The sequence below is a fragment of the Streptomyces sudanensis genome (assembly GCF_023614315.1).
In the GTDB taxonomy this organism is placed as follows: Bacteria; Actinomycetota; Actinomycetes; order Streptomycetales; family Streptomycetaceae; genus Streptomyces; species Streptomyces sudanensis.
This window is the reverse complement of record NZ_CP095474.1, coordinates 412,229-460,043: the sequence shown is the minus strand read 5'-3', so window position 1 is coordinate 460,043 and position 47,815 is coordinate 412,229. Positions and strand designations below refer to the sequence as shown.

Genomic DNA, 47,815 nt, shown 5'->3' with positions numbered 1-47,815 from the left:
TNCGCCGCTTCCGCCGCCCGGCCGGCGACGGGCTCACCCCACCAGGCTCTCCCGCCACGCCCGGTGGAGGCCGGCGAAGCGGCCGTCCCCGGCGATCAGCCGCCGGGGCGGCCCGTCCTCCACGATCCGGCCGCGCTCCATCACCAGCACCCGGTCCGCGATCTCCACCGTGGACAGCCGGTGCGCGATCACCACCGCCGTGCGGCCGTGCAGCACCGTGTCCATCGCCCGCTGCACCGCCCGCTCCCCGGGGACGTCCAGCGAACTGGTCGCCTCGTCCAGGATCAGCACGCCCGGGTCCGCGAGCAGCGCCCGGGCGAACGCCACCAGCTGCCGCTGGCCCGCCGAGATGCGCCCGCCGCGCTTGCGCACGTCGGTGTCGTACCCGTCCGGGAGCGCCGTGATGAAGTCGTGCGCGCCGATCGCCTTCGCGGCGCGCTCGACCTCCTCCCGCGTCGCGTCCGGGCGGCCCACCGCGATGTTCTCCGCGACCGTCCCGGAGAACAGGAACGCCTCCTGCGTCACCATCACCACCCCGCGCCGCAGCTCCGGCACGGTCAGCTCGCGCAGGTCCACGCCGTCGAGCAGGACCCGCCCCTCGGTGGGGTCGTAGAAGCGGGCCAGCAGCTTCGCCAGGGTGGACTTGCCCGCGCCCGTCGAACCGACCACGGCCACCGTCTGCCCCGCCGGGATCGCCAGGTCGAAGCGCGGCAGCACCTCGCCGCCCGTCCGGTAGGCGAAGCGCACCCCCTCGAACACGACCTCCCGGCCCGGCGCCCCGTCCGGCCGGGGCGGCAGCTCCCGCGCCGTCCCCGGCGCGGGCTCGGGCACTGTCGGGCGCTGCGCCAGCAGGCCGGCGATCTTCTCCAGGGACGCGGCGGCCGACTCGTACGCGTTGAGGAACATCCCCAGCCGGTCGATCGGGTCGTACAGCCGCCGCACGTACAGCACGGCCGCCGCCAGCACGCCCAGCGCCAGCGTGCCGTCCGCCACCCGGTAGGCGCCCCACAGCACCATCCCGGCGACGGCGGTGTTCGCCACCAGCCGGGAGCCCACCACGTAGCGGGCCATCTCCAGGATCGCGTCGCCGTTGCGCCGCTCGTGGCGGTGGTTGAGGGACGCGAACACCTCGTCGTTGGACCGCTCCCGGCGGAACGCCCGGACCGGCCGGATGCCGTTCATCGTCTCCGCGAACTTCACGATGACCGCCGCGATCGCCGTGGACCGCGCGCCGAAGGCCACCGACGCGCGCCGCCGGTACACCCGCACCAGCAGGTACAGCGGCACGAACGACGCCACCGCGACCGCGCCGATGCCCCAGTCCAGCCACAGCAGGACCAGCGAGATGCTGGCGAACGACAGCACCACGTTGACCAGCTCCTGGAGCCCTTCGTCCAGCAGCTCCCGCAGCGACTCCACGTCGGTCGTCGACCGGGAGATCAGCCGCCCCGACGTGTACCGCTCGTGGAAGTCCACGCTCAGCGCCTGCGCGTGCCGGAAGATCCGGCCCCGCAGGTCGAGCAGGACGTCCTGGTTGACCCGCGCCGACGCCTCCACGAAGCCGTACTGGAACAGCCCCGCGCCCAGCGCGCACAGCCCGTACCCGACGGCCACCGCGACCACCGGCCCGTGGTCGCCCTGGCGCAGCGCCGGCACGGCGCGGTCGATGGCGTACGCGACGAGCAGCGGCCCCGCCTGCACGGCCGCCTGCTGGAGGAGCAGCAGCAGCGCCGCCAGCGCCACCCGCGCCCGCCGCGGCGCGAGCAGCGACCGCAGCAGCGCGACCGTCGCGCCCTTCGGCACGGGCAGCGCGTCCCGGTCGAACGGATCCCGCCCGTCGCCCGCCGCGGCCCCGTCCGCCGCCTCCTTCCCGGGGGCGGTACCGCGCTTCCCCGGCGCCCGGTCCTGAGCCGTCATCGCTTCCCGTCCTCCGCATCCGGCGCGTCCGCCGCACCCGACATCAGCCACGCGTACTCGGCGCTGGTCCGCAGGAGCTCCTGGTGCGTCCCGACCGCCGCGATCCTGCCCTCCGACAGCAGCGCCACCCGGTCGGCGAGCAGCACCGTCGAGGGGCGGTGCGCCACGACCAGCGCCGTCGTGTCCCGCAGCACCTCCCGCAGGGCGGCCTCCACCAGCGCCTCCGTGTGCACGTCCAGCGCGGACAGGGGGTCGTCCAGGACGAGGAACCGGGGCCTGCCGGCGACCGCGCGGGCCAGCGCCAGCCGCTGCCGCTGCCCGCCGGACAGGCTCAGGCCCTGCTCGCCCACCTCGGTCTCCGCCCCCTGCGGCAGGTCCGCCACGAAACCGGCCTGCGCCACGTCCAGCGCCCGCCGCAGCTCCTCGTCCCCGGCGTCCGGGCCGGCGCCCATGAGCACGTTCTCCCGGACGCTCGCGGAGAACAGCGTCGGGTCCTCGAACGCCACGGCCACCAGCGACCGCAGCCGCTCCCGGGGCATCGCCGCGACGTCCTCGCCGTCGAGCAGGATGCGGCCCTCCGTCAGCTCGTACAGCCGGGGCACCAGCGCCGTCAGCGTCGTCTTGCCGGAGCCGGTCGTCCCCACCAGCGCCAGGGTCTCGCCCGGCCTGATCCGCAGGTCCACCCCGCGCAGCACCGGCGGCGAGTCCTCCGGGGCGTCCGGGTAGCGGAAGACCACGCCCTCGAAGACCACTCCGTCCGGCGCGCCCCGCGCGGGGGCCGTCGCCGCGGGCGGCCGGTCCGCGGCCTCCTCCTCCTGGTCCATCACCTCGAAGTACCGCTCCGTCGCGGTCGCCGCCTCCTGGCTCATCGCGAGCAGGAAGCCGATCGACTCCACCGGCCAGCGCAGCGCCAGCGCCGTCGACAGGAACGCCACCAGCGTCCCCGCCGACAGGTCCCCGTCCGCCACCTGCACCGTGCCCAGCACCAGGGCGGCGCCGATGGCCAGCTCCGGGACGGCCGTGATGAACGCCCAGATCCCCGCCAGCAGCCGCGCCTTGCGCAGCTCCGTGCCGCGCAGCCGCTCCGCCAGCGCCCGGAACGCCCGGGCCTGGCTGCGGTGCCGCCCGAAGCCCTTCACGACGCGGATGCCGAGCACGCTCTCCTCGACCAGCGTCGCCAGGTCGCCCACCTGGTCCTGCGCCTGCCGCGCCACCTTCGAGTACCGCGTCTCGAACCACGAGCAGCCCGCCACCAGCGGCACCACCGGCAGCAGCAGCACCAGCCCCAGCGACCAGTCCTGCCACAGCAGCACCACGAAACCGGCGAGCACCGTGACCCCGTTGACGAACAGGAACGTCAGCGGGAAGACGAGGAACATCCGCAGCAGCGACAGGTCCGTCGTCCCGCGCGACAGCAGCTGCCCCGACGCCCACCGGTCGTGGAACGCCACCGGCAGCCGCTGCAGCCGCCGGTACAGGTCGGCGCGCAGGGCGGCCTCCACCCTCGTCGACGGCCGCGCCACCAGCCAGCGCCGGAACCCGAACAGCAGCGCCTCGGCCACGCCGAGCGCCAGCAGGGCCAGCGCCCCCAGCCACACGCCGTCCGGGTCGCGGTCGGCCACGGGGCCGTCCACCATCCATTTCAGCACCAGCGGGATGACCAGCCCCAGGCAGGACGCCACCACCGCGACGACCGCCGCGGTGAGGAACCGCGCGCGCACCGGCCGCAGGTACGGCCACAGCCGCAGCAGGGAGCGGACGGCGGAGCGCTTGGGGACGGAGGGACGCGCGGGGGTGAGGGCGGAGGCAGACATCAGGACCGAGCCTAGGGTTCACCGCTGACATCGATCACGTGGTTTTCCGCCGGGCGCGTCCCCGCCGGCACCCGCCTCCCCACCCGCCCGCACGCCCCCCGGGCTGCGGACGACACCTAANNCTTCCGTACGCGCCCGCTTCCGTACGCGCCCGCGTGCTCCTCGCTCTTTCCGTACGCGCCCGCGCACCCCCGCGCNCCCCNGCGCGCCGCCGCCCCGGCGGGCACCCCTCAGCCGGCCACCCGCCACAGCAGCGCCGACCTCGCCGGCACCGTCACCGCCTCCCCGCCCCGGCACACCGTGCCGGGCGCCTCCGCCTGCTCCTCCCGCGAGGTGTCGACGACCAGCTCGTACTCCTCCGCCCACGGCGGCCCCGGCAGCCGGTGCGCGATCGGCCCGTCACCCGCGTGGAGGACCACCAGGAAGCTGTCGTCCACGACCGCCCGGCCGCGCTCGTCGCGTCCCGGGATGTCCCGCCCCGACAGGTAGAAGGCGATCGTCGGGGACGGCGCGTACCAGTCGCCCTCCGTCATCTCCGCCGCCTGAGCCGTGAACCACGCCAGGTCCCGCAGCCCGTCGGGGCGCTGCGGGCGGCCCGAGAAGAACGCCCGGCGCCGCAGCACCGGATGCGCCCGGCGCAGCGCCAGCAGCCTCCGGGTCAGCGCGAGCAGCTCCCGCGCCCACGGCTCGTCCGGCAGCGACCAGTCCACCCAGCCGGTCTCGTTGTCCTGGCAGTAGGCGTTGTTGTTGCCGCCCTGCGTACGGCCCATCTCGTCGCCCGCGACGAGCATCGGCACGCCCGTGGACAGCAGCAGCGTGGTCAGCAGGTTGCGGATCTGGCGGCGGCGCAGCGCGTTCACCGCCTCGTCGCCGGTCTCGCCCTCGGCGCCGCAGTTCCAGGACCGGTTGTCGTCCGTGCCGTCCCGGTTGTCCTCGCCGTTGGCCTCGTTGTGCTTGTGCCCGTACGACACGAGGTCCCGCAGCGTGAAGCCGTCGTGCGCGGTGACGAAGTTGACCGAGGCGTACGGGCGGCGCCCGCCCCAGGCGTACAGGTCGCTCGAACCCGACAGCCGGTACCCCAGGTCCCGCACGTCGGGCAGGGCGCCGCGCCAGAAGTCCCGCACCGCGTTCCGGTACCGGTCGTTCCACTCCGTCCACAGCGGCGGGAAGCCGCCCACCCGGTAGCCGCCGCCCACGTCCCAGGGCTCGGCGATCAGCTTCACCCGCCGCAGCACCGGGTCCTGCGCGATCACCGCCAGGAACGGGGAGAGCATGTCCACGTCGTGCATCGACCGGGCCAGCGCCGCCGCCAGGTCGAAGCGGAAGCCGTCCACGCCCATCTCGGTGACCCAGTAGCGCAGCGAGTCGGTGATGAGCCGCAGTACCTGCGGCTGTACGACGTGCAGCGTGTTGCCGCACCCGGTGTAGTCGGCGTACCGGCGGGCGTCCGCCTGGAGCCGGTAGTAGCCCCGGTTGTCGATCCCGCGCAGCGACAGCATGGGTCCCAGCTCGCCGGCCTCCGCCGTGTGGTTGTAGACCACGTCGAGGATCACCTCGATGCCGGCCTCGTGCAGGGCGCGCACCATCCGCCGGAACTCCCCGACCTGCTGCCCGCCCGTCCCGGTCGCCGCGTACGCAGCGTGGGGCGCGAAGTAGCCGATGGAGTTGTAGCCCCAGTGGTTGCGCAGCCCGCGCCGCAGCAGGTGGTCCTCGTGCGCGAACTGGTGCACCGGCAGCAGCTCCACCGCCGTCACGCCGAGCCGCACGAGGTGCTCCACCGCCGCCGGGTGCGCGAGGCCCGCGTAGGTGCCGCGCAGCTCCTCGGGGACGCCGGGGTGGCGCATGGTGAAGCCCCGCACGTGGAGCTCGTAGATGACGGAGTCCGCCCAGGGCGTCTTGGGCCTGCGGTCGTCGGCCCACTCGTCGCCGGGCGCGTCGTCGTGGACCACGACGCCCTTCGGCACGTACGGCGCCGAGTCGCGGTCGTCGCGCACGGTGTCCGCGACGTGCTGGTCCGGCCAGTCCCGCACGTGCCCGTACACCTCCGGCGGCAGCGCGCCGAAGTCGCCGTCCACCGCGCGGGCGTACGGGTCGAGGAGCAGCTTCGCCGGGTTCCAGCGGGCGCCGGTCCACGGGTCCCACCGGCCGTGGACCCGGTACCCGTAGCGACGGCCCGGCAGCACGCCCGGTACGAAGCCGTGCCAGATCTCGTGCGTCAGCTCCGTCAGCCCCACCCGCGTCTCCGTGCCGTCCGGCGCGAACAGGCACACCTCGACGGCCTCGGCACCGCCCGCCCACAGCGCGAAGTTGGTGCCGGCCACCCCGTCGGGGCCGGCCCGGAAGCGGGCGCCCAGCGGCGTGGACGACCCCGGCCAGACGGGCCCCGGGGCCGGCGCCGAGGGGGCCCCGCCGGCCCCGGGGCCGGTGTGGGTGACCGCCCGCGCGCCGCGGCGCGGCCCGCCGGGCTCCGCGCGGTGCGCCCCGCGGGAGGCGTCCGGCACCTCCGGCGCCGCGTCCTGGGCTGGGCTCTGTTCGGCTGCGCTCGACATCCGCCGGCCTCCCGCCGTCCGTACGGCGACCGGGCGGGGGCCCACGACGGCCCCGCTCCGGTCCTCCCCGTGTTCTGCCCGGGCCGGACCGGTCCCAACATGGGCCGTCGCGCGCACGCCCGTACGGGCGCCGCCCGGACGCGCCCCCGGCGGCGGGCCGGGGCGGGGAAGTGTCCGGGCCCAAAGGGACGTCATGGGGAGGAGTTGGGACCGAACGGTGACAGTCCGGCGGTCTTGGCGGCACGAGCAGTGTGATTATCTGACGCGGTGCGTGCGAGTGCAGCACGCGGGGGTGCAGGCCGTGGCGGTGCCGGGCCGTGCGAGGGGAGAGTTCATCGTGAAGGGGCAGCCGATATCGGGGGCGTCGGCCGGAGGCGCGCCGCGGAGCCGGCGCGGCCGGGGCACAGGGCCGCTGGCCGCCGTCGCCGGAATGCTGTTGTTGCTCGTCACCGCGTGCGGAGGCGGGGACCCGGCGGACGCGGGGAAGGGCGGCGCGCCGGGCGGGAACGGCTCGGGGCAGGCGGGGAACGCCGCCTCGCGGGCCGTGGTCGCCGTGGCGCCGAAGGACGGCGCCGACGCGGTCGCCACCAGCGGCGCGCTGAAGGTCACCGCGCGGAACGGCAGGCTGACCACGGTCACCGTCACCGACCCCAAGGGCCGGCCCGTCGAGGGCGCCCTGTCCAAGGACGCCACGAGCTGGCAGCCGGTCAGGCACCTCGCGGGGGCCACCCGGTACAAGGTGCACGCGGTCGCCGAGGACGCGGAGGGCCGCGAGTCCGCCAGGGACACCACGTTCACCACGCTCGCCCCGAAGAACACCTTCATCGGCCACTACACGCCGGAGGACGGCCAGACCGTCGGCGTCGGCATGCCCGTGTCCATCAACTTCAGCCGGGGCATCACCAACCCGGAGGCCGTCGAGGCCGCCGTGAAGGTGACCGCCGTGCCGGCCGTGCGGATCGAGGGCCACTGGTTCGGCAACGACCGGCTCGACTTCCGCCCGGAGAAGTACTGGGCGCCCGGCACCCGGGTGACCGTCCAGCTCGACCTGGACGGCGTCGAGGGCCGCCCCGGGGTCTACGGCAAGCAGAGCAAGAAGTTCAGCTTCACCATCGGCCGCAGCCAGGTCTCCACCGCCGACGCGAGCGCCAAGACCATGACGGTCGTCCGCGACGGCAAGACGATCAGGACGATCCCGATCACCGCGGGCGCCCCGTCCACCACCACGTACAACGGCCAGATGGTCATCAGCGAGAAGTACAAGGTGACCCGGATGAACGGCGCGACCGTCGGCTTCGGCGGCGAGTACGACATCAAGGACGTGCCGCACGCGATGCGCCTGTCCACCTCCGGCACTTTCGTCCACGGCAACTACTGGGCGTCGCCGGGGACCTTCGGCTCGAAGAACGTCAGCCACGGCTGCATCGGCCTGCGCGACGTGCGCGGCGCGCACGACGGCTCGATGCCCGCCGCCTGGTTCTACGACAACTCGATCATCGGCGACGTGATCGTCGTGAAGAACTCCGAGGACAAGCAGATCCAGCCGGAGAACGGTCTCAACGGCTGGAACATGCCCTGGTCGGAGTGGGTCGCCTGACCCGGCGGCGGACCCGCCCGCGGGGACCGGTGCTGTGACGAACCGCACCGGTCCCCGCGGCGTTAACGGCGGCTAACCTGCCCCGTATGACAGTGACTCTCGAAGTTTCCGCGGGCGTGGGCACCATCCGCCTGGACCGCCCCCCGATGAACGCGTTGGACGTCGCCACCCAGGACCGGCTCAAGGAACTCGCCGAGGAGGCCGCGGGCCGCGACGACGTCCGCGCCGTCGTCCTCTACGGCGGCGAGAAGGTGTTCGCCGCCGGGGCGGACATCAAGGAGATGCAGGACATGGACCACACGGCCATGGTGCTGCGCGGCAAGGCCCTGCAGGACTCCTTCACCGCCGTCGCCCGCATCCCCAAGCCCGTGGTCGCCGCGGTCACCGGCTACGCGCTGGGCGGCGGCTGCGAGCTGGCGCTGTGCGCCGACTTCCGCATCGCCGCCGACAACGCGAAGCTGGGCCAGCCCGAGATCCTGCTCGGCCTGATCCCCGGCGCGGGCGGCACCCAGCGGCTCGCCCGCCTCGTCGGCCCCTCCAAGGCCAAGGACCTCATCTTCACCGGCCGCCACGTCAGGGCCGACGAGGCCCTGGCGATCGGCCTGGTCGACCGGGTCGTCCCCGCCGCCGAGGTGTACGAGCAGGCGCACGCCTGGGCGGCGAAGCTCGCGCAGGGCCCGGCGCTCGCCCTGCGCGCCGCCAAGGAGTCGGTGGACGTGGGCCTGGAGACGGACATCGACACCGGCCTGGCCGTCGAACGCAACTGGTTCGCGGGCCTGTTCGCCACCGAGGACCGGGAGCGCGGCATGCGCAGCTTCGTCGAGGAGGGCCCCGGCAAGGCCAAGTTCCTCTGATCGCGGGCCGCCCGGGCTGTCCAGGCCGCCCGGGCCGCCCGGGTGGCGTTCCGGCCCGAGGTCGAGGAGGAGTCGCCGGCGGTTCCACCGTACGAGTGGTTTGGGGCCCCTCGGGGAACCGCCGGGACGACACGGGTCGGCCATCTCCGCCACCCGGTCGGCGCCGCGCGTCCTCGCAGGTCGGCGCAGGTACAGTCGTTGTCCTGTGCTGGTGTCATATGCCGTTCGCGGGCCGCGGGAGCACCGCTTCCGCCGCCCCGAATCCCGCGGAACCGCTCCGCGGGCCCCGTCGGACGGCCATGATGGAGGGCATGGCGGGGCTTGATGGTGTGGAGCGACCGTGGCAGTGCGGCGGTGCCACCGGGGCGAGGCGGGCGCCCTCCGCGGACGACGGGCAGGCCCTCAAGGCCCTTGAGCGGTACGGCGATCCGAGCGCGGGCGAGGTGCGGCTGCCGTCCCGCCCCGAGTCCGCCGCGATCGCCCGCCGGCTCACCCGGTGCGTGGTCCTGCGCGTCTGGTCGCTCGGCCCGCAGGCCGCCGAGGACGCGGTCCTGCTCGTCTCCGAACTCGTCGCCAACGCCGTACTGCACACGGGCGCCCGCGAGGTGGGTCTGCGCATGTACCGCCTCCGCGGTGGCCGGATCCGGGTGGAGGTGCGCGATCCGTCGCGCGGCCTGCCCTGCCTCATGCCCGCGCGGGGCACCGACGTCGGAGGGCGGGGACTGCGCGTCGTCGACGAGCTCTCGGAGCGCTGGGGCGTCGACCTCCTGCCGCGCGGCAAGAGCTGCTGGTTCGAACTGAGGGTCGTCGACCGCTGAACGCGCGGAAGCCCCCTGCGCACCGTCGTGGGGCGCGGCGGGGGCTTCCGGACGGGGCGCCGCAGACGGGAACAGGGGTGTGTCCGGTGGCGCCGACGACGACCTGGCCCGGGTCAAGGGAGTCGTACGACTCGACTATGGCAGACACGGCCCTCGCCGCCAAACGCCCAGGCGGCTACATAGTCAATCAAAGCCGACATTTGCTTGAGGATTCGAAGGTGACATGGGGCACTCGCCTGGAAAACCGCGAGTGACTACGGGGTCAGTCGAGTGCTTTCGGAGTGCCGGGTGCTTCCGGGCCGACCAGGCCGACGATCCGCGAAGTCGGCGGGGCGCTGAGCCGAAACCGCCTGCCGAACCTCCCGTCCGACCCCCCGTCCGGGCCGCCCCCGGTCCGGACGGCGTCCCGGGTGGTCCGGTCGCGGCAGGGGCGCCCCCCACCCGCGGCCCGCCGCGTCCGGCCGCCGCCCCTGCCGCTACCCTTGCCGCCGTAGCACAGACATACGAAGGGGTGGAGCGATGGCGGACATCGAGGCCGCGCGCAAGGCTTTCGACCGTTACGACGTGGACGGCGACGGGTTCATCACGGCCGCGGAGTACAAGAGCGTCATGGCGCAGCTCGGCGACTTCCACGTCACCGAGACGGTCGCCCAGGCGGTCATCAACGCCCAGGACGGCAACGCCGACGGCAAGCTGAGCTGGGACGAGTTCCGGGCGCGCCTCACCGGGGCCTGAGCCGCCCCGCACGCCCCGGGGGGCGTCACCGTCGCGGTTGTCACGGGTGACGCCCCCCGGGCGTGCGCGGAGCCGGACGGGAGCCGGTGGGAGGGCGGGGCGGCTTCGGCCCCGGCCCCGTCCCGGCCCCGTGGCGCCGGGACCAGAACGCCCCGGCACCGTCCGCTCAGCACTCGATGATGTTCACCGCGAGGCCGCCGCGGGCGGTCTCCTTGTACTTGACCGACATGTCCGCGCCGGTCTCCTTCATCGTCTTGATGACCTTGTCCAGGGAGACCTTGTGGCTGCCGTCGCCCCGCATCGCCATCCGGGCCGCCGTCACGGCCTTCACGGCGGCCATGCCGTTGCGCTCGATGCACGGGATCTGGACCAGGCCGCCGACCGGGTCGCAGGTCAGGCCCAGGTTGTGCTCCATGCCGATCTCGGCGGCGTTCTCCACCTGCTCGGGGGAGCCGCCCAGGACCTCGGCGAGGGCGCCCGCCGCCATCGAGCAGGCCGAGCCGACCTCGCCCTGGCAGCCGACCTCGGCACCGGAGATGGAGGCGTTCTCCTTGAACAGCATGCCGATCGCGCCCGCCGCGAGGAGGAAGCGGACGACGCCCTCCTCGTCGGCGCCCGGCACGAAGTTCACGTAGTAGTGCAGCACCGCCGGGATGATGCCGGCGGCGCCGTTCGTCGGGGCGGTGACGACCCGGCCGCCGGCGGCGTTCTCCTCGTTGACCGCCATCGCGTACAGGGTGATCCACTCCATGGAGAGGGCCTGGGCGTCGCCCTCGGAGCGCAGCTTGCGGGCGGTAGTCGCGGCGCGGCGGCGGACCTTCAGGCCGCCCGGCAGGATGCCCTCGCGCGACATGCCGCGGTCGACGCACTCCCGCATGACGCGCCAGATCTCCAGCAGGCCGGCGCGGATCTCGTCCTCCGTGCGCCAGGCCTTCTCGTTCTCCAGCATCAGCGCGGAGATCGACAGGCCGGTCTCGCGGGTGAGGCGCAGCAGCTCGTCGCCCGTGCGGAACGGGTACTTCAGGACGGTGTCGTCGAGCTTGATCCGGTCCGCGCCCACGGCGTCCTCGTCGACGACGAACCCGCCGCCGACCGAGTAGTACGTCTTCTCCAGCAGCGTCGCGCCCTCGGCGTCGTACGCCCACAGGGTCATGCCGTTGGCGTGGTACGGGAGCGCCTTGCGGCGGTGCAGGACCAGGTCGGCGTCGAAGTCGAAGCCGATCTCGTGGGCGCCGAGCAGGTTGATCCGCCCGCTCTCCTTGATCCGCTCGACCTGCTCGTCGGCGCTCTCCACGTCGACGGTCCGGGGCGAGCTGCCCTCCAGGCCCAGCAGGACGGCCTTGGGGGTGCCGTGGCCGTGGCCGGTGGCGCCCAGCGAGCCGTACAGCTCGCAGCGCACCGAGGCCGTGGGGGCGAGCAGGCCGTCGTTCTTCAGGCGGTGCACGAACATCCGGGCCGCCCGCATGGGGCCGACGGTGTGGGAGCTGGACGGGCCGATGCCGATCGAGAACAGGTCGAAGACCGAGATGGCCACGGGAGTACTCCTTGGGGTGGTGGACGCCGCCGTCTGCCGCGGGGGTGGTGCAGGGAGGGGCTGGGTGGTGGGGTGCGCACGGCACGGGGCACCGCACCCACTGTCCCCAGTGTGCGCGATGCCCCGCGGTGCGGTCTGTCGGGTACCCGGCGCCGGGGCGCCGGACACTCCTACAGGCCGGGGTAGAGCGGGTGCCTGGCGGCGAGAGCCGTGACCCGGGCCTTCAGCGCCTCCGCGTCGTACGACGGCTTCAGCGCCTCGGCGATGACGTCGGCGACCTCGGAGAAGTCCTCGGCCTGGAAGCCGCGGGTGGCCAGCGCCGGGGTGCCGATGCGCAGGCCCGACGTGACCATCGGGGGGCGCGGGTCGTTCGGGATGGCGTTCCGGTTGACCGTGATGCCGATCTCGTGGAGGCGGTCCTCGGCCTGCTGGCCGTCGAGCTCGCTGTTGCGCAGGTCGACCAGGACGAGGTGCACGTCCGTGCCGCCGGACAGGACGGAGACGCCCGCCTCGGCCACGTCGGCCCGGACCAGGCGCTCCGCGATGATCCTCGCGCCGTCCAGGGTGCGCTGCTGGCGCTCCTTGAACTCCTCGCTCGCCGCGACCTTGAAGGAGACCGCCTTGGCCGCGATGACGTGCTCCAGCGGGCCGCCCTGCTGGCCGGGGAAGACCGAGGAGTTGATCTTCTTGGCGAGCTCGGCGGTCGACAGGATGACACCGCCGCGCGGGCCGCCCAGCGTCTTGTGCGTGGTCGTGGTGACCACGTGGGCGTGCGGCACCGGGTTCGGGTGGAGCCCGGCCGCGACCAGGCCCGCGAAGTGGGCCATGTCGACCATCAGGTACGCGCCGACCTCGTCGGCGATCCGGCGGAACGCCGCGAAGTCGAGCTGGCGCGGGTACGCCGACCAGCCGGCGATGATCAGCTTCGGCTTGGCCTCCTTGGCGAGGCGCTCGACCTCGGCCATGTCGACCTGGCCCGTCGCGTCGTCCACGTGGTACGCGACCACGTTGTACAGCTTGCCGGAGAAGTTGATCTTCATGCCGTGGGTCAGGTGCCCGCCGTGGGCGAGGTTCAGACCCATGATCGTGTCACCCGGCTTGAGCAGGGCGAACATCGCCGCGGCGTTGGCCTGCGCGCCGGAGTGCGGCTGCACGTTGGCGTGCTCGGCGCCGAACAGCTCCTTGATGCGGTCGATGGCGATCTGCTCGACCACGTCGACGTGCTCGCAGCCGCCGTAGTAGCGGCGGCCGGGGTAGCCCTCGGCGTACTTGTTGGTGAGGACGGAACCCTGGGCCTCCATGACCGCGACCGGAGCGAAGTTCTCCGAGGCGATCATCTCCAGGGTGTTCTGCTGGCGGCGGAGCTCGGCGTCGACGGCGGCGGCGACATCCGGGTCCAGCTCGTGGAGGGGGGTGTTCAGAAGCGACATCACGCGGTCCCTACGGGTGTGGGTGTCGGACGGGTCAGCCGGCGAACTCGGTGTACTCGTCGGCGGAGAGCAGGTCGTCCGGCTCCTCGGTGACGCGGACCTTGAACAGCCAGCCGCCCTCGAACGGCGCGCTGTTCACCAGCGAGGGGTCGTCCACGACCTCCTGGTTCGCCTCGACGACCTCGCCGCTGACCGGCGAGTACAGGTCGCTGACGGACTTGGTGGACTCCAACTCGCCGCAGGTCTCGCCCGCGGTGACGGTGTCGCCCACCTCCGGGAGCTGGACGTACACGACGTCGCCCAGGGCGTTCGCCGCGTGCTCCGTGATGCCGATCGTCGCGACGCCGTCCTCGGCGGGCGACAGCCACTCGTGTTCCTTGCTGTAGCGCAGCTGCTGGGGGTTGCTCATGGTCTGGATTCTCCTGTACGGGCGTGGGTGGTGGTGAACGGGGAGGGGGGTACGGGGTCAGGCCCGGCGCCGCGGGGGCGGCACCGGCGAGCGTGTCACTTCTGCCGCTTGTAGAACGGCAGCGCCACGACCTCGTACGGCTCGTGGGTACCGCGGATGTCGACGCCCACGCCCGGCGTGCCCGGAGCGGCGTACTCGGCGTCCACGTAGGCCATGGCGATCGGCTTGCCCAGCGTCGGCGACGGGGCGCCCGAGGTGACCTCGCCGACCACCCGGCCGCCGGCGACCACGGGCATCCCGGCGCGCGGCACGCGGCGGCCCTCGGCGACCAGGCCGACCAGCTTGCGCGGCGGCGCGGTCTCGGCGCGGGCGGCGGCCTCCTCCAGCGCGGCGCGGCCCACGAAGTCGCCGGCCTTCTCGAACTTCACGACCCGGCCCAGGCCCGCGTCGAAGGGGGTCAGGTCGGTCGTCAGCTCGTGCCCGTACAGCGGCATGCCGGCCTCCAGGCGGAGCGTGTCCCGGCAGGACAGGCCGCACGGGATCAGCCCGGCGCCCTCGCCCGCCTCGGTCAGCGCCTTCCACAGGGTCTCGGCGTGCTCCGGCGCGGTGAACAGCTCGAAGCCGTCCTCGCCGGTGTAGCCCGTGCGGGCGATCAGCGCCGGGACGCCGGCGACCGTGCCGGGCAGGCCCGCGTAGTACTTCAGGCCGTCCAGGTCGGCGTCGGTGAGCGACTTCAGGATGCCGGGCGACTCGGGGCCCTGGACGGCGATCAGCGCGTACGCGTCGCGGTCGTCGCGGACCTCGGCGTCGAAGCCGGCGGCGCGCTCGGTCAGCGCGTCCAGCACCACCTGGGCGTTGGAGGCGTTGGCGACGACCATGTACTCCTGCTCGGCGAGCCGGTACACGATCAGGTCGTCGAGGATGCCGCCGTCCTCGCGGCAGATCATCGTGTAGCGGGCGCGGCCCACGCCGACGCCGCCGATGTTGCCGACCAGGGCGCGGTCGAGGAGGTCGGCGGCCTGCGCGCCGGTGACGGTGATCTCACCCATGTGGGAGAGGTCGAACAGGCCGGCCCTGGTGCGCACGGCGGTGTGCTCGTCGCGCTCGCTGCCGTACCGCAGCGGCATGTCCCAGCCGGCGAAGTCGGTCATGGTCGCGCCCAGCGAACGATGCAGCGCATCGAGGGCCGTGCGGCGGGGGGAAGTGCTCATGAAAGGGCTCCCAGGTCCGGGGCATGAATGGCGAGGACGATCCTCCCCATCTGTCATCGGAACCTGAGAGGTTCGCCGCGACCCCGGCCGGGAGCGCGGCTTGCACCTTGGGTGGAGCGGCGCCCCGGCGGTACGGGGAACGGCTCGCTTTTCAGATCTGCCTCATCCGTGCGGTGCGGGGCCTGAGAGATTCAAGGGAGGAACTTGCTCCTTCGGCGCCCGGGCCGTCGCCGGCCCGGAACTCTCCCGCACGGATTCGAGCGGCCTGTATGCGGTTGTCGGCGCGCACATCATCGCACGAGGGCCCGGATCGGCAAACCCTCGGCTTGTCGGCGAATCGCCCCTACCCTATTACTGTTTCTTTACACTTCTCGGGCAGGCTGTGGGGGAGCCGAGCTCGGGAGGGCCATCATGTCGCAGCGGTCCGGCGCGTACGCCACGACCGCGGGGGTGCCTCCGGCGCTGCCCGCCCGCACGGCCGCCGTCCCGGTCCTCCGGGACCTCAGGGGGCGCGGCGGGCGCGTCCCGTGCGAGCTGGCCTTCGCCGAGGCCGACGTGGTCGTCGTCTCCGGACTGCCCGGCAGCGGCAAGTCCACCCTCATCCGGCGGATCGCCCCCGACCGCGCCGTCGACTCCCAGGACGCCCGCGACCGCTGGGAGAGTCGCATGCCGCACCTCCTGCCGTACGCCGCCTACCGGCCCCTGGTCCGCGCCGCCCACTACGCCGGCCTGCGGGCCCGGCTGCGCGCCGGCCGGGGCGTCGTCGTCCACGACTGCGGCACCCAGTCCTGGGTGCGCCGCTGGCTCGCCCGCGAGGCCCGCCGCCGGGGCGGCACGCTGCACCTGGTGCTCCTCGACGTCGACCCCGACACCGCCCGCGAGGGCCAGCGGGAGCGGGGGAGGGGCGTCTCCTCCTACGCCTTCGCCCGGCACCGCAGGGCTGTCGGCCGGCTCGTCCGCGACGCCGAGCGGGGCGTCCTGCCTGCCGGCTGCGGCTCCGCCCTCCTCCTCGACCGCGCGGCGGCCGCGGCCCTGACCCGGGTCCGCTTCCGCTGATCCGGCGCCCCGCGCCCCGCGCCCCGCGCGCTAGGGTGCCGAGGCAGGCACCGGACGACCGGGAAGGACGCAGGGACACCGTGGACACCGCACCCGCCGCAGTCGACGCCGCATGGCCGTCCAACGAACTGGAGGAGGTCCTGTCCGCCTCCGTGGGCCAGGGCGCCGCCGGTGCCCGCATCGTCGAGGTCCTGGGCCGCAGCCCGGTCTGGGTGCCCCTGCCCGAGGGCGGCTCCCCCGAGAGCGCCGGCCCCGGGGCGCCCGGTCTCGACCTCCCCACGCTGGAGCTGGACGGCCTGCCGTACGTGCCGGTGTTCACCTCCGAGAGCCAGTTCCGCGCCTGCGCCGGCGGACACATGGCGTACGCCGTCGCCCCGGCCGTCGAGTTCGCCCGCGGACTGCCGCCGCAGCTCGGCCTCGTCCTCAACCCCGGCGGCACCGTCGGGGCGCCCCTCCCGCCGCCCGCCGTCGCCGAGCTGTGCCGCGTCGGACGCGGCCCCCTCGACGGGCCCGCGTCCGGGGCGCGCGTCCGGCTGTTCGAACCCGACTGGCAGGACGACCCCGTCGGCTTCCTCTCCGCCGCGGGCGCCGAGTTCGAGGCGACCGGGGCGGTGCTCACCGCCCGGCGCGCCCTCGCCAGCGTCGAGGGCGATCCCCCCGCCCTCTTCGTCGGCGTGCAGCTCCTCTCCCCGGAGACCGCCGACCGCACGGCCCCCCTCGACGCCCTCGGCCGCGCCCTGGGCGCCGTCCCCGTGCCCTGGCCGGTCAACCTGGTCCTCCTCGACATCGCCCACGACCCCGTCGGCGACTGGATGCTCCGAAAGGTGCGCCCCTTCTACCGCCGCGAGCGCGGCTCCTGACCGGGCGCCCCCTTAAGCTGGACCGGAAGTCTGCGAACGAGGGGCGGGATCGGGTGAGCGCATCAGGCACGGCGGCGGGCGGCGGGGCCTCCTCCGGCCGGGCGGAGCCGGGACCTTCGGGGAAGGTCGAGGACATGCTCCGGCAGGTCGCCCCCGGGCGTTACGACGCGTACGAGGCGCTGCTCCACGCCCTCGCCGAGGGGCAGGTGTGGATGCTGCTCTGGCACGGCCAGGCCGGATCCCCCGACGCCCAGTACGGGAACATGCAGGTCGACGGCCTCGGTTACGCCCCCTGCGTCACCTCCGCCCGGGAGCTCGCGGTCTCCGGCTGGAGCCGTGCCCACGAGGTCGCCGCCGTCCGCGACGTGGCCCGCGCCCTCTACCCCGACCGGTGGGGCGTCTGGCTCAACCCGCACGCCCCCGGCGGGGGCGTCGGCGTCCCCTGGGCCGACCTGCGCCGGATCGCGACCGGCCTGGACCGCATGCCGGCCGGTCCGCTGCGGCTCTCCGAGCCCGCCGTCGAGCTGCCGCAGTTCTACGGCCTGCTCACCCAGAACGCCCACCGCACCCCCGCCGTGCGCTCCCTGCGCCGCGCCTGGGTGCAGCCGTCCCTGGGCGGCCCGTACCTCGCCATCGGCCTCGACCTCTACGACACGGACCACGCGTCCGTCGAGACGGTCCGCGCGATGATGCGGCAGTCCGTCGCGGCCGTCCCCGACGGGCTGCCCGTGTCGACGGTCGCCATGTCCGACGGGCACGATCCGGTCGCGCTGTGGCTGCGCGCCAACGCCCGCCCCTTCTACGACCGCGAGGCCCACCTCGCGCCCCGGCCCGGACCCGCCGCCTACGGCTACCCGCAGCAGGGCTGACCTCCCGTCGGGCGCTTCCCGCCCGGCCCGCCGCACGGCGGCCGGCCGGGCCCGGCGGGAGGCTTGTCCGGGATGGGGGCGATTTGGTGACCGTCCGGGTCTCGACTAGGTATCACCGGTATCCGGACTGTTCTCCACGGTGCAACCCGTAGGTAGTGTTCGGCCGGTCAAGACCTCGCTCACTAGGCCAAACCAGGGGTGGCCCATGCGAATTTCCCAGTCCCGTGCGGTCCGGGCGGTCACCGCGGCGCTCGCCGTCGGAATGATCGCTACGGGCTGCGCCAGCGAACGCGGCAAGGACAGCAACGGCAAGGACGGCGGCAAGGACACGTTCGTGTTCGCCGGCGCCGGCGACCCGAGCTCCCTCGACCCTGCCCTCGCCAGCGACGGCGAAACGTTCCGCGTCACGCGGCAGGCCTTCGAGGCGCTGCTGGAGCACGAGCCCGGCGGCAGCAAGCTCGTCGGCGGCCTGGCCGAGAAGTGGTCCAGCGACCCGTCGGGCAAGGTGTGGACGTTCAACCTCCGCAAGGGAGTGAAGTTCCACGACGGCGAGGCGTTCAACGCCGCCGCCGTCTGCGCCAACTACGACCACTGGTTCAACTGGACGGGCACCTACCAGTCCAGCGCGGTCTCCTACTACTGGCAGTCCATCATGGGCGGCTTCGCGAAGAACGAGGACAAGGAGGCCCCCAAGGCCAACTACAAGTCCTGCACCGCGAAGGACCCCCAGACGGCCGTCATCGAGGTCCACGAGCCCTCCGCCAACCTGCCGGGCGGCTTCTCCCTCCAGGCGCTGGCGATCCACTCGCCGAAGGCGCTCAAGGAGTACGCGAAGCAGGCCGTCGGCGGCTCCGACGACGCCATCACGTACCCCAAGTACAGCCAGGAGCCGGGCACGGTCGCCGGCACCGGCCCCTACCGGATCACCGGCTGGAACAAGGGCAACAAGGAAGTCACCCTCGAGCGCTTCGACGACTACTGGGGCGAGAAGGCCAAGGTGAAGAACCTGGTCTTCCGCACCATCGACACCGAGGAAGGCCGCCGCCAGGCCCTCCAGGCCGGCGACATCGACGGCTACGACCTGGTGTCGCCCGCGGACGTGAAGACCCTGGAGGCCGAGGGCTTCGAGGTCCCCACCCGCGACGTGTTCAACCTCCTCTACGTGGGCTTCTCCCAGGAGAAGAACCCGGCGCTGAAGAAGCCCCAGGTCCGCCAGGCCATCGCGCACGCCATCGACCGCGAGAACATCGTCAAGACGCAGCTGCCCGAGGGCGGCAAGGTCGCGACGCAGTTCATGCCCGACACGGTCGCCGGCTGGTCGGACAAGGTGAAGACGTACCCGCACGACGCGAACAAGGCCAAGCAGCTGCTGGCCGCGGCGGGCGAGTCCAAGCTGAAGGTCGAGTTCTGCTACCCGACCGAGGTCACCCGGCCCTACATGCCGGCCCCGCAGGACATCTTCGAGCAGATGAAGTCCGACCTGGAGAAGGTCGGCGTCACCGTCACCCCGAAGCCGCTGAAGTGGGCCCCGGACTACGTGGACGCCACCGAGGCCGGCGCCTGCGCCCTGCACATGCTGGGCTGGACCGGTGACTTCAACGACGGCTACAACTTCATCGGCACCTGGTTCTCCGAGTACGACAAGCAGTGGGGCTTCAAGGACCCGGCCGTCTTCGGTGCCGTGACCGGCGCCTCGAAGATGACCGACCCGGTCAAGCGCGTCGAGGCGTACAAGGCCGCCAACCAGAAGATCATGGAGTACCTGCCGGGCCTCCCGATCTCCTCGTCGCCGCCCGCCATCGCGTTCGGCAAGAACGTCAACCCGCCGAAGGTCTCCCCGCTGACGCAGGAGAACTTCGCCGAGGTCTCCTTCAAGTAACCGCCGTCTCACGCGGGTCCGCCCGGTCACACCGCAAAAGTGACCGGGCGGACCCGCATCTCACGCACACGCAAGAAAGGGGCATGCGGGGTGCTGCGACTCGTCGTACGAAGACTGCTACAGCTGATACCCACCCTGCTCGGCCTGTCGGTTCTGCTCTTCCTGTGGCTGAACCGGCTGCCCGGCGGACCCGCCTCGGCGATCCTGGGCGAACGGGCCACGGCGGCCGATGTGGCGCGCATCAACCGGGCCCTCGGGCTCGACCAGCCGATATGGGTCCAGTACTGGCGCTTCCTGGAGCGCGTCGCGCACCTGGACCTGGGCACCTCGACCCGGACCCGCCAGCCGGTGTGGGACGAGTTCGTCCTGCGTTTCCCGGCCACCGTGGAGCTCAGCCTCACCGCGATGCTCATCGCGGTCGTGATCGGCATCCCCCTCGGCTACCTCGCGGCCCGGCGCCGCGGCGGCTGGCTCGACGTGGCCTCGGTGTCCGGTTCGCTCTTCGGCATCTGCGTGCCGGTGTTCTTCCTCGGCATGATCCTCAAGGGGATCTTCGCGGTGCAGCTCGGCCTGTTCCCCAGCTTCGGGCGGATGACCACCGGCATCGACGCGACCGAGATCACCGGCTTCGCCGTCCTCGACGGCCTGCTCACCGGGGAACTGGACGCCGCGGGAGACGCCCTGTGGCATCTGATCCTGCCGGCGCTGACCCTCGCGTCCATCCCGCTGGCCGTCATCGTCCGGATGACCCGCGCCAGCGTCCTGGAGGTCCTCGGCGAGGACTACGTCCGCACCGCCGAGTCCAAGGGCCTGGAGAAGGGCGTCGTCCGCGTCCGCCACGTGCTGCGCAACGCGCTGCTGCCCGTCGTCACGGCCATCGGCCTGCTGACCGGCTCCCTGCTGTCCGGGGCGGTCCTCACCGAGTCGGTGTTCTCCTTCAACGGCATCGGCAACTTCATCCGCCTCGCCATCGACGCCCGCGACTACCCGGTGCTCGTCGGCTTCATCATGTTCATCACGATGGTGTACGTCGTCATCAACCTGCTGGTGGACCTCGCGTACAGCCTCATCGACCCGAGAGTGCGGGTGAACTGACGTGTCCACCAAGACGGACAAGATCGACCGCCTCGCGGAACTCACCCAGAACGCGGACCACACCTCGGGCGGCAGCCTGTGGCGCGAGGCGTTCCGCCGGCTCAAGGGCAGCAAGATGGCCCTCATCGGCGTCGGCATCATCGGCCTGTTCGTGATCGTCGCCGTCGTCGGCCCCTGGCTCGCCCCGCACTCCCCGACCGCGCAGACCTGGCGCGGCGAGGTCTTCCCCAACCAGGGCAAGTTCGTCGGCGTGCGCGACGGCAACCTGTTCGGCCTGGACCACCTCGGCCGCGACACGTTCTCGCGGATCCTCGTCGGAGCCCGGCAGACGCTCCTCGTCGGCGTCGTCTCCATGCTGATCGGCCTGCTCGTCGGCGCGCTGATCGGCATGCTGTCCGGAGCCGCCGCCACCCTCGGCGGCAAGCCGGGGCAGCGCGTCGACACCTTCGTCATGCGTGTCATCGACATCATGCTGTCGCTGCCGTCGCTGCTGCTGGCGGTGTCCATCGCGGCCGTCATGGGCCAGTCCCTCACGACCGTGATGATCGCCGTCGGCGTCGTCCAGATCCCGGTCTTCGCCCGCCTGCTGCGCGGTTCGATGCTGGCGCAGGGCGGCTCCGACTACGTCCTCGCCGCCAAGGCGCTGGGCGTGCGGCGCAAGCGGATCGTGCTGACCCAGATCCTGCCGAACTCGCTCAGCCCCGTGATCGTCCAGGCGACCCTCAGCCTCGCCACCGCGATCATCGAGGCCGCCGCGCTGTCGTACCTGGGCCTGGGCAACCCCGACCCGGCCGTGCCCGAGTGGGGCGTCATGCTCGCCCAGGCGCAGCGGTTCTTCGACAACGCGCCGATGATGGCCGTCTACCCGGCGGTCGGCATCATCATCACCGCCCTCGGCTTCACCCTGCTCGGCGAGGCCATGCGCGAAGCCCTCGACCCGAAGCTGCGAGGCTGAACTGCCATGCCACTGCTCACTGTTGACGAACTCACCGTCACCTTCGGCGGACGCGGGCGCACCCCCTCCACCGCGGTCGACGGGGTCTCCTTCACCGTCGACCAGGGCCAGGTCGTCGGCCTGGTCGGCGAGTCCGGCTGCGGCAAGTCCGTGACCTCCCTCGCCCTGATGGGCCTGCTCCCGAGCAAGGGCGTCACGGTCGGCGGGCGGGCCGTCTTCGACGGCGACGACCTGCTGCGGATGAGCCCGAAGAAGCTCCGGGACATGCGCGGCAGCAAGCTCGCGATGATCTTCCAGGACCCGCTGTCCTCGCTGAACCCGGTCATCCCGATCGGCCTGCAGGTCACCGAGATCCTGGAGCGGCACCGGGGCCTGAAGGGCGAGGCGGCGCGGAAGGAGGCCGCGCACCTGCTGGACCGCGTCGGCATCCCCGACCCGCACCGCCGCCTCAAGGAGTACCCGCACCAGCTCTCCGGCGGCATGCGCCAGCGCGCCCTCATCGCCATGGCGGTGGCGTGCGCCCCGCGCCTGCTGATCGCCGACGAGCCCACCACGGCGCTGGACGTGACCATCCAGGCGCAGATCCTGGAGCTGCTGAAGGAACTCGTGGACCAGGAGGGCACCGCCCTGCTGATGATCACCCACGACCTCGGCGTGGTGGCGGGACTGTGCGACCAGGTGAACGTGCTGTACGCGGGGAAGGCGGTGGAGACGGCGGGCCGCAGGGAGCTGTTCGCCCACCCCACCCACCCGTACGCGCACGGCCTGCTCGGCTCCATCCCGCGCCTGGACGCCCCGCGCGGCGAGCCGCTCACCCCGATCCGCGGCTCCATCAACGACAAGATCGCCTGGGCGGACGGCTGCGCGTTCGCGCCGCGCTGCGACTTCTACACCATGGAGTGCCTCACCGGCACGCCCCAGCTCACCGAGCCGCGCACCGAGGGCCACCGGGTGCGCTGCGTCAACCCGGTGCTGCCCGACGCACCGGCCGAGGAGGTACCGGCATGAGCCTGCTCGAACTGGACGGTGTGAAGGTCCACTTCCCCGTCAAGAAGGGCCTCCTCTTCGACCGCACGGTCGGCCACGTCTACGCCGTCGACGGCGTCTCGCTGAAGGTCGAGGCCGGTCAGACGTACGGCCTCGTCGGCGAGTCGGGCTGCGGCAAGACGACGCTGGGCCGGGCCGTGCTGCGGCTGGTCGACGTCACCGACGGCGAGGTCGTCTTCGACGGCACCGACCTGGCGAAGCTGCCCGAGGAGGAGATGCGGAAGTTCCGGCGCCGCCTGCAGATGGTCTTCCAGGACCCGCTGGGCAGCCTGAACCCGCGCCAGAACATCGAGTCGATCCTCTCCGAGGGCATGCTCGCCCACGGCATCGGCGCGAACCAGGAGGAGCGGCGCGAGAAGATCAAGGCGATCCTCCAGCGGGTCGGCCTCCCGGCGAACGCCCTGTCGCGGTACCCGCACGAGTTCTCCGGCGGCCAGCGCCAGCGCATCGGCATCGCCCGGGCGCTCGTGCTGGAGCCGGACGTCATCATCTGCGACGAGCCCGTGTCGGCCCTGGACGTGTCGATCCAGGCGCAGGTCATCAACCTCCTGGAGGAGCTCCAGGCGCAGCTGGGCCTCACCTATCTGGTGATCGCCCACGACCTGGCCGTGGTCCGGCACATCTCGGACGTCATCGGCGTCATGTACCTGGGCTCCCTGGTGGAGGAGGCGCCGAGCGACGCGCTGTACGCGGCGCCGAAGCACCCGTACACCAAGGCCCTGATGTCGGCCGTCCCGGTGCCGGACCCGGAGGTGGAGGACCGCCGCGAGCGCATCCTCCTCCGCGGCGACCTCCCCTCCCCGGCCAACCCGCCGACGGGCTGCCGCTTCCACACCCGCTGCCCCTGGGCGCGGCCCCGGTGCGGCGAGGAGCGGCCCGTGCTGGCCGACGTGGGCGGCGGGCACAAGGTGGCGTGCCACTTCGCGGCCGAGATCGAGTCCGGCGAGCTGCTCCCGACCCGGCCCACCGGGGTGGAGGCGGTGACCGGCACGGACCCGGACCCGTCCCCGTCCTCGGCGGAGCCCGGGCCGCAGGCCGCGAAGGCCCCGTGACCGGCCCCGGCCGGGACCCCTCCCGCGGGTCCCGGCCGGCCGCCGGCGGGCGCGCGTCCCGCCGGGCGGCCGTACGGGGCGGCCCCGNNCNCCCCGCCGCCCCGCCCGCCGCACGCGGTACAACAGAGCGGTGCTCCAGGACCTGCTCACCCCCTCCGTCCTCCACTCCCTCGAACTGGCGGGGATCTTCGTCTTCGCCATCTCCGGCGCCCTCCTCGCCGTGCGCAGGAACCTCGACGTCGTCGGCATGGCCGTCCTCGCCGAGTTCACCGCGCTGGGCGGCGGGCTCTTCCGCGACCTGGTGATCGGGGCGGTTCCCCCCGCCGCCTTCACCGACCTCGGCTACTTCGTCACGCCGCTGGTCGCCACGGCGCTGGTCTTCTTCCTGCACCCGGTCGTCGAACGCACCCAGAGGGCGGTGAACGTCTTCGACGCCGCCGGACTGGCGCTGTTCTGCGTGACCGGGACGACCAAGGCGTACGAGCACGGCCTGGGCCTGACGCAGTCGGCCGCCCTCGGCGTGGCGACCGCCGTCGGGGGCGGCGTCCTGCGCGACGTCCTGGCGAACGAGGTCCCGTCCCTGCTGCGCTGGGACCGCGACCTGTACGCCGTCCCGGCCATCGCCGGCTCGGCCCTGGTCGCGCTGTTCCTCCGCTTCGACGTGCTGGACCTCCTCACCGGCACCCTCGCCGCGCTCGCCGCCTTCGCCCTGCGCCTGCTCGCGCTGCGCTACCACTGGCGGGCGCCGCGCGCCTGGAACCGGCGCTCCACGACGGCCGAGCGGCCCACCCACAAAGCTACCGCTCAGTAGTTCGCTGTTGTACGGTTCCGACCATGGACAGCACCCAGTTCGACCGCGACACCGCGGTGACCCCGCGCGCGCCGGGCGTCTACGACGCGGAACTCTCCGCCGACTGGACGATCTTCGGCGTCGTCAACGGCGGCTACCTGCTCGCCCTGCTGGGCCGCGCCCTCGGAGACGCCCTGCCGCACCCGCACCCCTTCTCGGTGTCGGCCCACTACCTGGCGCCCTCGCGCCCCGGTCCCGCCGTGGTCCGCACCGAGACCGTCCGCACCGGACGCACCCTCTCCACCGGCCAGGCGTCCCTCTTCCAGTACGCGGAGGACGGCACCGAGACCGAGCGCATCCGCGTCCTCGCCGCGTACGGCGACCTCGACGCGCTCCCCGGCGACGTGCGCACCAGCGCCAAGCCGCCCGCCATCCCGCCCTACGAGCACTGCTTCGGCCCGGCCGACGCGCCGATCCCGCTGCCCGGCTCCACCGGAATCACCAGGCTCCTCGACCTCAGGCTCGACCCGGCCACCGTCGGCTGGGCGGTCGGCGACCCCTCGGGCCGGGGGGAGGTCCGCGGCTGGTTCGGCCTCGCCGACGGCCGCGACCCCGACCCGCTGTCCCTGCTCCTGACCGTCGACGCGCTCCCGCCGACCGCCTTCGACCTGGGACTCACGGGCTGGACGCCGACCGTCGAGCTCACCACCCACATCCGCTGCCGCCCCGCGCCCGGGCCGCTGCGCGTCTCGATCACCACCCGCAACCTCGCCGGCGGCTTCCTGGAGGAGGACGCCGAGGTGTGGGACAGCGCCGACCGCCTGGTCGCCCAGTCCCGCCAGCTCGCCCGCGCCCCGCACGGGTCCTGAGCCGGGGCGCGGGGCCTCGTGGCCGGGGCGCGGCCGGACCGGCCCCGCCGCCCTCCGCTTCCGGGAGGCGGCCTCCGGAACGCGGGCCCCGCCGCGCCGCGCCGCACCGCCCGCCGCCGTGCGGGCTCCCCGGGCGGCCAGGGCCGGTACCACGCGGCCGGGGCGGGCACCCGCACCCGCCCCGGCGCGCCCTCCCGGACCCCGGCCCGGCGGCCCGCGCGGCGCACGACCGGGCCCACCCCGCCGGGCGCCCTCGCGAAGGCTCGTAGAATCGGGGCACCATGGCCTACCTCGACCACGCCGCGACCACCCCGATGCTCCCCGAGGCGATCGAGGCGATGACCGCCCAGCTCACCGCCACGGGCAACGCCTCGTCCCTGCACGCCGCCGGCCGCCGGGCCCGCCGCACCGTCGAGGAGGCCCGCGAGGCGCTCGCCGAGGCCCTCGGGGCGCGCCCCAGCGAGATCGTCCTCACCTCCGGGGGCACGGAGGCGGACAACCTCGCCGTCAAGGGCCTCTACTGGTCCCGCCGGGACGCCGACCCGCGCCGCGTCCGCGTCCTCACCAGCCCCGTGGAGCACCACGCCGTGCTGGACGCCGTCCACTGGCTCGGCGAACACGAGGGCGCCGCCGTCGAGTACCTGCCCGTCGACCGGTACGGGCGCGTCCACCCCGACGCGCTGCGCGAGGCCCTCGCCCACGACCCCGGCAGCGTCGCCCTCGTCACCGTCATGTGGGCCAACAACGAGATCGGCACCGTCATGCCGATCGCCGAACTGGCCGCCGCGGCCGCCGAGTTCGACGTGCCGATGCACTCCGACGCCGTCCAGGCCGTCGGCCAGGTCCCGGTCGGCTTCGCCGACTCCGGGCTCGCCGCCGCGACCGTCTCCAGCCACAAGATCGGCGGCCCGTACGGCATCGGCGCACTGCTCCTCGGCCGCGCCCACACCCCCGTGCCCGTCCTCCACGGCGGCGGCCAGGAACGCCACGTCCGCTCCGGCACCCTCGACGTGCCGGCCGTCGCCGCCTTCGCCGTCGCCGCGCGGATCGCCACCGAGCGGCGCGAGCGGTTCGCCCGCGAGATCGGCGCGCTGCGCGACGAACTCGTCGACGCGGTCCGCGCGGCCGTCCCCGACGCCGTCCTCGGCGGCGACCCCCGCGACCGGCTCCCCGCCAACGCCCACTTCAGCTTCCCCGGCTGCGAGGGCGACTCGCTGCTGCTGCTCCTCGACGCGCAGGGCATCGAGTGCTCCACCGGCTCCGCCTGCACCGCCGGCGTCGCCCAGCCCAGCCACGTCCTCCTGGCCACCGGTTCCGACCCGGACCTGGCCCGCGGCACGCTCCGCTTCACCCTCGGGCACACCTCCACCCGCGCCGACGTCGAGGCCCTCGCCAGGGCCATCGGCCCCGCCGTGGAACGCGCCCGCACGGCGGGACTCAGCTAGCGCGCCCGCCGCCCGCCCGCGCGGCGGGCGCGGAGGGCGACGCGGACGGTGCCGCCGCGGCCCGCCGGACCAGCTCCATGTACCGGTCCCAGTCCCAGTGCGGACCCGGATCGGTGTGGTCCGTGCCCTCCACCTCGACGTGGCCGATGACGTGCTCCCGGTCCACCGGTATGCCGTACCGGGCGCATATGCCCGCCGTCAGCCGCGCCGACGCCGCGTACATCGCGGGCGTGAAGTCCTTCGGGCGGTCCACGAAGCCCTCGTGCTCGATGCCGATGCTCCGCTCGTTCATGTCGCGGTTCCCCGCGTGGAACGCCACGTCCAGCTCGCGGATCATCTGCGCGACCCGCCCGTCCTTGCCCACCACGTAGTGCGTCGCCGCGCCGTGCCACGGGTTCTTGAACACCCGCAGCGCCGTCGCGTAGCTGCCCTGCACGACGTGGATCACCACCCGGTCGATGCCGAAGTCGGCCGGCCGGTCCGCCCGCCGCCAGTTCGCGGAGGACGCCGCCGTCCACACCGCGCCCGCGTGGTCCAGCTCGCCCTCCACGCGCGGCCTCTCCGTGCCGGGCAGCCGCCACCACAGGCGCCGCACCTCGTCCCAGCCCAGCGCCACCGCGCCCGCCGCCGCGGCGCCGCCGCCGATCAGCACGGCGCGCCGCCCCACCCGCCGGTTCCCCGCGCGCCGGTTCTCCGCCCGGTCCGTGTCTCCGCCCATGTGACGGAGAACGCTCACCACCGCGCCGGCGGTTCCCGCGGCCCCGTACCCTGGTGGGGCTATGACTGAGACCTCCCCGCGCCCCCTCCGCGTCCTCGCCGCCATGTCCGGCGGCGTGGACTCCGCCGTCGCCGCCGCCCGCGCCGCCGAGGCGGGCCACGACGTGACCGGGGTGCACCTGGCGCTCTCCGCCAACCCCCAGTCCTTCCGCACCGGCGCCCGCGGCTGCTGCACCGTCGAGGACTCCCGCGACGCCCGCCGCGCCGCCGACGTGATCGGCATCCCCTTCTACGTGTGGGACCTGGCGGAACGCTTCCGCGAGGACGTCGTGGAGGACTTCGTCGCCGAGTACGAGGCCGGCCGCACGCCCAACCCGTGCCTGCGCTGCAACGAGAAGATCAAGTTCGCGGCGCTCCTCGACAAGGCCCTCGCCCTCGGCTTCGACGCGGTCTGCACCGGCCACTACGCCAAGGTCGTCACCCTCCCCGACGGCACGCGCGAGCTGCACCGCGCCTCCGACGAGGCCAAGGACCAGTCGTACGTCCTGGGCGTCCTCGACGAGCGCCAGCTCGCGCACGCCATGTTCCCGCTGGGCGACACGGTCACCACCAAGGACGAGATCCGCGCGGAGGCCGAGCGGCGCGGCCTGGCCGTCGCGAGGAAGCCCGACAGCCACGACATCTGCTTCATCGCGGACGGCGACACCCAGGGCTTCCTCGCCTCCCGGCTCGGCAGGGCCGAGGGCGACATCGTGGACGAGTCCGGCAACCGGCTCGGCAGCCACGACGGCGCGTACGGCTTCACCATCGGGCAGCGCAAGGGCCTGCGCATCGGCCATCCGGCACCCGACGGCAAACCCCGGTACGTCCTCGACATCTCACCGGTCGACAACAGGGTCACCGTCGGCCCCGCCGAGGCACTGGACGTCACCGCCCTCACCGCGATCCGGCCCCGCTGGTGCGGCCGCGCCCCCGAGGGCCCCGGCACGTACACCGCCCAGCTCCGCGCCCACGGCGGCGAGACCGGGGTGACGGCGGAACTGGTCGACGGCGAGCTGCGCGTCGCCTTCGCCGAACCGGTCCGCGGCGTCGCCCCGGGCCAGGCGATCGTCCTGTACGACGGCACCCGCGTCGTCGGCTCGGCCACCATCGCCACCACCGCCCGCCGCGACCGGCCGGCCGCGACCACGGCCTGACGCCCCCGGACCACGGCCTGACGCCGACCCGCCGCGGTCGGCCGGTCGCGGTGACGGCCGGCGCGCCGGCGAGGGCCGCGTGCCGCACTCCCGATCCCCCGTGCGGCGCGGTACGGACGGACCCGTGATGCGCCGTCGACGCAGCCGCCCATCACGTGATCACTACTGCGCTAGAGTCCTCCGATGCGGCTGCGCCGGCGCCCGTCCCACGCGCAGACCAGGGAAAACGTTCACGACACGGGCGAAACCCGGGGGTTGTTCCGTTGGAGTACTCACAGCGCTGGCAGCAGATGTTCGGTCTTCCGCCCAGCGACGACGGTGACGTGCGTCTGGGCCTCGCGTCCACGGCCCCGGAGGGAGAAACTCGACGGCGAGTTCGTCAAGGACACGATGAAACGGGCCCAGGACACGGCTCTCGGCGCTCGCCGCCGCGATCCTTCCAGTGCTTCCATCGTCTGGCTCGGCTACGACGCTCCTCAGCACGTGGACGTGATGGGCACAGGTGATGCCGAACGCGGTGCCCCGTCCTACAACAGGTTCATGGACGGCCTGCAGGCCGCCAACCGACACGGCGACCCGCACCTGACGGCCATCGGACACTCGTACGGCTCTCTCACCGTGGGTACGGCGGCAAAGCAGTCCGGCGGCATCCCGGGCGTCGATGACATCATCCTGCTCGGCAGTCCGGGTGTCGGGGTGGACAAGGCTCAAGACCTCGGAGTCGGTAAGGAACACGTCTTCGTCGGTTCCGCCGAGAACGACCCGGTGACGCACCTGCCGACCAAGGACGAGGTCGCTCTAGCCGGACCGGTGGGAGTTTTCTTCTACGGTGACGCTTTCGACCGGGGCGACGACGACATTTATTTCGGGAAAGACCCGGCCAGTGAGGCGTTCGGCGCCCAGCGGTTCAAAGTGGATCCGGGACCGCGCCCGATCATGGAACTCGGTGGCTTCGACGCCCACTCGCAGTACTTCACTCCAGAAAAAGACCGTGTGTCCGCGGACAACATCGCCGCGGTCGTTGCTGGTCACCCTCAGGGGATCATCAAGGAGGAGCACCGTTGAAACGAGTCTCCCGAGTGGTACAGATGACGGCGTCGGCTGTCCTGGCGACCATGCTGCTCACCGGTTGCGGGGTCCTGAACGGCAAAGACGAGAACCGAGGGAAAGTGGCGGCCATGGACATGCAGCAGGCGGCCGAGCGGGCGGATGCCATGTTGGACGGGACCCTCAAGGCCATCGTGCCGGAGGTGGAGTGGGTCCACGACACCACCACGGTGGGGAGCTGCGACCTCTCCCGCCGTCGGACCGTCATGACGATCATCTCCGAGCAGCGGCGTGGCAGCTTCCTCGGCGTGGTGGAGCGGTTCTGGAAGAACAGCGATTACCGGATCATCGCGGTCAACGACGACAAGGAAGCACCCGCGGTCTACGCCGACTCGCCCGACGGCTTCGGAATCAGTCTCGTTTTCGGCTATAAGGGTCAGGCGTTCTTCGAGGTGGCGACTCCTTGTGTACGGGAGTCGGAGGTGGCCGACTCCAAGAGTCCACCCAACGGTCCGTCGTATCCGCCCGGGCAGATCCCCATCCCCAACGTCCGGTCCCCCTTCTGGTCGGCCGGGACGCCCGCGCCGCCGTCCGTTCGGCCCACGTCCGCCGCTCAGCCCTCCCCCTCGTCGTAGAAGCAGAAGTACCCCTTGATCGCGGCGACTTCGGGCTTTGGGTCCAGGTACGCCCACACCGCGTCCGGGCGGCCGGGCAGGGACCAGTACGACGCCGTCCCCTTGAAGGGGCAGTACGTGCGCGTGGCGGACGGCGCCAGCAGGTCCGTGCGGACGTCCTCGGGCGGCAGGTAGAGCCGCACCGGGCAGCCCGTCTCGCGCAGGGCCAGTGCGCGGGCGCTGTGCGCGACCGGCTCGCCGTCCCGTTCGACCCGTACCGGTCCGTCCGCCGGTTCGATGGTGATGCGGTGCGCGGAGGAGGTCATACCGGGGCAACGGCCGGAGGCCCGGCGCCGTTCCCGAGCCGCGCGCACGCCCGCCGCCCGCCCGGGGACGCCCGCCGCCCGCCCGGGGACGCCCGGGGACGCCCGGGGACGCCCGGGGACGTCCGGGCGGGACCGCCGGGCCCGGGCGGGCGCACGGCCGTGCGGGTGCGAGCATGGCCCCCATGACCACACACCTGATCACCGGCGCCGGCTCCGGCATCGGCGAGGCCGTCGCCCGCCGCCTCCACGCGCGCGGGGACGACCTGATCCTGCTGGCCCGGGACGCCGGCCGGGCGAGGGAACTGGCCGACCTGTACCCGGGCGCCCGCACGCTCGTCGGGGACCTCGCCGCCCCGGACCGGCTGTCCTGGGCGTTCTCCCACCAGGAGCTGCCCGACCGGCTGGACACGCTGCTGCACGTCGCGGGCGTCGTCGACCTCGGTCCGGTCGGCGAGCTGACCACCAAGGCGTGGCGCACCCAGCTCGACGTGAACCTGGTCGCCCCCGCCGAGCTGACCCGGCTGCTCCTGCCGCAGCTGCGGGCCTCCCGGGGGCAGGTCGTGTTCGTCAACTCCGGCTCCGGGCTCCGCGCCAACCCCGAGTGGTCCGCGTACGCCGCGTCCAAGCACGGCCTGAAGGCGCTCGCCGACGCCCTGCGCGCGGAGGAGCGCGCCCACGGCGTCCGCGTCACCTCCGTCTACCCGGGCCGCACGGCCAGCCCCATGCAGGCCAAGGTCCATCGGCAGGAGGGCAGGGAGTACGACCCGGCCGGCCTCATGGACCCCGGGTCGGTCGCCGCGACGGTCCTGGCGGCCCTCGACCTGCCGCGCGACGCGGAGATCCAGGACCTGACCGTCCGGCCGGGGAGCTGACCCCGCCCGCGTACCCTTCCCGGGTGAGCGAGAACAACCACAGCGACGACATCAACTGGGGTCCGGCCACGGGGGTCGGGTCGATGCCGGGCGGCGACGCGCGCGAGGCCGCCAGGACCGTGACCGGGTCCTTCGAGGACTTCGTCCACCTGCCCGAACTGCCCGCCCGCGGGCCCGGCGCCGACATGATCGGCCGGACCCTGGGACTCCTGGTCGAGGTCTACGCCCACGTGGAGCCCAGCGGGTGGCGGGTCAGCGACCGGCCCGGCCGCGACACGCGCCGCGCCCACTCCTGGATGGGGGAGGACCTCGACGCGCTGGAGGAGTTCACCCAGGGGTACGCGGGTCCCCTGAAGGTCCAGGCGGTCGGGCCGTGGACGCTCGCCGCCGCGCTGGAGCTGCGGGGCGGCGAGGCGGCCCTCGGCGACCCGGGCGCCTGCCGCGACCTCGCCGCGTCGCTCGCCGAGGGGCTCCGCGGCCACCTCGCCGAGGTGCGCCGCCGCGTCCCGGGCGCCCGGGTCGTGCTCCAGCTCGACGAGCCGTCCCTCACCGCCGTCCTGGGCGGCCGCGTCAGGACCGCCAGCGGCTACCGCACCCACCGGGCCGTCGACCGGCAGGTCGCCGAGAGCGCCCTGCGGGACGTGATCGCCGTGCACGACGGGCCCGCCGTCGTGCACTCCTGCGCCCCCGGCGTGCCGTTCGCGCTGCTCCGCCGGGCCGGCGCGGCGGCCGTCTCGTTCGATTTCGGCCTTCTCACGGAGCGTGACGAGGAGGCGATCGGCGAGGCGGTCGAAGGCGGTGTGAAACTGTTCGCGGGCGTGGTGCCCTCCACCGACCGCGCGTTGTCGGACCCTGCCGGTAGCGTCATGGGTGTCAGGACGCTGTGGCGCAGGCTGGGGCTGAATCCGGGGACCCTCGCGGAGTCCTTGGTGATCACCCCGGCGTGCGGGCTCGCGGGTGCCTCGCCCGGTTACGCCCGCCGCGCGCTGGCGCACTGTGTCAAGGCGGCGAAGTCCCTCGCGGACGACCCTGAGTAACGGAGGATCGACGTGGCTGTCGAACAGCACGACCAGCGCGACACGGTGCCGGCGGAGGTGCGGGAGGAGCACGCCCGGCTGGCCGAACAGGTCGAGGAGCACCGCTTCCGGTACTACGTGAAGGACCAGCCCGTCGTCAGCGACGCCGAGTTCGACCGGCTGCTGCGGTCCCTGGAGGAGCTGGAGGAGCGCCACCCGGAGCTGCGCACCCCCGACTCGCCCACCCAGAAGGTCGCGGGGACGTACGAGACGGAGTTCACGGCCGTCCGGCACCGCGAGCGCATGCTCTCCCTGGACAACGTCTTCGACGACGCGGGCCTGACCGCCTGGGCCGAGCGCGTCGGGCGCGACGTCGGCTCGGCGGAGCACCACTTCCTGTGCGAGCTGAAGGTCGACGGCCTCGCCGTGAACCTGACGTACGAGAAGGGCCGGCTGACGCGCGCGGCGACCCGCGGGGACGGCCGCACAGGCGAGGACATCACGCCCAACGTGCGGACCCTCTCCGACGTCCCCGACCGGCTGGAGGGCGACCGCGTCCCGGACCTGGTGGAGATCCGCGGCGAGGTCTACTTCCCGATGGAGAAGTTCGAGGAGCTGAACGCCCGCCTGGTCGCCGCCGGTGACAAGCCGTTCGCCAACCCGCGCAACGCCGCGGCCGGTTCGCTCCGCCAGAAGGACCCGCGCGTCACGGCCACGCGCCCGCTGCACATGGTGGTGCACGGCATCGGCGCGCACGAGGGCCTGGCCCTCGGCCGCCTGTCCGAGGCGTACGCGCTGCTCCGGGAGTGGGGCCTGCCCACGGCGCGGCACAACCGCGTGGTGGACGGCATCGACGAGGTGCGGGAGTTCATCGCGTACTACGGCGAGAACCGCCACTCGGTGGAGCACGAGATCGACGGCGTCGTCGTCAAGCTGGACGAGATCCCCCTCCAGGGCCGCCTCGGCTCCACCTCGCGCGCACCGCGCTGGGCCATCGCGTACAAGTACGCGCCCGAGGAGGTCAACAGCAGGCTGGTCGACATCCGCGTCGGCGTGGGCCGCACGGGCCGCGTCACCCCGTACGCGCAGGTGGAGCCGGTGACGGTCGCGGGCTCCGAGGTGGAGTTCGCCACGCTGCACAACCAGGACGTGGTGAAGGCCAAGGGCGTCCTCATCGGCGACACGGTCGTGCTGCGCAAGGCCGGCGACGTCATCCCGGAGATCCTGGGGCCGGTGGCCGACCTGAGGGACGGCAGCGAGCGCGAGTTCGTCATGCCGTCCGAGTGCCCCGAGTGCGGGACGCCGCTGAAGCCGATGAAGGAGGGCGACGTCGACCTGCGCTGCCCCAATGGCCGCACCTGCCCCGCCCAGCTGCGGGAACGCCTGTTCTACCTGGCCGGGCGCCGCTGCTTCGACATCGAGAACTTCGGCTACGTGGCCGCCGCCGCGCTGACGCGTCCGCTGGAGCCCGCCGAACCGCCGCTCGCCGACGAGGGCGACCTGTTCGACCTGACGATCGAGCAGCTCCTCCCCATCAAGGCGTACGTCCTGGACCAGGACAGCGGACTGCCCAAGCGCGATCCGAAGACCGGCGAGGAGAAGGTCGTCACGGTCTTCGCCAACCAGCAGGGCGAGCCCAGGAAGAACGCCCTCGCGATGCTCGCCAACATCGAGGAGGCCAAGCGGCGCCCGCTCGCCCGGGTCATCACGGCCCTGTCGATCCGCCACGTCGGACCCGTCGCGGCCGAGGCGCTGGCCCGCGAGTTCCGCTCCCTCGACCGCATCGAGCAGGCCACCGAGGAGGAGCTCGCTGCCGTCGAGGGTGTCGGGCCGACCATCGCCGCGTCCCTGAAGCAGTGGTTCGCGGAGGACTGGCACCGCGAGATCCTGCGCAAGTGGCGTGCCGCCGGCGTCCGGATGGAGGAGGAGCGCACCGGCGGGGACGAGGGGCCGCGCCCCCTGGAGGGGCTCACCGTCGTCGTCACCGGCACGCTGCGGGACCACACGAGGGACGGTGCGAAGGAGGCGCTCCAGGCCGCCGGGGCGAAGGTCGCGGGTTCCGTCTCCAAGAAGACGGCGTTCGTGGTGGTCGGGGAGAGCCCCGGCTCCAAGTACGACAAGGCGGTGCAGCTGAAGGTCCCGGTCCTGGACGAGGACGGCTTCGCGGTCCTGCTCGAACAGGGCCCCGACGCGGCCCGCGAAGTCGCCGTCCCGTTCGGGCAGCAGGAGGGCGACTGAGCCGAACAGGCCGGAAAACATCACCCGTTCAGCGCATATCGGCCGGATAAGGGTGGCGGGGCGGCAATCGGGCAAGAGCTGTAGAGCGCTGCCCGCGAACGCCCTCCGCGGCCTACTGTTGTGACGTGCGCCCGTTGTGCACGGCCAGGTTGGGCAGATCCGGCCGTGGTGACGGGCCGCCAGGCCACCACGAGGCAGAGGCAACGGCACCGCCGGCTGTGAGAGGGACGGAATGAAACCGACCGAGAGTGCCGATCCGGTCACACGGCCGCGTATGCGGGCGGGGCGCGCGGCGGCACGGGACGGCTTCCTCGCCAGGTTGCCCGTCGTCGTCGTGGTCCTCGCCGGCATCGCGCTCGCCACCGGCCTCCACCGGGCCGTGAGCGGGGACCACGCCCTCTTCCCCGGCGGGACGACCGGCTGGTCCCTCGCCGTCCTCACCGGCATCATCGTCGGCCACCTCGTCGCCCTCGGCCGCGACCGCTGGTGGGGCGGCACGGGCTCCGGCGCCGCCCTCACCCTCGCGGTGCTGCTGCTGTTCGGCTGGGTGCCGGCCGGCCTGGTCAGCCTCGCCGTCGTCGTCCTCGTCGGCGCCGCCCGCAGGCACCGCTGGCGGCAGGGCCTGCTCCACGGCGCCGCCGACGTGCTGGGCATCGGCGGCGCCGCGCTGATCCTCGCCGCCTTCGACGACGTCCCCTCCGTCGAACGGCCCTGGCAGCCGCTCGAATGGGGGATCGCCGCGGTCCCGGAAATCGCCCTCGCCGCCGGCACCTACCTGGTGGTGACCCGGCTCGCCCTGTGGTACACGCTCGCCCCGCAGGCCGGCACCCTGCCCACGGCCGTCCGCACGGCGCTGCTCCGGCAGTGCCTCGTCGCCGTCGCCCTGCTCGGCATCACCCCGCTCATCTGCGTGATCGCCGTCACCCTGCCGATCCTCCTGCCGCTGTTCGCCGTCCCTTTAATCGCCCTGGACTCCACGCTCTGGATCGCCCGGGCCCGCGCCGAGGAGCAGCTCCGCGACCCGCTCACCGGCCTCCCCAACCGCCACTGGCTGCTCGAACGCGCCTGGATCGCCCTGGAGGCCGCCGAGGCCGAGGGACGGCGCGCCGCGCTCGTCCTGATCGACCTCGACCGCTTCCGGTCCGTCAACGACACCCTCGGGCACCTCGCCGGCGACCGGCTCCTCCTGCAGATCGCGGAGCGCCTGCGCCTCGCCCTGCCGCGCGGCGCCGAGGTCGCCCGGCTCGGCGGCGACGAGTTCGCCGTGCTCCTGCCGGCCGTCGACTCGACCACCAGCGCCCAGCGGGTCGCCCGCCACCTCGCCGCGGACCTGTCGTCCCCCCTCGACCTCGACGGCCTCACCCTCGTCCTGGAGGCCAGCGCCGGCGTCGCCGTCTTCCCCGAGCACGCCCTCGACGCCGAGGGGCTCCTCCAGCGGGCCGACGTGGCCATGTACCAGGCGAAGCGGGGCCGCACGGGCGTCGAGGTGTACGAGTCCAAGCGGGACTCCAACACCCCGGACCGGCTCGGCCTCCTCGGCGACCTGCGGCGCGCCCTCGACGCGGGCGAGGTCGAGCTGCACTACCAGCCCAAGGTCCGCTTCGACGGCCACGTCGCCGGCCTGGAGGCGCTGGTGCGCTGGGTCCACCCGGAGCGCGGCCGCGTCCCCCCGGACGAGTTCATCGCGATCGCCGAGTCGTCCGGCCTGATGCCGCACCTCACCGAGTACGTGCTGGAGACGGCGCTCGGCCAGGTCGCGCGCTGGCGCGCCCAGGGACTGGAGGTCCCCGTCGCGGTGAACGTCTCCCCGCGCGACGTGCACAGCCCCGGATTCGCCGGCGCCGTCGCCGCCCGCCTCGCCCGCCACGGCGTCCCCGCGAGCGCCCTCCAGCTGGAGATCACGGAGCACGTCCTCCTGGAGGACCCGCAGCGGGCCGCCGACACCCTCGCCGGCCTGACCGGCCACGGGGTGAAGATGTCCCTGGACGACTTCGGCACGGGCTACTCCTCCCTGGTCCACCTGCGCCGCCTGCCGGTCAGCGAACTGAAGATCGACCGCTCCTTCGTCGCCCGCCTCGCCGTCGACGCGGAGGACGCCGAGATCGTCCGCTGCACCGTGGACCTGGCCCACTCCCTCGGGCTCCTCGTCGTCGCCGAGGGCGTGGAGGACGACGAGACCTGGGAGCGCCTGCGGGACCTGGGCTGCGACGCCGTCCAGGGCTGGCTGGTCGCCGCCGCGATGCCGCCGCGGGAGACGACGGCCTGGCTCCGCGCCCACGGTGTGCACGGCCGCCACCGACCCGCGCCGGCGCTTCCGACCTCCCCGTCCGGGCAGCCCTCCGGCCACCCGTCGGGCCATCCCGTCACCTAGCGGGGGCGGCGGGGAGCAAACCGTTTCACAGGTATCGCGGCACGACCCCTAGGATTGGGCCACAAACCCATCACCCACCCCTGAGGATCGCTGCATGCCTGGCATCACGCGCGAGGAGGTCGCCCACCTCGCCCGGCTGGCGCGTCTGGAGCTGAAGGGCGAAGAGGTCGACCACTTCGCCGCCCAGCTCGACGACATCATCGGCGCGGTCGCCCGCGTCTCCGAGGTCGCCGGCCAAGACGTCCCGCCGACCTCCCACCCGCTGCCGCTGACCAACGTCATGCGCGCGGACGAGGTCCGTCCGTCGCTCACCCCCGAGCAGGCGCTCTCCGGCGCCCCGGCCCGGGAGCAGCAGCGTTTCAAGGTGCCGCAGATCCTCGGGGAGGACTGACCGACATGACGGACAGCACCATCGTCAAGCTCACCGCCGCGGAGATCGCGGCGAGGATCGCCTCCGGCGAGCTCACCGCCGTCCAGGTCGCGGAGGCGCACCTCGCGCGCATCGAGGCGATCGACGAGAAGGTCCACGCCTTCCTCCACGTCGACCGCGAGGGCGCCCTCGCCCAGGCCCGCGCCGTCGACGAGAAGCGCGAACGCGGCGAGGAGCTCGGCCCCCTCGCGGGCGTCCCCCTCGCCCTGAAGGACATCTTCACCACGCGCGACATGCCGACCACCGTCGGCTCGAAGATGCTGGAGGGCTGGATCCCGCCGTACGACGCGACGCTCGTCGCGAAGCTGCGCGCCGCCGACGTCGTCATCCTCGGCAAGACCAACATGGACGAGTTCGCCATGGGGTCGTCCACCGAGAACAGCGCCTACGGGCCGACCGGCAACCCCTGGGACCTCACCCGGATCCCCGGCGGCTCCGGCGGCGGCTCCGCGGCGGCCCTCGCCTCGTACGAGGCGCCGCTCGCCATCGGCACGGACACCGGCGGCTCCATCCGCCAGCCCGCCGCCGTCACCGGCACGGTCGGCGTCAAGCCGACGTACGGCGCGGTCTCCCGGTACGGCATGGTCGCGTTCTCGTCCTCCCTCGACCAGGGCGGCCCCTGCGCGCGCACCGTCCTCGACGCGGCGCTCCTGCACGAGGTGATCGCCGGACACGACCCGATGGACTCCACGTCCATCGACGCGCCCGTCCCGCCGGTCGTCGAGGCCGCCCGCAACGGCAGCGTCCAGGGCATGCGCGTCGGCGTGGTCCGGCAGTTCCGCGGCGAGGGCTACCAGGCCGGCGTCGTCCAGCGGTTCGACGAGGCCGTCGAGCTGCTGAAGGAGCTGGGCGCCGAGATCGTCGAGCTGGACTGCCCCTCCTTCGACCTGGCGCTCTCCGCGTACTACCTGATCGCGCCCTCCGAGTGCTCGTCCAACCTCGCCCGCTTCGACGGCCTGCGCTACGGCCTGCGGACCGGCGACGACGGCACCCGCTCGGCGGAGGAGGTCACCTCCCTCACCCGCGAGGCCGGCTTCGGCGACGAGGTCAAGCGCCGCATCATGCTCGGTACGTACGCGCTCAGCTCCGGCTACTACGACGCGTACTACGGCTCCGCGCAGAAGGTCCGCACGCTCATCACGCGCGACTTCGAGCGGGCCTTCGAGCAGGTCGACGTGATCGTCTCCCCGGCGACCCCGACCACCGCCTTCCCGATCGGCGAGCGCGCCGACGACCCGATGGCCATGTACCTGGCCGACCTGTGCACCATCCCGACCAACCTGGCGGGCAACGCCGCCATGTCGCTCCCCTGCGGCCTGGCGCCCGAGGACGGCCTGCCGGTCGGCCTGCAGATCATCGCCCCGGCCATGAAGGACGACCGCCTGTACAAGGTGGGCGCCGCGGTCGAGGCCGCCTACGTGGCCCGCTGGGGTCACCCGTTGCTGGAGGAGGCTCCGTCACTGTGAGCGTACTGACCAAGGCCAAGGGCTTCAGGAAGTCCAGGACCGGCACGTACCTGTCGATCGCCACCACCGCGTTCGGCGCGGTGAGCGTGGTCAAGCAGGTCCGCAAGGCCCGCACCGAGAGCGACACGCTCCTGCTGCTGGACGCCGCCGTGTCCGCCGCCGCCATCGCGACCGGCCTCGCCATCCTGGTCCGCGAGCTGAAGCGCGTCGGCGACGACGACGTCCTGTTCGGCTGAGAGGGAATGTTTCCACCGTGACCGTCACGACTGACCTGGTGTCCTACGAGGACGCCCTCGCCACCTTCGAGCCCGTCATGGGCCTGGAGGTGCACGTCGAACTCGGCACCAGGACCAAGATGTTCTGCGGCTGCTCCACCGAGCCGGGCGCGGAACCCAACACCCAGACCTGCCCGGTCTGCCTCGGCATGCCCGGCGCGCTGCCCGTGGTCAACGCGGCCGGCGTCGAGTCCGCGATCAAGATCGGCCTCGCGCTGAACTGCGAGATCGCCGAGTGGTGCCGCTTCGCCCGGAAGAACTACTTCTATCCGGACATGCCGAAGAACTTCCAGACCTCCCAGTACGACGAGCCGATCGCCTTCGACGGCTACCTGGACGTCCAGCTGGAGGACGGCGAGGTCTTCCGCGTGGAGATCGAGCGCGCCCACATGGAGGAGGACACGGGCAAGTCGACGCACGTCGGCGGCGCGACCGGCCGCATCCACGGCGCGTCCCACTCCCTGCTGGACTACAACCGGGCCGGCATCCCGCTGATCGAGATCGTCACCAAGCCGATCGTCGGGGCCGGCGACCGGGCCCCCGAGGTCGCCAAGGCGTACGTCGCCGAACTGCGCGCCCTGATCCGCGCCCTGGGCGTCTCCGAGGCGCGCATGGAGATGGGCCAGATGCGCTGCGACGTGAACCTGTCGCTGCGTCCCGTCGGCACGGAGAAGTTCGGCACCCGCAGCGAGACCAAGAACGTCAACTCGCTGCGCTCCGTCGAGCGGGCCGTCCGCTACGAGGTCCGGCGGCACGCCGCGGTCCTCACCGGCGGCGGCACGATCGTGCAGGAGACCCGCCACTTCCACGAGGACGACGGCTCCACGACGTCCGGCCGGGTGAAGGAGGAGGCGGAGGACTACCGCTACTTCCCGGAGCCCGACCTCGTGCCGGTGGCCCCGTCCCGCGAGTGGGTGGAGGAGATCCGCGCCGGGCTGCCCGAGCTGCCGCGCGTGCGCCGCAACCGGCTGCGCGAGGAGTGGGGGATCTCCGCGCTGGACATGCAGTCCATCCTCAACGCCGGCGCGCTCGACCCGATCATCGCCACGATCGACGCGGGCGCTCCGGCCGACCAGGCCCGCAAGTGGTGGATGGGCGAGCTGTCCCGGCACGCCAACGAGTCCGGCACCTCCCTGGACGAGCTGGCCATCACCCCGGCGCAGGTCGCCCGGGTGGCGGAGCTGGTGTCGTCCGGCGACCTCAACGACAAGCTGGCCCGCCAGGTCATCGAGGGCGTCCTCGGCGGCGAGGGCGACCCGGACGCGGTCGTCGAGAAGCGCGGCCTGAAGGTCGTCTCCGACGAGGGCGCCCTGGGCGCGGCCGTCGACGAGGCGATCGCCGCGAACGCCGCGATCGCCGACAAGATCCGCGGCGGCAAGGTCGCCGCGGCCGGCGCGCTGGTCGGCGCGGTCATGAAGGCCACGCGCGGCCAGGCCGACGCGGCCCGGGTGCGGGAGCTGATCCTGGAGAGGCTGGGCGTCGGCGAGGGCTGAGCCGGCGCCCGCCCGGGAGGCAGGCGCGACACAGGGGAGGGCGGCGCACCGCGAGTCGGTGCGCCGCCCTCCGCGCGTTCCGCCCACGCGGTGAGCGGGCCTGCCGCGCTGCTTTAAGCACGTCGGTGAGGGGAGTCCGGCCGAGACACGCGCCGAAGAGGCCATGAGCTGGTCTCGAGGTGACGTCGCGCGGGGTCGGCACCAGGAAGCCGCGGTCCATGCGTACGTCTCGCCCTGGCGGCCGGGGCGGGACCACCGCAGGCCGCGACGATCACGGCAGGGGCCCCACCGCGATGGATCCGGTACTCACCAGGGCAGGTGCGAACGCCTCTCCGCGCTGGAGTGCCCGCCCGGACGCGGTTCCGCCGTCGGCGGAGTGCCCGCCGGGCCGGCGCCGGGTACCCGCCCGCCGGCCGGGCGCGGGGTCCCGGCGCCTCCGGGCCGGGCCGTCGGCCCGCTCTCACCCGACCTCCAGCAGGAGGATCCGGTCGTCCCCGGACTCCGGCGTGCCGCGCCCGTCGGTCTCGCTGGTGACCAGCCACAGCCGGTCCCCGCCCGCCGCCGCCACCGTGCGCAGCCGGCCGTACGCGCCCTCCAGGAACGCCTGGGGCGCCGCCGACGCCTTCTCGCCGGCCAGCGGGACCCGCCACAGCCGCTCGCCCCGCAGTCCCGCCATCCACACCGAACCCCGCACGACGGCGATGCCGCTCGGCGAGGCGTCGGCCACCGGCCACTGGGCGACCGGGGCGATGGAGCCGCCCCCGCCGCCCCTGCCCTCGGTCTCGGGCCAGCCGTAGTCGCCGCCGGGCCTGATCAGGTTCAGCTCGTCCCAGGTGTCCTGCCCGAACTCGGCGGCCCACAGCCGCTTGCCGGCGTCCCAGGCGAGGCCCTGGACGTTGCGGTGCCCGTAGGAGTACACGACCGAGTCCGCCTCCGGATTGCCGTGCACGGGCTGCCCGTCCGGGGTCATCCGCAGGATCTTGCCGCCCAGCGACGCCCGGTCCTGCGACAGTCCCGTCTCACCCGTCTCGCCGGTGCCCGCGTACAGCATCCCGTCGGGACCGAACGCGATCCGGCCGCCGTTGTGGACGAAGCCCTTGGGGATGTTCCGCAGGACCGTGTCGGGCGCGCCCAGATGCTGCCCGGCCGGCCGGTTCTCGTCGTACAGCATCCGGGCGATGCGGTTGTCGGACTCGGTGGTGAAGTACGCGTAGACCAGGCGGTCCTCGGCGAACTTCGGGGACAGGGCGATGCCCAGCAGGCCGCCCTCCCCGCCGGGAGCCACCCCCGGCACCTCGCCGAGCACCGTCAGCCTCCCGGTCCGGGCGTCCACGCGGGTGACGGTCCCCTCGTCGCGCGAGGAGACCAGCAGGTCGCCGCCCGGCAGCGCGGCCAGCCCCCACGGGGACTTCAGGCCCCGGGCGACCGTGGACACGACGCGCACGGAGCCCTTCGCAGGCGGCGCCGTGACGGAGGGGGAGGGCGGGGGNNGTCTCGGANNNGCGGGCCGGCGCGGAGGTCGCGGGNNCGGCGGGGCCGTTCCCCCCGGCCCCCGAGCACCCGGCCGCCAGCAGCAGGGCGGCGGCGGCCGACACGGCCCTCACAACAGGACGTCGCACGTTCTTCGTTCCTTCCCCGGCGGCGGAGTGGAGCCCGTCCCGTCCAGCCTAGGCGCCCGGTCCGCGGTCCGGACCTCAGTCCCAGGAGCCCCGCGCCGGCGGGAGCGCCGCGATCTCCGCCAGGTCCCGGGGGGTCAGCGCCAGACCGGCCGCACGCGCGTTCTCCACCGCCCAGCGCTCCCGCTTCGTCCCCGGCACCGGGACGACGTGCCGGCCCTGCGCCAGCGTCCACGCCAGCGCCACCTGAGCCGGCGTCACCCCGCCCGCCGCCCCGCCGTGCCGCTCGGCCACCCGGCGCAACCCGGCGACCAGCGGCTGGTTCGCGGCCATCATCTCGGCGGTGAACCGCGGGTGCCGGGCGCGCGGGTCGTCCGGCTCGAACCCGCCGCCCGGGGTCAGCGTCCCGGTGAGGAAGCCGCTGCCCAGCGGCATCGCCGCGAGGAACCCCACCCCGCGCGCCGCGCACCACGGCAGCAGCCGCGTCAGCGCTTCGGGCGACCACACGGACAGCTCCGCCTGCACGGCGCTCACCGGGAAGACCTGCTGTACGCACTCCAGCTGGCGAATCGTTCTGTCGTACCGGCCGTGCGGCCCGCCGCGCCGCGTCCCGCGCACGTCCACCGCGCACCAGCCCAGCGCACGCACCTTCCCGGCGGTCACCAGCTCCGCCATGGCGCCCCAGGTCTCCTCGACCGGCACCTCGGGGTCGGCCCGGTGCAGCTGGTACAGGTCGATCACGTCCGTCTGGAGCCGCCGCAGCGACGCGTCGCACGCCCGGCGCACGTACGAGGGGCGCCCGTTGGCCACGATGTGGCCGTCGCCCACCAGCAGCCCGCACTTGGTCGCGACGAACACGTCCGCGCGCCGCTCCTTCAGCACCCGGCCCAGCAGCAGCTCGTTGGTGAACGGCCCGTACATGTCGGCGGTGTCGAGCAGGCTCACCCCCGCGTCGAGCGCGGCGTGCACGGCGCGCAGCGAGCGGTCGCCGCGCTGCTGCGAGGCGCTGTACGCCCAGCTCATCGGCATGCAGCCGAGGCCGACCGCTCCCACGTCGAGCCCGGTCGCCCCGAGTGTCCTGCGCTCCAACTCCCCGTACCTCCCTGTGCGGCCCACACAAACTAACCAACGGAGGGCCGCCTCCTTCGCTTAGCCTCCTGAACATGACCGCTGCCGATGCGACCGCCGACGTGTGGCTGCCCCTGCCCGCCGACGGGATGGCCGGACTGCCGGACCCGTCCGCGACCGGACTCGCCTACCGCTTCTGGGACGGCGGCCCCGACCTCCCGGCCGACCCGGCCCGCTGCGTCTTCTACGTCGTCCCGTACATGAAGGGCACGGAGGTGGCGGTGCGCCCGCTCGCCGCGATGACCTCGCTGCGGGTCGTGCAGACCCTGTCCGCCGGCGTCGACCACGTGACGCCGGGCCTCTCCTCCGCGCCGCCCGGCGTGGTGCTGTGCAACGCCCGGGGCGTCCACGAGGCGAGCACGGCGGAGCTCGCGCTGGCGCTGGTGCTGGCGTCGCTGCGCGGCATCCCCGGCTTCGTCCGCGGTCAGGACCGGGAGGAGTGGCGGGGCGGCTTCTACCCGGCGCTCACCGGCAAGTCCGTGCTGATCGTCGGGTACGGGGCGATCGGCGCCGCCATCGACGACCGGCTCGCGCCCTTCGAGTGCGCGCGGGTCGTACGGGTCGCGCGCTCCGCCCGCGCCTCCGTGCGCGGTCCGGTGCACGGACTCACCGATCTGCCCGATCTCCTTCCCGAGGCGGACGTGGTGATCCTGTCGACCCCGCTCACCGAGGAGACCCGCCACCTCGCCGACGCCGGCTTCCTGTCCCGGATGAAGGACGGCGCGCTGCTCGTCAACGTCGCCCGCGGCCCCGTCGTGGACACCGGGGCCCTCCTCGCGGAGGTCCGGGCGGGCCGCCTCACCGCCGCCCTCGACGTGACCGACCCCGAGCCGCTGCCGGCCGGGCACCCGCTCTGGCACGCGCCGGGTGTGCTGATCAGCCCCCACGTCGGCGGTTCCACCTCGGCGTTCATCCCCCGCGCCGAGCGGCTCGTCGCCGATCAGCTCACCCGTTTCACGACCGGGGAGCCGCTGCGCAACGTCGTCCTGACCACCGGTTAGGCCGCGTCGTACGGCACGTCCCCGGTGCTCCTGCCGCCGTCCGGTGCCCCCGGCATGTGCCGGACGCCCGTCCCGTCGGAACTTACCGGTGCGTTCCGTCCGCGTCGCCGGCCCGCGCGGGCCGATACGATCCGGAGCGATTCGGGTGCAGTGCGCACGTATGGCCGACCGGATCGTCACTCAGAGTAAAAAATCCCTGCCGCTGTGTGACGATCCTGGTGTATCGTCACGACGCGGGGGCACGTCGGGCATGAGAACCGGCACCGGGGAAGACGTGATGCCGACGTGATTGCCGATCACAATCCGAGGGGGGCGACGGACGATGCGCGGGCCATGCGGCGACGATCCGAAGCAGCGGGGCGGCCGGGCCTTCCGTGCCGAACGCCTCCCCGTCGAAAGACTCAGGGCGGAGGCCTTCCCGGCCGGAGGGCGCCGATGAGCGCCCCCGGCCTCGTCGCCGACCGCGCTCCGGCGGCGGGCGGGACCCCCCGCGATCCTCACGGCACCGGGGGAGGGAAGGGCCGCAGGGGGCGGCTCCTCCTCGTCCTCCTCTGCGGCGGCTACGCCACGGGTGCCCTGTTCCGCTGGGGATCCGAGGAGCTGGCGATGATCATGGGCGACTTCGGGCTGAGCGCAGCCGCCCTGGCCGCCGCGATCTCCTGCTTCCACTACGCCCGGACCCACGGCAGTCCCTTCCGCCCGGCCTGGATGCTGTTCGCGCTCTCCTCGGCCATGGCCGCCTGCGGCAACGCCGTCTGGGGATGGTACGAGGTGGTGCTCGACCGGCCGGTCCCCGACCCGTCGCTCGCCGACCTGTTCTTCCTGCTGTTCGCGCCGCCGGTGATCATCGGCCTGCTCGTCCTCGCCAAGCGCCCCGCCAACCGCGCGAGGTGGGTCTGCCTCGTACTGGACTCCTGGCTGATCGCCGGCTCGCTGCTCACGCTCTCCTGGAGCCTGGCCCTGGCCCGCACGGCCCGCTTCGACAACGAGAGCGTGGCCCGCGCGGCCCTCTCCCTCGCCTACCCGCTCCTCGACATCGTCCTCGTGAGCATGCTCCTCGCCCTGCACTTCCGCCGCTCCAAGGGCAGCCACGCGGCGGTCCACACCGCCGTCGCGGCCCTGGCCCTCACCGTCCTGTGCGACGCCCTGTTCACCTCGCCGCTGCTGCGGGACACGTACCGTTCGGGCCAGTTCCTCGACGCCGGCTGGTTCACGGGCTCCCTGCTCCTCGCGTACGCCCCCTGGATGACGCGCAGGGCGGCCGCGGCCCCGCCCCCCGAGGGCGGGCAGCGTCCTCCCGGCCGCCCCATCGCCGGTTCGCTCGCCGCGCTCGCGCCGTACCTCGCGGCCGGGGTCTGCACCCTCAGCATCCTGTACTTCTTCGTCGAAGGCCGCCGCGTGGACCGCTTCGTCGTCTTCACCGGCTGCGCGGTCGTCCTCGCGCTGGTCGTCCGGCAGGGCATCATGCTGCTCGACAACATCGCGCTCACCCAGGAACTGGCCCAGAAGGAGAACCACTTCAGGTCCCTGGTCCAGAGCTCCAGCGACGTCATCATGATCGCCGCCCCCAGCGGCGTCCTGCACTACGTCAGCCCCGCGGCGTCCGGCGTGTACGGGCGGGACGCCGAGGAGCTCGTGGGCACCGAGCTGGCCGCGCTCATCCACCCCGACGACCTCGGCGGCGTCGTCCACGAGGTGCGCAGGTTCCTCGCCGCCCAGCCGTCCGAGGAGCCCACCACGCGCATCGAGTGCCGGTTCAGATCCGGGACCGGCGCATGGCTCCACGTCGAGTCCACCGTCAACCGCCACCAGGGCGGCCTGATCTTCAACAGCCGGGACGTCACCGAACGCGTCCGCCTCCAGGCCCAGCTCCAGCACAGCGCCGAACACGACCCGCTCACCGATCTGCCCAACCGGGCGCTGTTCACCCGGCGCGTCCGGCAGGCCCTGGGCGGGCGCCGCTCCGGGGACCCGGGGGCGGCCGTGCTCTTCATCGACCTCGACGGCTTCAAGGGCGTCAACGACCGACTCGGCCACCAGGCCGGCGACGAACTGCTGGTCCAGGTCGGCCGCCGCCTCCAGGACTCCGTACGGGCCGGGGACACGGCCGCCCGGCTCGGCGGCGACGAGTTCGCCGCGCTCATCGTCGGGGACGCGGGCGGCGACCCCGCCGTCCGGGAGGCCCGGATCCACGAGATCGCCGACCGGATCCGGCTCACGCTCTCCCAGCCGTACCGGATCGAAGGCGCCGACGCCCGCGTCGCCGCGTCCATCGGCGTCGCCTTCGCCGAGCCGGGCATCACCGCCGGCGACCTCCTGCGCAACGCCGACCTGGCCATGTACCGGGCCAAGGCGGGCGGCAAGAACCGCGTGGAGCTGTACACGCCCCGGATGCGGGCCGAGGCCGCCCGCCGCACGGAGCCGGCCGCCCGGCTGTGCAGCACCCTGCACGACGGCGAGTTCGTCCTCCTCCACCAGCCCGTCGTGGAACTGGCCACGGGCCGGATCGCCGCCGTCGCCGCGCAGGCCCGCTGGCGGTCCGCCCAGGGCATCCTGTTCACCCCGGCGGAGTTCCTCCGCATCACGGACGACGCCGGGGAGCGCGCCGCCGAGTTCGGCCACTGGCTGCTGGAGGAGGCCGTCGGGCAGGCCGCCGAACGCCACCGCGGGGGCCACCGGGTCCCCGTCTCCGTCCGGGTGCCAGCCCGCCGCCTCCTCGACCGGTCCGCACCGCTCGGCACGGTCGAGACGCTGCTCGCCCGGTACGAGCTGCCCGCCGGCGCCCTCGTCGTCGAACTGGCCGACAGCGACCCGCGCCTCCCCTTCGAGGAGCTGGAGCAGCGCCTCGCCGCGCTCCGGCGGCTCGGCGTCCGCATCGCCCTCGACGGCTTCGGCAGCGGGCACGCCGCGATCAGCGCCCTGCGGCGGCTCCCCGTCGACATCCTCAAGCTGGACCGGGGCCTCGTGGAGGGGGTGGCCGAGTCCACCAGGCTCCACAAGATCACCAGGGGTCTCCTCGGGATCGCCGGCGACCTCGGCCTCCGGTCCGTCGCCGAAGGCGTCGACGTGCCGGACCAGGCACTCGCCCTGCGGGCCATGGGCTGCACCCACGCCCAGGGGACGGTCTTCTCCGGACCGCTCGACGAACACCGGCTCCGCCGGGTCCTGGTGCGCGGCGCACTCCCGGTCCCCGGCAAGACCCCCCTGCCCGCCCTCGCCGGCGG

At 73.5% G+C, this 47,815-nt stretch carries 37 protein-coding genes, 2 pseudogenes and 1 riboswitch; of the genes and pseudogenes, 28 read left to right on the top strand and 11 right to left on the bottom strand.

Translation table 11 applies throughout. The features are described 5' to 3' along the window. Positions 1 to 33 precede the first annotated feature (33 nt). The 3 genes from MW084_RS01955 to glgX form a co-directional block, all read right to left on the bottom strand. Positions 34 to 1,917 (bottom strand): ABC transporter ATP-binding protein, encoded by a 1,884-nt coding sequence (locus MW084_RS01955; protein ID WP_010471148.1) that lies wholly within the window; start codon positions 1,915 to 1,917, stop codon positions 34 to 36. Next, positions 1,914 to 3,731, bottom strand: coding sequence for an ABC transporter ATP-binding protein (locus tag MW084_RS01950; RefSeq protein ID WP_010471151.1), 1,818 nt, complete (start codon positions 3,729 to 3,731; stop codon positions 1,914 to 1,916). The genes MW084_RS01955 and MW084_RS01950 overlap by 4 nt, the downstream gene beginning before the upstream one ends. A gap of 230 nt (positions 3,732 to 3,961) precedes the next feature. Further along, positions 3,962 to 6,280 carry a glycogen debranching protein GlgX gene (glgX, locus tag MW084_RS01945; protein ID WP_039829384.1) on the bottom strand — a complete coding sequence of 773 codons (2,319 nt, stop codon included), beginning with the start codon at positions 6,278 to 6,280 and terminating at the stop codon, positions 3,962 to 3,964. 337 nt (positions 6,281 to 6,617) lie between these two features. Between glgX and MW084_RS01940 the strand changes: the two genes are divergently transcribed. The 4 genes from MW084_RS01940 (at position 6,618) to MW084_RS01925 (ending at position 10,284) form a co-directional block, all read left to right on the top strand. Continuing rightward, on the top strand, positions 6,618 to 7,877 hold the full coding sequence (locus MW084_RS01940; protein WP_078571749.1) for a L,D-transpeptidase: 1,260 nt from the start codon (positions 6,618 to 6,620) through the stop codon (positions 7,875 to 7,877). An 86-nt stretch (positions 7,878 to 7,963) separates the two neighbouring features. Further along, positions 7,964 to 8,731: an enoyl-CoA hydratase/isomerase family protein gene (locus MW084_RS01935; RefSeq protein WP_010471157.1), complete on the top strand. Its 768-nt coding sequence runs from the start codon at positions 7,964 to 7,966 to the stop codon at positions 8,729 to 8,731. A 299-nt stretch (positions 8,732 to 9,030) separates the two neighbouring features. After that, entirely contained in the window at positions 9,031 to 9,549 is a 519-nt protein-coding gene (locus MW084_RS01930; protein WP_193789347.1) for an ATP-binding protein, read from the top strand. A 519-nt stretch (positions 9,550 to 10,068) separates the two neighbouring features. Continuing rightward, on the top strand, positions 10,069 to 10,284 hold the full coding sequence (locus tag MW084_RS01925) for an EF-hand domain-containing protein (protein ID WP_010471165.1): 216 nt from the start codon (positions 10,069 to 10,071) through the stop codon (positions 10,282 to 10,284). Between the two features lie 166 nt (positions 10,285 to 10,450). Here MW084_RS01925 and MW084_RS01920 read toward each other — a convergent pair whose 3' ends face one another. The 4 genes from MW084_RS01920 to gcvT form a co-directional block, all read right to left on the bottom strand. Then, on the bottom strand, positions 10,451 to 11,818 hold the full coding sequence (locus tag MW084_RS01920; protein ID WP_010471167.1) for an L-serine ammonia-lyase: 1,368 nt from the start codon (positions 11,816 to 11,818) through the stop codon (positions 10,451 to 10,453). Positions 11,819 to 11,988: 170 nt separating this feature from the next. Next, positions 11,989 to 13,248: a serine hydroxymethyltransferase gene (gene glyA / locus MW084_RS01915; protein ID WP_010471170.1), complete on the bottom strand. Its 1,260-nt coding sequence runs from the start codon at positions 13,246 to 13,248 to the stop codon at positions 11,989 to 11,991. A 34-nt stretch (positions 13,249 to 13,282) separates the two neighbouring features. Next, complete coding sequence (gcvH, locus tag MW084_RS01910; RefSeq protein WP_010471173.1) at positions 13,283 to 13,657, bottom strand: glycine cleavage system protein GcvH; 375 nt, start codon at positions 13,655 to 13,657, stop codon at positions 13,283 to 13,285. A 95-nt stretch (positions 13,658 to 13,752) separates the two neighbouring features. Continuing rightward, the gene (gene gcvT / locus MW084_RS01905; RefSeq protein ID WP_010471175.1) at positions 13,753 to 14,868 is read right to left on the bottom strand and encodes a glycine cleavage system aminomethyltransferase GcvT; all 1,116 of its coding nucleotides are present in this window, start codon (positions 14,866 to 14,868) and stop codon (positions 13,753 to 13,755) included. 161 nt (positions 14,869 to 15,029) lie between these two features. After that, positions 15,030 to 15,127, bottom strand: a riboswitch (glycine riboswitch). Positions 15,128 to 15,279: 152 nt separating this feature from the next. Between gcvT and MW084_RS01900 the strand changes: the two genes are divergently transcribed. The 11 genes from MW084_RS01900 to MW084_RS01850 all read left to right on the top strand — a co-directional run bounded on the left by MW084_RS01900 (position 15,280) and on the right by MW084_RS01850 (position 26,785). Next, on the top strand, positions 15,280 to 15,924 hold the full coding sequence (locus MW084_RS01900; protein WP_010471176.1) for an AAA family ATPase: 645 nt from the start codon (positions 15,280 to 15,282) through the stop codon (positions 15,922 to 15,924). Positions 15,925 to 16,004: 80 nt separating this feature from the next. Further along, positions 16,005 to 16,784, top strand: a complete 780-nt coding sequence (locus MW084_RS01895; RefSeq protein WP_010471177.1) for an enhanced serine sensitivity protein SseB — start codon at positions 16,005 to 16,007, stop codon at positions 16,782 to 16,784. Positions 16,785 to 16,837: 53 nt separating this feature from the next. Further along, the gene (locus MW084_RS01890; protein ID WP_372499226.1) at positions 16,838 to 17,653 is read left to right on the top strand and encodes an enhanced serine sensitivity protein SseB C-terminal domain-containing protein; all 816 of its coding nucleotides are present in this window, start codon (positions 16,838 to 16,840) and stop codon (positions 17,651 to 17,653) included. Between the two features lie 205 nt (positions 17,654 to 17,858). Next, complete coding sequence (locus MW084_RS01885) at positions 17,859 to 19,532, top strand: ABC transporter substrate-binding protein (RefSeq protein WP_010471189.1); 1,674 nt, start codon at positions 17,859 to 17,861, stop codon at positions 19,530 to 19,532. 90 nt (positions 19,533 to 19,622) lie between these two features. Further along, a complete protein-coding gene (locus MW084_RS01880; RefSeq protein WP_010471190.1) occupies positions 19,623 to 20,627 on the top strand; it encodes an ABC transporter permease in 1,005 nt (334 codons plus the stop codon). 1 nt (position 20,628) lies between these two features. Then, positions 20,629 to 21,582, top strand: coding sequence for an ABC transporter permease (locus MW084_RS01875; RefSeq protein ID WP_010471192.1), 954 nt, complete (start codon positions 20,629 to 20,631; stop codon positions 21,580 to 21,582). A 6-nt stretch (positions 21,583 to 21,588) separates the two neighbouring features. After that, on the top strand, positions 21,589 to 22,590 hold the full coding sequence (locus MW084_RS01870; protein ID WP_010471194.1) for an ABC transporter ATP-binding protein: 1,002 nt from the start codon (positions 21,589 to 21,591) through the stop codon (positions 22,588 to 22,590). After that, on the top strand, positions 22,587 to 23,681 hold the full coding sequence (locus MW084_RS01865) for an ABC transporter ATP-binding protein (RefSeq protein ID WP_010471195.1): 1,095 nt from the start codon (positions 22,587 to 22,589) through the stop codon (positions 23,679 to 23,681). The genes MW084_RS01870 and MW084_RS01865 overlap by 4 nt, the downstream gene beginning before the upstream one ends. Before the next feature lie 130 nt (positions 23,682 to 23,811). After that, entirely contained in the window at positions 23,812 to 24,492 is a 681-nt protein-coding gene (locus MW084_RS01860; protein ID WP_010471196.1) for a trimeric intracellular cation channel family protein, read from the top strand. Between the two features lie 23 nt (positions 24,493 to 24,515). Beyond that, positions 24,516 to 25,340: a thioesterase family protein gene (locus MW084_RS01855; protein WP_010471197.1), complete on the top strand. Its 825-nt coding sequence runs from the start codon at positions 24,516 to 24,518 to the stop codon at positions 25,338 to 25,340. Between the two features lie 281 nt (positions 25,341 to 25,621). Next, a complete protein-coding gene (locus tag MW084_RS01850) occupies positions 25,622 to 26,785 on the top strand; it encodes a cysteine desulfurase family protein (protein ID WP_010471198.1) in 1,164 nt (387 codons plus the stop codon). Here MW084_RS01850 and MW084_RS01845 read toward each other — a convergent pair. Then, the gene (locus tag MW084_RS01845) at positions 26,778 to 27,503 is read right to left on the bottom strand and encodes an N-acetylmuramoyl-L-alanine amidase (protein ID WP_275563438.1); all 726 of its coding nucleotides are present in this window, start codon (positions 27,501 to 27,503) and stop codon (positions 26,778 to 26,780) included. The genes MW084_RS01850 and MW084_RS01845 overlap by 8 nt on opposite strands. Before the next feature lie 61 nt (positions 27,504 to 27,564). Here MW084_RS01845 and mnmA point away from each other — a divergent pair, with 61 nt between their 5' ends. The 3 genes and pseudogenes from mnmA to MW084_RS01830 all read left to right on the top strand — a co-directional run bounded on the left by mnmA (position 27,565) and on the right by MW084_RS01830 (position 30,380). Continuing rightward, positions 27,565 to 28,698, top strand: coding sequence for a tRNA 2-thiouridine(34) synthase MnmA (gene mnmA, locus MW084_RS01840; protein ID WP_010472958.1), 1,134 nt, complete (start codon positions 27,565 to 27,567; stop codon positions 28,696 to 28,698). Between the two features lie 360 nt (positions 28,699 to 29,058). After that, positions 29,059 to 29,763: pseudogene (locus MW084_RS01835) on the top strand (alpha/beta hydrolase); the annotation flags it as partial. Positions 29,764 to 29,786: 23 nt separating this feature from the next. Next, positions 29,787 to 30,380, top strand: a complete 594-nt coding sequence (locus MW084_RS01830; RefSeq protein WP_039829614.1) for a hypothetical protein — start codon at positions 29,787 to 29,789, stop codon at positions 30,378 to 30,380. On the opposite strand, the gene MW084_RS01825 is transcribed toward MW084_RS01830, so the two are convergent. After that, positions 30,359 to 30,685, bottom strand: a complete 327-nt coding sequence (locus MW084_RS01825; protein ID WP_010472951.1) for a DUF427 domain-containing protein — start codon at positions 30,683 to 30,685, stop codon at positions 30,359 to 30,361. The genes MW084_RS01830 and MW084_RS01825 overlap by 22 nt on opposite strands. Positions 30,686 to 30,867: 182 nt before the next feature. Here MW084_RS01825 and MW084_RS01820 point away from each other — a divergent pair, with 182 nt between their 5' ends. The 8 genes from MW084_RS01820 (at position 30,868) to gatB (ending at position 40,846) form a co-directional block, all read left to right on the top strand. After that, positions 30,868 to 31,557: an SDR family oxidoreductase gene (locus MW084_RS01820; protein WP_010472949.1), complete on the top strand. Its 690-nt coding sequence runs from the start codon at positions 30,868 to 30,870 to the stop codon at positions 31,555 to 31,557. Positions 31,558 to 31,580: 23 nt separating this feature from the next. Continuing rightward, positions 31,581 to 32,594 (top strand): methionine synthase, encoded by a 1,014-nt coding sequence (locus MW084_RS01815; RefSeq protein ID WP_010472948.1) that lies wholly within the window; start codon positions 31,581 to 31,583, stop codon positions 32,592 to 32,594. A gap of 12 nt (positions 32,595 to 32,606) precedes the next feature. Beyond that, positions 32,607 to 34,811: an NAD-dependent DNA ligase LigA gene (gene ligA / locus MW084_RS01810; protein WP_010472946.1), complete on the top strand. Its 2,205-nt coding sequence runs from the start codon at positions 32,607 to 32,609 to the stop codon at positions 34,809 to 34,811. Positions 34,812 to 35,043: 232 nt separating this feature from the next. Then, entirely contained in the window at positions 35,044 to 37,182 is a 2,139-nt protein-coding gene (locus MW084_RS01805; protein WP_029553670.1) for a putative bifunctional diguanylate cyclase/phosphodiesterase, read from the top strand. Positions 37,183 to 37,276: 94 nt separating this feature from the next. Next, positions 37,277 to 37,573, top strand: a complete 297-nt coding sequence (gene gatC, locus MW084_RS01800) for an Asp-tRNA(Asn)/Glu-tRNA(Gln) amidotransferase subunit GatC (RefSeq protein WP_010472942.1) — start codon at positions 37,277 to 37,279, stop codon at positions 37,571 to 37,573. A 5-nt stretch (positions 37,574 to 37,578) separates the two neighbouring features. Then, complete coding sequence (gatA, locus tag MW084_RS01795; protein ID WP_010472941.1) at positions 37,579 to 39,078, top strand: Asp-tRNA(Asn)/Glu-tRNA(Gln) amidotransferase subunit GatA; 1,500 nt, start codon at positions 37,579 to 37,581, stop codon at positions 39,076 to 39,078. Beyond that, positions 39,075 to 39,314, top strand: coding sequence for a hypothetical protein (locus MW084_RS01790; protein ID WP_010472939.1), 240 nt, complete (start codon positions 39,075 to 39,077; stop codon positions 39,312 to 39,314). Before gatA ends, MW084_RS01790 begins: the two co-directional genes overlap by 4 nt. Positions 39,315 to 39,331: 17 nt before the next feature. Further along, a complete protein-coding gene (gene gatB / locus MW084_RS01785; protein WP_010472937.1) occupies positions 39,332 to 40,846 on the top strand; it encodes an Asp-tRNA(Asn)/Glu-tRNA(Gln) amidotransferase subunit GatB in 1,515 nt (504 codons plus the stop codon). A 460-nt stretch (positions 40,847 to 41,306) separates the two neighbouring features. On the opposite strand, the pseudogene MW084_RS01780 reads toward gatB, so the two are convergent. Further along, positions 41,307 to 42,335, bottom strand: a pseudogene (locus MW084_RS01780) (PQQ-dependent sugar dehydrogenase); the annotation flags it as partial. A 205-nt stretch (positions 42,336 to 42,540) separates the two neighbouring features. After that, the gene (locus MW084_RS01775) at positions 42,541 to 43,551 is read right to left on the bottom strand and encodes an aldo/keto reductase (protein ID WP_029553668.1); all 1,011 of its coding nucleotides are present in this window, start codon (positions 43,549 to 43,551) and stop codon (positions 42,541 to 42,543) included. Positions 43,552 to 43,625: 74 nt separating this feature from the next. Between MW084_RS01775 and MW084_RS01770 the strand changes: the two genes are divergently transcribed. Beyond that, complete coding sequence (locus tag MW084_RS01770; RefSeq protein ID WP_010472933.1) at positions 43,626 to 44,591, top strand: 2-hydroxyacid dehydrogenase; 966 nt, start codon at positions 43,626 to 43,628, stop codon at positions 44,589 to 44,591. A gap of 435 nt (positions 44,592 to 45,026) precedes the next feature. Continuing rightward, on the top strand, positions 45,027 to 47,815 hold a 2,789-nt coding region (locus MW084_RS01765; RefSeq protein WP_275563437.1), incomplete at its 3' end, for a putative bifunctional diguanylate cyclase/phosphodiesterase.

Excerpts from the sequence above, each read along its gene's own strand:
- MW084_RS01955 (WP_010471148.1), bottom strand. The coding sequence starts at position 1,917 with ATGACGGCTCAGGACCGGGCGCCGGGGAAGCGCGGTACCGCCCCCGGG.
- MW084_RS01950 (WP_010471151.1), bottom strand. The coding sequence starts at position 3,731 with ATGTCTGCCTCCGCCCTCACCCCCGCGCGTCCCTCCGTCCCCAAGCGC.
- glgX (WP_039829384.1), bottom strand. The coding sequence starts at position 6,280 with ATGTCGAGCGCAGCCGAACAGAGCCCAGCCCAGGACGCGGCGCCGGAG.
- MW084_RS01935 (WP_010471157.1), top strand. The coding sequence starts at position 7,964 with ATGACAGTGACTCTCGAAGTTTCCGCGGGCGTGGGCACCATCCGCCTG.
- MW084_RS01930 (WP_193789347.1), top strand. The coding sequence starts at position 9,031 with ATGATGGAGGGCATGGCGGGGCTTGATGGTGTGGAGCGACCGTGGCAG.
- MW084_RS01925 (WP_010471165.1), top strand. The coding sequence starts at position 10,069 with ATGGCGGACATCGAGGCCGCGCGCAAGGCTTTCGACCGTTACGACGTG.
- glyA (WP_010471170.1), bottom strand. The coding sequence starts at position 13,248 with ATGTCGCTTCTGAACACCCCCCTCCACGAGCTGGACCCGGATGTCGCC.
- gcvH (WP_010471173.1), bottom strand. The coding sequence starts at position 13,657 with ATGAGCAACCCCCAGCAGCTGCGCTACAGCAAGGAACACGAGTGGCTG.
- gcvT (WP_010471175.1), bottom strand. The coding sequence starts at position 14,868 with ATGAGCACTTCCCCCCGCCGCACGGCCCTCGATGCGCTGCATCGTTCG.
- MW084_RS01900 (WP_010471176.1), top strand. The coding sequence starts at position 15,280 with ATGTCGCAGCGGTCCGGCGCGTACGCCACGACCGCGGGGGTGCCTCCG.
- MW084_RS01885 (WP_010471189.1), top strand. The coding sequence starts at position 17,859 with ATGCGAATTTCCCAGTCCCGTGCGGTCCGGGCGGTCACCGCGGCGCTC.
- MW084_RS01870 (WP_010471194.1), top strand. The coding sequence starts at position 21,589 with ATGCCACTGCTCACTGTTGACGAACTCACCGTCACCTTCGGCGGACGC.
- MW084_RS01865 (WP_010471195.1), top strand. The coding sequence starts at position 22,587 with ATGAGCCTGCTCGAACTGGACGGTGTGAAGGTCCACTTCCCCGTCAAG.
- MW084_RS01855 (WP_010471197.1), top strand. The coding sequence starts at position 24,516 with ATGGACAGCACCCAGTTCGACCGCGACACCGCGGTGACCCCGCGCGCG.
- MW084_RS01850 (WP_010471198.1), top strand. The coding sequence starts at position 25,622 with ATGGCCTACCTCGACCACGCCGCGACCACCCCGATGCTCCCCGAGGCG.
- MW084_RS01845 (WP_275563438.1), bottom strand. The coding sequence starts at position 27,503 with ATGGGCGGAGACACGGACCGGGCGGAGAACCGGCGCGCGGGGAACCGG.
- mnmA (WP_010472958.1), top strand. The coding sequence starts at position 27,565 with ATGACTGAGACCTCCCCGCGCCCCCTCCGCGTCCTCGCCGCCATGTCC.
- MW084_RS01830 (WP_039829614.1), top strand. The coding sequence starts at position 29,787 with ATGACGGCGTCGGCTGTCCTGGCGACCATGCTGCTCACCGGTTGCGGG.
- MW084_RS01825 (WP_010472951.1), bottom strand. The coding sequence starts at position 30,685 with ATGACCTCCTCCGCGCACCGCATCACCATCGAACCGGCGGACGGACCG.
- MW084_RS01820 (WP_010472949.1), top strand. The coding sequence starts at position 30,868 with ATGACCACACACCTGATCACCGGCGCCGGCTCCGGCATCGGCGAGGCC.
- MW084_RS01805 (WP_029553670.1), top strand. The coding sequence starts at position 35,044 with ATGAAACCGACCGAGAGTGCCGATCCGGTCACACGGCCGCGTATGCGG.
- gatC (WP_010472942.1), top strand. The coding sequence starts at position 37,277 with ATGCCTGGCATCACGCGCGAGGAGGTCGCCCACCTCGCCCGGCTGGCG.
- gatA (WP_010472941.1), top strand. The coding sequence starts at position 37,579 with ATGACGGACAGCACCATCGTCAAGCTCACCGCCGCGGAGATCGCGGCG.
- MW084_RS01770 (WP_010472933.1), top strand. The coding sequence starts at position 43,626 with ATGACCGCTGCCGATGCGACCGCCGACGTGTGGCTGCCCCTGCCCGCC.